General features: G+C 73.1%; 50 protein-coding genes, 1 tRNA gene, 1 pseudogene and 1 riboswitch (2 of these 53 cut by a window edge). Of the genes and pseudogenes, 25 read left to right on the top strand and 27 right to left on the bottom strand.

The features are described from left to right. Nucleotides 1–127, top strand: partial view of a hypothetical protein gene (locus ABZS58_RS05285; RefSeq protein ID WP_354777797.1) — the 3' end only. The gene continues 2,003 nt to the left of window position 1, outside the view; the window shows 127 of its 2,130 coding nt (coding positions 2,004–2,130); the start codon falls outside the window, past its left edge; it ends in the stop codon at nt 125–127. A 128-nt stretch (nt 128–255) separates the two neighbouring features. Continuing rightward, the gene (locus ABZS58_RS05290) at nt 256–882 is read left to right on the top strand and encodes a TetR/AcrR family transcriptional regulator (protein WP_354777799.1); all 627 of its coding nucleotides are present in this window, start codon (nt 256–258) and stop codon (nt 880–882) included. On the opposite strand, the gene ABZS58_RS05295 is transcribed toward ABZS58_RS05290, so the two are convergent. Further along, nucleotides 869–2,371 (bottom strand): M28 family peptidase, encoded by a 1,503-nt coding sequence (locus ABZS58_RS05295; protein ID WP_354778048.1) that lies wholly within the window; start codon nt 2,369–2,371, stop codon nt 869–871. The two genes, ABZS58_RS05290 and ABZS58_RS05295, sit on opposite strands and share 14 nt — an antisense overlap. A 139-nt stretch (nt 2,372–2,510) precedes the next feature. On the opposite strand from ABZS58_RS05295, the gene ABZS58_RS05300 reads away from it, so the two are divergent. The 5 genes from ABZS58_RS05300 to ABZS58_RS05320 are packed head-to-tail and all read left to right on the top strand — an operon-like array spanning nt 2,511 to nt 7,937. Further along, a complete protein-coding gene (locus ABZS58_RS05300; protein ID WP_354777801.1) occupies nt 2,511–4,292 on the top strand; it encodes a 5'-nucleotidase C-terminal domain-containing protein in 1,782 nt (593 codons plus the stop codon). An 18-nt stretch (nt 4,293–4,310) separates the two neighbouring features. Continuing rightward, nucleotides 4,311–5,288, top strand: coding sequence for an aldo/keto reductase (locus tag ABZS58_RS05305; RefSeq protein WP_354777803.1), 978 nt, complete (start codon nt 4,311–4,313; stop codon nt 5,286–5,288). Continuing rightward, entirely contained in the window at nt 5,282–6,403 is a 1,122-nt protein-coding gene (locus ABZS58_RS05310) for a glutamate--cysteine ligase (RefSeq protein WP_354777805.1), read from the top strand. The genes ABZS58_RS05305 and ABZS58_RS05310 overlap by 7 nt, the downstream gene beginning before the upstream one ends. Then, a complete protein-coding gene (locus tag ABZS58_RS05315) occupies nt 6,400–7,005 on the top strand; it encodes an HAD family phosphatase (protein WP_354777807.1) in 606 nt (201 codons plus the stop codon). The genes ABZS58_RS05310 and ABZS58_RS05315 overlap by 4 nt, the downstream gene beginning before the upstream one ends. Beyond that, nucleotides 7,002–7,937: a TAXI family TRAP transporter solute-binding subunit gene (locus ABZS58_RS05320; protein ID WP_354778050.1), complete on the top strand. Its 936-nt coding sequence runs from the start codon at nt 7,002–7,004 to the stop codon at nt 7,935–7,937. Before ABZS58_RS05315 ends, ABZS58_RS05320 begins: the two co-directional genes overlap by 4 nt. Nucleotides 7,938–7,958: 21 nt before the next feature. Here ABZS58_RS05320 and ABZS58_RS05325 read toward each other — a convergent pair whose 3' ends face one another. The 3 genes from ABZS58_RS05325 to ABZS58_RS05335 all read right to left on the bottom strand — a co-directional run bounded on the left by ABZS58_RS05325 (nt 7,959) and on the right by ABZS58_RS05335 (nt 10,357). Further along, nucleotides 7,959–9,335, bottom strand: a complete 1,377-nt coding sequence (locus ABZS58_RS05325; RefSeq protein WP_354777808.1) for a HAMP domain-containing sensor histidine kinase — start codon at nt 9,333–9,335, stop codon at nt 7,959–7,961. Nucleotides 9,336–9,349: 14 nt separating this feature from the next. Then, nucleotides 9,350–10,021 carry a response regulator transcription factor gene (locus ABZS58_RS05330; protein ID WP_354777810.1) on the bottom strand — a complete coding sequence of 224 codons (672 nt, stop codon included), beginning with the start codon at nt 10,019–10,021 and terminating at the stop codon, nt 9,350–9,352. 78 nt (nt 10,022–10,099) lie between these two features. Beyond that, a complete protein-coding gene (locus tag ABZS58_RS05335) occupies nt 10,100–10,357 on the bottom strand; it encodes a hypothetical protein (RefSeq protein ID WP_354777812.1) in 258 nt (85 codons plus the stop codon). A 157-nt stretch (nt 10,358–10,514) separates the two neighbouring features. On the opposite strand from ABZS58_RS05335, the gene ABZS58_RS05340 reads away from it, so the two are divergent. Continuing rightward, nucleotides 10,515–11,120, top strand: coding sequence for a hypothetical protein (locus ABZS58_RS05340; RefSeq protein WP_354777814.1), 606 nt, complete (start codon nt 10,515–10,517; stop codon nt 11,118–11,120). Here ABZS58_RS05340 and ABZS58_RS05345 read toward each other — a convergent pair. After that, nucleotides 11,117–11,746, bottom strand: a complete 630-nt coding sequence (locus tag ABZS58_RS05345; protein ID WP_354777816.1) for a TetR/AcrR family transcriptional regulator — start codon at nt 11,744–11,746, stop codon at nt 11,117–11,119. The genes ABZS58_RS05340 and ABZS58_RS05345 overlap by 4 nt on opposite strands. 68 nt (nt 11,747–11,814) lie before the next feature. On the opposite strand from ABZS58_RS05345, the gene ABZS58_RS05350 reads away from it, so the two are divergent. The 3 genes from ABZS58_RS05350 to ABZS58_RS05360 are packed head-to-tail and all read left to right on the top strand — an operon-like array spanning nt 11,815 to nt 15,415. Continuing rightward, nucleotides 11,815–12,966, top strand: coding sequence for an acyl-CoA dehydrogenase family protein (locus ABZS58_RS05350; protein WP_354777818.1), 1,152 nt, complete (start codon nt 11,815–11,817; stop codon nt 12,964–12,966). Nucleotides 12,967–12,992: 26 nt separating this feature from the next. After that, entirely contained in the window at nt 12,993–14,339 is a 1,347-nt protein-coding gene (locus ABZS58_RS05355) for an aldehyde dehydrogenase family protein (RefSeq protein WP_354777820.1), read from the top strand. Further along, nucleotides 14,336–15,415, top strand: coding sequence for a Zn-dependent alcohol dehydrogenase (locus tag ABZS58_RS05360; RefSeq protein WP_354777822.1), 1,080 nt, complete (start codon nt 14,336–14,338; stop codon nt 15,413–15,415). The genes ABZS58_RS05355 and ABZS58_RS05360 overlap by 4 nt, the downstream gene beginning before the upstream one ends. Here the strand turns inward: ABZS58_RS05360 and ABZS58_RS05365 are convergent. From ABZS58_RS05365 to ABZS58_RS05395, 7 genes are all read right to left on the bottom strand, one after another. After that, nucleotides 15,299–16,222: an alpha/beta fold hydrolase gene (locus tag ABZS58_RS05365; RefSeq protein WP_354777824.1), complete on the bottom strand. Its 924-nt coding sequence runs from the start codon at nt 16,220–16,222 to the stop codon at nt 15,299–15,301. The genes ABZS58_RS05360 and ABZS58_RS05365 overlap by 117 nt on opposite strands. A gap of 67 nt (nt 16,223–16,289) precedes the next feature. After that, a complete protein-coding gene (locus ABZS58_RS05370; RefSeq protein ID WP_354777826.1) occupies nt 16,290–17,732 on the bottom strand; it encodes an NAD(P)/FAD-dependent oxidoreductase in 1,443 nt (480 codons plus the stop codon). Between the two features lie 63 nt (nt 17,733–17,795). Beyond that, nucleotides 17,796–19,157 (bottom strand): hypothetical protein, encoded by a 1,362-nt coding sequence (locus tag ABZS58_RS05375; protein WP_354777828.1) that lies wholly within the window; start codon nt 19,155–19,157, stop codon nt 17,796–17,798. Nucleotides 19,158–19,178: 21 nt separating this feature from the next. After that, nucleotides 19,179–19,985, bottom strand: coding sequence for a hypothetical protein (locus ABZS58_RS05380; RefSeq protein WP_354777830.1), 807 nt, complete (start codon nt 19,983–19,985; stop codon nt 19,179–19,181). Between the two features lie 114 nt (nt 19,986–20,099). Continuing rightward, the gene (locus tag ABZS58_RS05385) at nt 20,100–20,798 is read right to left on the bottom strand and encodes a hypothetical protein (RefSeq protein WP_354777832.1); all 699 of its coding nucleotides are present in this window, start codon (nt 20,796–20,798) and stop codon (nt 20,100–20,102) included. Nucleotides 20,799–20,808: 10 nt separating this feature from the next. Beyond that, the gene (locus tag ABZS58_RS05390; RefSeq protein ID WP_354777834.1) at nt 20,809–21,207 is read right to left on the bottom strand and encodes a hypothetical protein; all 399 of its coding nucleotides are present in this window, start codon (nt 21,205–21,207) and stop codon (nt 20,809–20,811) included. A 350-nt stretch (nt 21,208–21,557) separates the two neighbouring features. Further along, on the bottom strand, nt 21,558–22,679 hold the full coding sequence (locus tag ABZS58_RS05395) for a damage-control phosphatase ARMT1 family protein (RefSeq protein ID WP_354777836.1): 1,122 nt from the start codon (nt 22,677–22,679) through the stop codon (nt 21,558–21,560). A 30-nt stretch (nt 22,680–22,709) separates the two neighbouring features. Here ABZS58_RS05395 and ABZS58_RS05400 point away from each other — a divergent pair, with 30 nt between their 5' ends. The 3 genes from ABZS58_RS05400 to ABZS58_RS05410 all read left to right on the top strand — a co-directional run bounded on the left by ABZS58_RS05400 (nt 22,710) and on the right by ABZS58_RS05410 (nt 25,538). After that, a complete protein-coding gene (locus ABZS58_RS05400) occupies nt 22,710–23,051 on the top strand; it encodes a YkvA family protein (protein WP_354777838.1) in 342 nt (113 codons plus the stop codon). 123 nt (nt 23,052–23,174) lie between these two features. After that, entirely contained in the window at nt 23,175–24,230 is a 1,056-nt protein-coding gene (locus ABZS58_RS05405; RefSeq protein WP_354777840.1) for a hypothetical protein, read from the top strand. Nucleotides 24,231–24,407: 177 nt separating this feature from the next. Continuing rightward, nucleotides 24,408–25,538 carry an alanine--tRNA ligase-related protein gene (locus tag ABZS58_RS05410; protein WP_354777842.1) on the top strand — a complete coding sequence of 377 codons (1,131 nt, stop codon included), beginning with the start codon at nt 24,408–24,410 and terminating at the stop codon, nt 25,536–25,538. Here ABZS58_RS05410 and ABZS58_RS05415 read toward each other — a convergent pair. Beyond that, nucleotides 25,469–25,720, bottom strand: a complete 252-nt coding sequence (locus ABZS58_RS05415) for a hypothetical protein (protein WP_354777844.1) — start codon at nt 25,718–25,720, stop codon at nt 25,469–25,471. The genes ABZS58_RS05410 and ABZS58_RS05415 overlap by 70 nt on opposite strands. Before the next feature lie 99 nt (nt 25,721–25,819). Here ABZS58_RS05415 and ABZS58_RS05420 point away from each other — a divergent pair, with 99 nt between their 5' ends. The 4 genes and pseudogenes from ABZS58_RS05420 to ABZS58_RS05435 all read left to right on the top strand — a co-directional run bounded on the left by ABZS58_RS05420 (nt 25,820) and on the right by ABZS58_RS05435 (nt 29,045). Continuing rightward, a complete protein-coding gene (locus ABZS58_RS05420; protein WP_354777846.1) occupies nt 25,820–26,530 on the top strand; it encodes a DUF5937 family protein in 711 nt (236 codons plus the stop codon). A 76-nt stretch (nt 26,531–26,606) separates the two neighbouring features. Next, nucleotides 26,607–28,676 carry a family 20 glycosylhydrolase gene (locus tag ABZS58_RS05425; protein WP_354777848.1) on the top strand — a complete coding sequence of 690 codons (2,070 nt, stop codon included), beginning with the start codon at nt 26,607–26,609 and terminating at the stop codon, nt 28,674–28,676. 37 nt (nt 28,677–28,713) lie between these two features. Next, nucleotides 28,714–28,908: pseudogene (locus tag ABZS58_RS05430) on the top strand (DUF6158 family protein); the annotation flags it as partial. A 65-nt stretch (nt 28,909–28,973) separates the two neighbouring features. Next, nucleotides 28,974–29,045 (top strand) — tRNA-Val (locus tag ABZS58_RS05435). A gap of 485 nt (nt 29,046–29,530) precedes the next feature. On the opposite strand, the gene metH is transcribed toward ABZS58_RS05435, so the two are convergent. Further along, complete coding sequence (gene metH, locus ABZS58_RS05440) at nt 29,531–33,172, bottom strand: methionine synthase (protein ID WP_354777850.1); 3,642 nt, start codon at nt 33,170–33,172, stop codon at nt 29,531–29,533. A 20-nt stretch (nt 33,173–33,192) separates the two neighbouring features. Beyond that, nucleotides 33,193–33,274, bottom strand: a riboswitch (S-adenosyl-L-homocysteine riboswitch). Between the two features lie 67 nt (nt 33,275–33,341). On the opposite strand from metH, the gene ABZS58_RS05445 reads away from it, so the two are divergent. Next, entirely contained in the window at nt 33,342–34,796 is a 1,455-nt protein-coding gene (locus ABZS58_RS05445; RefSeq protein WP_354777852.1) for a glycine hydroxymethyltransferase, read from the top strand. A gap of 573 nt (nt 34,797–35,369) precedes the next feature. Here the strand turns inward: ABZS58_RS05445 and ABZS58_RS05450 are convergent. Further along, nucleotides 35,370–36,575 carry an FAD-dependent monooxygenase gene (locus tag ABZS58_RS05450; RefSeq protein ID WP_354777853.1) on the bottom strand — a complete coding sequence of 402 codons (1,206 nt, stop codon included), beginning with the start codon at nt 36,573–36,575 and terminating at the stop codon, nt 35,370–35,372. A 212-nt stretch (nt 36,576–36,787) separates the two neighbouring features. On the opposite strand from ABZS58_RS05450, the gene ABZS58_RS05455 reads away from it, so the two are divergent. Both ABZS58_RS05455 and ABZS58_RS05460 read left to right on the top strand, forming a co-directional pair. Beyond that, nucleotides 36,788–37,957 (top strand): DUF2786 domain-containing protein, encoded by a 1,170-nt coding sequence (locus ABZS58_RS05455; RefSeq protein WP_354777855.1) that lies wholly within the window; start codon nt 36,788–36,790, stop codon nt 37,955–37,957. A gap of 101 nt (nt 37,958–38,058) precedes the next feature. Continuing rightward, the gene (locus tag ABZS58_RS05460; RefSeq protein ID WP_354777857.1) at nt 38,059–38,601 is read left to right on the top strand and encodes a hypothetical protein; all 543 of its coding nucleotides are present in this window, start codon (nt 38,059–38,061) and stop codon (nt 38,599–38,601) included. Here the strand turns inward: ABZS58_RS05460 and ABZS58_RS05465 are convergent. Continuing rightward, entirely contained in the window at nt 38,598–39,236 is a 639-nt protein-coding gene (locus tag ABZS58_RS05465) for a DUF998 domain-containing protein (protein ID WP_354777859.1), read from the bottom strand. The genes ABZS58_RS05460 and ABZS58_RS05465 overlap by 4 nt on opposite strands. A 127-nt stretch (nt 39,237–39,363) precedes the next feature. Here ABZS58_RS05465 and ABZS58_RS05470 point away from each other — a divergent pair, with 127 nt between their 5' ends. Beyond that, nucleotides 39,364–40,467 carry a glycosyltransferase gene (locus tag ABZS58_RS05470; RefSeq protein WP_354777861.1) on the top strand — a complete coding sequence of 368 codons (1,104 nt, stop codon included), beginning with the start codon at nt 39,364–39,366 and terminating at the stop codon, nt 40,465–40,467. Nucleotides 40,468–40,943: 476 nt separating this feature from the next. Here the strand turns inward: ABZS58_RS05470 and ABZS58_RS05475 are convergent, their stop codons facing one another. Beyond that, on the bottom strand, nt 40,944–44,018 hold the full coding sequence (locus ABZS58_RS05475; protein ID WP_354777862.1) for a hypothetical protein: 3,075 nt from the start codon (nt 44,016–44,018) through the stop codon (nt 40,944–40,946). Nucleotides 44,019–44,062: 44 nt separating this feature from the next. Continuing rightward, nucleotides 44,063–46,687 (bottom strand): CHAT domain-containing tetratricopeptide repeat protein, encoded by a 2,625-nt coding sequence (locus ABZS58_RS05480; protein ID WP_354777864.1) that lies wholly within the window; start codon nt 46,685–46,687, stop codon nt 44,063–44,065. Nucleotides 46,688–46,777: 90 nt separating this feature from the next. Between ABZS58_RS05480 and ABZS58_RS05485 the strand changes: the two genes are divergently transcribed. The 3 genes from ABZS58_RS05485 to ABZS58_RS05495 all read left to right on the top strand — a co-directional run bounded on the left by ABZS58_RS05485 (nt 46,778) and on the right by ABZS58_RS05495 (nt 49,829). Beyond that, nucleotides 46,778–47,950, top strand: a complete 1,173-nt coding sequence (locus ABZS58_RS05485; protein WP_354777866.1) for a S8/S53 family peptidase — start codon at nt 46,778–46,780, stop codon at nt 47,948–47,950. Between the two features lie 68 nt (nt 47,951–48,018). Then, nucleotides 48,019–48,642 carry a hypothetical protein gene (locus ABZS58_RS05490; RefSeq protein WP_354777868.1) on the top strand — a complete coding sequence of 208 codons (624 nt, stop codon included), beginning with the start codon at nt 48,019–48,021 and terminating at the stop codon, nt 48,640–48,642. Between the two features lie 98 nt (nt 48,643–48,740). Continuing rightward, nucleotides 48,741–49,829 carry a hypothetical protein gene (locus ABZS58_RS05495; RefSeq protein ID WP_354777870.1) on the top strand — a complete coding sequence of 363 codons (1,089 nt, stop codon included), beginning with the start codon at nt 48,741–48,743 and terminating at the stop codon, nt 49,827–49,829. Nucleotides 49,830–49,906: 77 nt separating this feature from the next. Here ABZS58_RS05495 and ABZS58_RS05500 read toward each other — a convergent pair whose 3' ends face one another. From ABZS58_RS05500 to ABZS58_RS05540, 9 genes are all read right to left on the bottom strand, one after another. Further along, nucleotides 49,907–50,512 (bottom strand): response regulator transcription factor, encoded by a 606-nt coding sequence (locus ABZS58_RS05500; RefSeq protein WP_354777872.1) that lies wholly within the window; start codon nt 50,510–50,512, stop codon nt 49,907–49,909. Beyond that, the gene (locus ABZS58_RS05505) at nt 50,509–51,609 is read right to left on the bottom strand and encodes a histidine kinase (protein WP_354777874.1); all 1,101 of its coding nucleotides are present in this window, start codon (nt 51,607–51,609) and stop codon (nt 50,509–50,511) included. Before ABZS58_RS05505 ends, ABZS58_RS05500 begins: the two co-directional genes overlap by 4 nt. Nucleotides 51,610–51,619: 10 nt before the next feature. Continuing rightward, nucleotides 51,620–52,363: an ABC transporter permease gene (locus ABZS58_RS05510; protein WP_354777876.1), complete on the bottom strand. Its 744-nt coding sequence runs from the start codon at nt 52,361–52,363 to the stop codon at nt 51,620–51,622. Further along, nucleotides 52,360–53,274, bottom strand: a complete 915-nt coding sequence (locus tag ABZS58_RS05515; RefSeq protein ID WP_354777878.1) for an ABC transporter ATP-binding protein — start codon at nt 53,272–53,274, stop codon at nt 52,360–52,362. Before ABZS58_RS05515 ends, ABZS58_RS05510 begins: the two co-directional genes overlap by 4 nt. Nucleotides 53,275–53,408: 134 nt before the next feature. Further along, a complete protein-coding gene (locus ABZS58_RS05520; RefSeq protein WP_354777880.1) occupies nt 53,409–54,038 on the bottom strand; it encodes a maleylpyruvate isomerase N-terminal domain-containing protein in 630 nt (209 codons plus the stop codon). Continuing rightward, a complete protein-coding gene (locus ABZS58_RS05525; protein WP_354777882.1) occupies nt 54,035–54,970 on the bottom strand; it encodes an ATP-binding cassette domain-containing protein in 936 nt (311 codons plus the stop codon). The genes ABZS58_RS05520 and ABZS58_RS05525 overlap by 4 nt, the downstream gene beginning before the upstream one ends. Continuing rightward, nucleotides 54,967–55,749 (bottom strand): ABC-2 family transporter protein, encoded by a 783-nt coding sequence (locus ABZS58_RS05530; RefSeq protein WP_354777884.1) that lies wholly within the window; start codon nt 55,747–55,749, stop codon nt 54,967–54,969. Before ABZS58_RS05530 ends, ABZS58_RS05525 begins: the two co-directional genes overlap by 4 nt. Further along, entirely contained in the window at nt 55,742–56,536 is a 795-nt protein-coding gene (locus ABZS58_RS05535; RefSeq protein WP_354777886.1) for an ABC-2 family transporter protein, read from the bottom strand. Before ABZS58_RS05535 ends, ABZS58_RS05530 begins: the two co-directional genes overlap by 8 nt. A gap of 11 nt (nt 56,537–56,547) precedes the next feature. After that, nucleotides 56,548–56,698 carry the 3' portion of a helix-turn-helix domain-containing protein gene (locus ABZS58_RS05540; protein ID WP_354777888.1) on the bottom strand. The gene runs 821 nt beyond the window's last position, so 151 of the gene's 972 nt are visible here — the last part of the coding sequence; its start codon lies off the right edge, out of view — the gene reads right to left on this strand; the stop codon is at nt 56,548–56,550.

Below are 56,698 nucleotides of genomic sequence, written 5' to 3' on the forward strand. Positions count from 1 at the left end.
CCGCAAGGCGGCCGCGGTCGACAAGACCAACCCGGTGACCCGCCTCTCCCCCAGGCTCATGCTGTCCAACGCCGGCGCCGGCGGCGTCGTCATGACCGCCATGATCTTCAGCGCAACCCGCGTCTGAGGCGCAGTCGGTGGCCTGCGGGCACTGCACGATCTCGCCCTCTTCGGTCTGCGGGCGGGGAGAGCGGTCACGGCGGGGATCATGGCAGCCTCGCTTCAGAAAGCGAACATTCGCTCTATAATCGCGGCATGCCCCGCGTTTCCGAAGCCCATCTCGCCGCCCGCCGTGAGCAGATCATCGACGCGGCGACCCGCTGCTTCCTGCGCAACGGCTTCCATCAGACGTCCATGCAGGACGTCATCAAGGAGGCGGGGCTGTCGGTCGGGGCGTTCTACCGCTACTTCGACAGCAAGTCCGCGCTGATCAAGGCCATCGCCGGCGAGAAGATCGGCATCGTGCAGGCGACCGCGGACCACCTGCTGCGGCAGGATCCCGCGCCGCCCGTGCTCGTGGTGATCGACGACCTGCTGCGGCAGATCGACATCAACCTCACCGACGACGGCACGGTCCGCATCGCCGTGCAGGTGTGGGGCGAGGCGGTGCACGACCCGGAGTTCGCCGCGCTGATCTCGGAGATCTACGGCCGGATCCGCGGCAACGCGGTCGCCCTGGCCCGGCGCGCCCAGGAGAACGGCCAGCTGGCGGCGGACGTCGACCCGGTCCCGATCGGCGCGGCGATCTTCGGGCTCATCCAGGGGTACATCCTGCAGCGCGTCCTCATCGGGGAGGTCGACCGCGAGTCGTACGTGAGCGGCATCGGCACCCTGATGGGGGCCGGCCCCGAGGACCGGCCCCCTCGGGTCACGACTGGTTGATCTTCACGTCGTCGACGCCGGCCTCCACCAGGCTGGCGGTGCCGGAGTCGTTGGCCTCGACCAGGATCCGGACCGACTGGCCCGCGTAGGCGTTCAGGCCGACGCTCGCCGACGCCCAGGCACCGGCCCGGTTCGACGCGGCGCCCGCCTGGGTGAACACGGTCGTCGTGGTGCTGCCGACGATCCGCACCCGCAGGTAGTCGGCGCTGGTGGCGTTGTCGAGGTGCGCCAGGTACCAGGAGAAGGTCAGCGTCAGCGTGCCCGTCGACGGCAGGGTGATCGCGGGCGAGCGGATGCTGGTGACCCCGCCGTCCACGTCGTAGGTGCCGGCGCTGCTGCCCGCCGCCGCGCCCGTGACCAGGTCGAAGGAGCCGCTGACGGTGGTGCCGAGCTGCAGCGCGACGCCGGAGCTGGTGGCGGCCGGGTCGGCCCGCTCGAATGCGCCCGCCGTGGCGGTGTCGGTGCCCGACGGGTTGACGGTCCAGCCGGTCGCCGTCTCGAACGTGTCGCTGTAGACGGTGCTGCCGGGCGGTGTCGTCGGCGCGGTCGTCAGCGTCCACACCGCGTACGCGATGGCGTCGCTGTTGCGGTCCAGGGCGGTGTCGTCGATGTTGGCGGTGGTGTCGCAGGCGCGGTGGTAGCAGACGTCGAACGCGGTGCCGGACGTGCCGCCCCACTTCGTCGCCTGCGCCGCGGTCTTGCGGCCCTCCGCGCCGGTGAAGATGCCGCCGGCGGGGATGCCCGCGGCGATGAACGGGCCGTAGTCGGAGCGGCCGTCGAAGTCGGTGCCCTCGGTCGGCACGCCGATCGACGTGAAGTAGTCCTGCAGCGTCTGCTCCAGGGCGGCCGAGCCGGCGGGGCCGGGGCCTGAGCCGACGCCGTCGGAGTTGTCGCCGTCGTAGAGGAAGTAGCCGGGGTTCGGCGAGCCGACCATGTCGAAGTTGAGGTACGCCTTGATCTTCGCCTTCTCCGCGGCGGGCAGGCTGTTGACGTAGGCGGTCGAGCCGCGCAGCCCGAGCTCCTCCGCGCCCCACCAGCCGAAGCGCAGGTGCTTCGTGGTGCTCAGCGACCGCCGGGACACCTCGAGCGCGACCTCGAGGTTGGCCGAGGAGCCGGAGCCGTTGTCGTTGATGCCCGGGCCGGCGGTGACGCTGTCCAGGTGCGCCCCGACCATGACGACGTTGTCCGCGTCGCCGCCCGGCCAGTCCGCGATCAGGTTGTAGCCGGTGGCACCGTTGTACGTGAACGACTGCACCACGGTGGTGTACCCGGCGGCGTCGAGCTGCCCCTTCACGTAGTTGACCGAGGCCAGGTAGCCGGGGCGGCCGTGGGCGCGGTTGCCGCCGTTGGCGGTCGCGATGCTCTGCAGCTGGGTCAGGTGCGCCTTGACGTTGGTGACGGAGATGTCCGGCGCGGCGGCGAGCAGGATCTTCGCCGGCGCGGCATCCGCGGTGGCGGGCAGTGAGGCGGCGGCGAGGACCGCCACCACGGCCGCGGCACAGAGCTTCTTCACGTGAGCTGCTCCCAGGGGGTCGAGGGGGTCCCGACCGCAATGGTCCCGGCGGCCATCGAAATCCGTCAAGGTCTCGATTCGCCCATACCATCGATCCGCGCATATGGTGCCGGGCATGAACGAACCTTCAGGCACCTCACGGCGGGCCGTCCTGGCCGTCGCGGCGGCCGCGGCGGCGGCACCCTTCGTCGCCGGCGCAGAGGCCTCCGCGGCGCCTTCGAAAGAACCCAGGACCTGGGACCTCACGCTGCTGGGCACGTCGGACACCCACGGCAACGTCTACAACTGGGACTACTACAAGGACGCCGAGTACGACGACAGCGCCCACAACGACATCGGCCTGGCGAAGGTCGCCACGCTGGTCAACCAGATCCGGGCCGAGCGGCGCGGGAAGGCGACGCTGGTCCTCGACGCCGGCGACACGATCCAGGGCACCCCCCTGGCGACGTACTACGCGAAGCAGGAGCCGATCACCACGACCGGCGAGAAGCACCCGATGGCACGGGCGATGAACGTCATCGACTACGACGCCGTCACCCTCGGCAACCACGAGTTCAACTACGGGCTGCCGCTGCTCGCGTTGTGGATCAGGCAGCTGGGCTTCCCCGCCCTGGCCGCCAACGCGGTCAACGTGAAGACCGGGCGGCCGGCGTTCGTGCCGTACGTCATCAAGAAGGTCGACCTGGGCCACGGCGCGCCGAACCTGCGGGTCGGCATCCTCGGGCTCACCAACCCGGGCGTCGCCATCTGGGACCGCGCCAACGTCGAGGGCAAGCTGCGCTTCGACGACCTGATCGCGACCGCGAGGAAGTACGTGCCCGAGATGCGCCGCCGCGGCGCCGACATCGTGCTCATCTCCGCGCACGGCGGCGACAGCGGCACGTCCAGCTACGGCCCGGAGCTGCCCAACGAGAACCCGACGGCGCTCATCGCCCAGCAGGTCCCCGGCATCGACGCGATCCTCTTCGGCCACGCGCACGCCGACATCCCGCAGCGCTTCGTCACCAACACCGCGACCGGCGCGCAGGTGCTGACGTCGGAGCCGTCGAAGTGGGGCCAGCGGCTCACCCGGATGGACTTCCAGCTCAGCCGCGACCGCAACCGCTGGACGATCACGTCGAAGGCGGCCACGACGCTCAACACCAACACGGTCGAGGCGGACCCGAAGGTCCTCGCCGTGGTGCGCGCGCAGCACAACAAGACCGTCGCCTACGTCAACCAGGTCGTCGCCCGGTCGACCGAGACGCTGTCGGCGGCCGAGTCCCGCTACAAGGACACGGCGATCCTGGACTACATCAACAAGGTCCAGACCGACACCGTCACCGCCGCGCTCGGCACCGCGCTGCCGGTGCTGTCGATCGCCGCGCCGTTCTCGCGGACCGCGGTGTTCCCGGCCGGCGACGTCAAGATCAAGGACGTGGCGGGGCTGTACATCTACGACAACACCCTCGAGGCGGTCGTGCTGACCGGCGCCGAGGTCCGCGCCTACCTGGAGTACTCGGCGAAGTACTTCGTCACGCTGCCGGTCGGCGCGCCGGTCGACCCGGCGACGATCAGCGACCCGGCCGTGCCGGACTACAACTACGACGTGATCTCCGGCGTCGAGTACGACATCGACATCAGCAAACCCGTCGGGCAGCGCATCACCAGGCTGGTGCACCCCGGGACCACCACGCCGGTCGGCGACGCCGAGCAGTTCGTGGTCGCGGTCAACAACTACCGGCGCTCCGGCGGCGGCAACTTCCCCGGCATCGTCAAGCCGCAGGCGTACAACGCGCAGCAGGAGATCCGGCAGCTGCTGATCGACTGGGCGCAGGCGAAGGGATCCATCAATCCGGCTGACTTCTCCGTCCCGAACTGGCGGCTCGTGCGGGAGAACGTGCCGGTGTTCGCGTGACGCCATAGTCTGGGCGGCATGCAGCAACGGATCTTAGGACGGACCGGTGCCCCGGTCGGCGTGGTCGGGCTCGGCGCATGGCAGCTCGGCGCCGACTGGGGCGAGGTCGACGAGGACCAGGCACTCGCGACCCTGGCCGCCGCGCACGAGGCGGGCGTGACGTTCATCGACACCGCCGACGTGTACGGCGACGGCCGCAGCGAACGCCTCGTCGGGGCCTTCATCAAGGACCGGCCCGGCATCACGGTCGCCACCAAGATGGGCCGTCGCGTGCCGCAGGAGGCCGACCGGTACAACCTGGACAACTTCCGCGCGTGGAACGACCGGTCCCGGGAGAACCTCGGCGTCGACACCCTCGACCTGGTCCAGCTGCACTGCCCGCCGTCGGAGGTCTACTCCACCGACGAGGTGTTCGACGGCCTCGACCTGATGGTGTCCGAAGGCCGGATGAAGGCCTACGGGGTCAGCGTCGAGACGGTCGCGGAGGCGCTGACCGCCATCGCCCGGCCCGGCGTCGCCACCGTGCAGATCATCTTCAACATGCTGCGGCTCAAGCCCCTCGACGACGTCCTGCCCGCCGCGGAGAAGATGGGCGTCGGCATCATCGCCCGCGTCCCGCTCGCCAGCGGCCTGCTGTCCGGGCGCTACGACGAGCACACCACGTTCGGCGCCGACGACCACCGCACCTACAACCGGCACGGCGAGGCGTTCGACCAGGGCGAGACGTTCTCCGGCGTCGACTACGCCACCGGCCTCGCCGCGGTGCGGAAACTCGCCCCGCTCAAACCCGAGGGCCTGACGATGGCGCAGTTCGCGCTGCGCTGGATCGTCGACCACCCGGCCGTCTCGGTGGTCATCCCGGGCGCCCGCAACGGCGGGCAGGCCCTGGCCAACGCGGCCGTCGCCGGCGCCGAGCCGCTGCCCGCCGCCACCCACGACGCGGTCCGCGAGGTCTACGACGAGCTCGTCCGGGCCGGGGTGCACAGCCGATGGTGAGCCCTGACACGGCCCGCGCCGGCGAGGTGCGCCCCGGCGACACGATCGGCGTCGAGGAGGAGTTCCACGTCGTCGACGTCGAGACCGGCGACCTGTCGCCCTCCGCCCGGCGGATCCTGCGCGGTGCGGACGCCGAGCCGGAGCTGCACCGGTCGATGGTCGAGACGGCCACCGCCGTGCACACCGACCTGACCGGGCTGCGCGCCGACCTGATCGAGAAGCGCCGCTCCCTCGTCGAGTCCGCCGCCAGGCACGGCCTGGCCGTCGTCGCCGCCGGCTCGGTCCCCGGATCCGGCGCCGGCCCCAGCCACGTCTACCCGGACGAGCGCTACGAGCGGATGGCCGCCGAATACCGGCAGCTCGTCGACGAGCAGCAGGTCGCCGCCTGCCAGGTGCAGGTCGGCGTGCCCGACAAGGACCTCGCCGTGCGGATCACCCGGCGGATCCGGGAGTGGCTGCCGGCGCTGCTCGCGCTCAGCGTCAGCTCGCCGTACTTCGCCGGGCAGGACACCGGGTACGCCTCCTACCGCACGGTCGTCACGTCCCGCTGGCCGACCGTCGGCCCGCCGCCGGACGTGGCGACCGCCGCGGAGTACCAGCGGGTCGTCGACACGCTCGTGGAGAGCGGCGTGATCAGCGACGCCGGGATGATCTACTTCGACGCCCGGCCGTCGGCGCGGTATCCGACGGTCGAGGTGCGGGTCGCCGACTCGTGCCCGCGGGTCGACGACGCGGTGCTGCTCGCCGCGCTCGCCCGGGGCCTCGTCACCGTCGCCGCCGAGGAGGACGCCGCCGGCCGGCCGCTGCCGGAGGCGCCGCAGGTGCTGCTGCGGGCCGCGACGTGGCGGGCCGCCAGGTCCGGGCTCAGCGGCCACCTCGTCGACCCCGCGACCCGCTCCGCGCTGCCCGCGAACGCCCGCGTCGACGCGCTGCTGGCACACGTCCGGCCCGCGCTGGAGGCCCGCGGCGAGTGGGAGATCGCCGTCGACCTCCTCGAGGACCTGCGCGGCCGCGGCACCTCCGCCACCCGGCAGCGAGCGCTCCGGGCCTCCCCCGAGGACGCGCGGGAGGTCGTACAGTCGCTGGCGAAGGAAACGGCGGAAGGAACCGGATGACCCCGACGGCACTGCGCGGGCTGCTGGTCGACTACGGCGGGGTCCTGACCACCGACGTGTTCGCCTCCTTCGACGCGTTCTGCGCGCGGGAGGGGCTGCCCGCGGGGACGGTCCGGAACCTCTTCCGCGAGGATCCGCAGGCCCGCTCGCTGCTCGGCGGCCTGGAGGACGGCACGCTGCCGGACGCCGGGTTCGAGGCCGGGTTCGCCGCGCTGCTCGGCGTGCAGGCCGCGGGCCTCATCGAGCGGCTGCTCGGCGCCACCACCGCGGACGTGGCGATGCTCGACTTCGTCCGCGCCGCCAGGGGGCGCGGCATCCGCACCGGGCTGATCTCGAACTCGTGGGGTTCGCAGCGGTACGACCGGATCCTGCTCGACGAGTTGTTCGACGGGATCGTGATCTCCGGCGACGTCGGCGTGCGCAAACCGGACCCGGCGATCTACGTGCTGGGCGCGGCCGCGATCGGCCTGCCGCCGCGGGAGTGCGTCTACGTCGACGACCTGCCCGGCAACCTGAAACCGGCGCGGGAGCTCGGCATGACGACGGTCCGGCACCGCACCCCGGACGAGACCCTGCCGATCCTGGAGGCGTGCCTGTCATGAGGCGGCGCACGCTCGTGCTCGGCGGTCTCGGCGCCGCCGCCCTGCTCACCGCGTGCGAGTCCGACGGCGCCGAGGCGACCGGGACGCTGCGGATCGCGACCGGCAGCACGGGCGCGGTCTACTACGCCTACGGCACGGCGATCGCGGCCCTCGCCAAGCGGTACCTGCCGAACGTGCGCGCGAGCGTCCTGACCACGAACGCGTCGAAGGAGAACGTCGGCGCGATCCTGGCCGGCACCGCCGAGGTCGGCTTCACCCAGGCCGACACCGCCGGCGAGGGCAACCGCAACGCCCCGGGGCAGCTCGCCGCCCTCGCCCGCATCTACGACGACTACGTGCACCTCGTCGTCGCCCACGACAGCCCCATCCAGAGCGTCGCCGACCTGCGCGGCAGGACGGTGTCCGTCGGCGCGGCCGGCTCCGGCACCGCCGGCACCGCCGACCACATCCTCGACGTCGCCCGCGGCGGCCTGAAGGCGAGCATCGTCCAGCGCCCGCTCAATCTCGACGACTCGGTCAAGGCGCTGAGGGCCGGCCAGATCCAGGCGTTCTTCTTCTCCGGCGGCCTGGCCGTCGGCCTGATCCAGCAGCTGGCCAAGGAGTTCCCGATCCGGCTCGTCGACCTCGCCACGCTCGTGCAGCCGCTGCGGGACGACTTCGGCGAGTACTACGCGGAGCGGGTCGTGCCGGCCTCGGCGTACAAGGGCATCGACCCCGTCGTCTCGATCGGCATCGCCAACTACCTCGTCGTGCGGGACACGATGCCGGAGCCCCTCGCGTACGGCGTGACCCGGCTGCTCTTCGAGGGCCGCGACGAGCTCGCCAAGGCGCACCAGGCGGCGGCCCGGCTCAACATCCGCTCCGCGATCAGCACCCCGCCGCTGCCGCTGCACCCGGGCGCCATGCGCTACTACCGCACCCAGAAGGCCTGACCGGCGCGTTGACGGTTCCCCTCAGGGGCTGGGGAACCAGAGGCGGGCGTGCAGGCCGCTGGGCTCGTTGGCGAGCAGGTCCAGGCGGCCGGACGACGCCTCGACGAGGACCGCGACGATCGGCAGGCCGAGGCCGCTGCCGTCGACGTTCTGCGTGCCGGGAGCCCGCCAGAAGCGTTCGGTGGCCAGCTCGCGCTGCTGCTCGGTGAGGCCGGGGCCGGTGTCGAGCACGTGGACGGCGACGCCGCCCTCGTCGGCGACCGGGCGGACGGTGACGGTGCTGCCCTCGGCGGAGAACTTGACGGCGTTGTCGATGAGCGCGTCGAGCGCCTGGTCGAGCGCGGTCGTCACGGCGCGGGCCTTCAGCGAGTGCGGCGGCCGGACGTAGCGCAGCGTGATGGTCTTCCGCGCGGCGACCGGCTGCCACGCGACGACCCGCGCCCACGCGACCTCGCCGGCGTCGATGTCGGCGAGCTCGAAGCGGCCCCGCTCGGCGCGGGCGAGGGCGAGGAGGCTGTCGAGGACCTCGCCGAGGCGCTCGACCTCCTCCAGGGCCAGGCGGTGCCCCTCGACGGCCTGCGGGTCGGTGAGGTCGGCGCCGAGGTCCTCGACCCGCAGCCGCACCGCGGTGAGCGGGTTGCGCAGCTGGTGACTGGCGTGCGAGACGAACGCGCGCTGCCGCTCCAGGGAGTCGGCGACGGTCGCGGCCATCTCGTTGAACGCGGAGCCGAGCCGGCGCAGCTCCGGCGGGCCGTCGGCGGCGGGGACCCGGGCGGCGTAGTCGCCGGCGCCGAGCTCGTGGGCGGCCGCGTCGAGCTCGGCGACGGGCCGCAGCGTCCAGCGGGCGAGGGACCAGGCGGCGACGATGCCGGCGAAGAGCACGACGAGCCCGCCGACGGCCAGGACGCTCCAGGTGGTGCGGACCCCGGCGGCGCGGGCGCCGACCGGTGAGACGGTGACGACCGCGCCGATGACCTCGCCGCCGCGGCCGACGGGGACCGCGACCACGAAGGGCTCGAGGCGCCACGGCCAGATCGTGCCGTCGTCGCTGGCCTCGCGCCCTTCGAGGGCCCGGCGGGTCTGCCGCTGCACCGCCTTGTCCGCGAGATCGACGCTGGGCCGGGACGACACGACGTCGAAGGCGTCCTGGTTCACCACGATCACGGCGATGCCGTAGACCTGGTAGTAGCGGGCGAACTCGGCGGCGAGCTCGGTGGTCTTGCCCTTCGTGCGCAGCGCCGGCTCGGCGAGCGTGGCGAAGCGGGTGGCGTCGGCGAGCCGGTCGGCGACGACCTGCTGGGTGTCGCGGCCGGCGATGCTCAGCGCGAAGGGCACCTCCAGGGCGGCCAGCACCAGCAACAGCAGCAACAGGTAGGTGGCGACGATGCGGACCCGCACAGGCCGGTGCCTCTCTACAGACCCGGGACGAGGCGGTATCCGACGCCACGGACGGTCTGCACCAGGCCGGGCACGTCGAGCTTCGCCCGCAGCGAGCCGACGTGCACGTCGAGGGTGTGCCGGCCGACGAAGCTGGTCTGCCACACCGCGAGGATCAGCCGGTCGTAGGACACGACGACGCCGGGGGTGCGCACGAGCACCGCGAGGATCTCGAACTCCTTGCGGGTGAGCGAGACGTCCCGGCCGGCGACGGCGACCTGCCTGGCGGCGACGTCGACCCGGACCGGCCCGGCCGCGAGCACCTCGACGGTGGACTGCGGCGCCCGCGACGCGCGGCGCAGGACCGCCTCGATGCGCGCGTTGAGCTCGGCCATCGAGTAGGGCTTCACGACGTAGTCGTCGGCGCCGGTCTGCAGGCCGATGACCCGGTCGCGCTCCTCGCCGCGGGCGGTGACGGCGATGATCGCCACCGTCTCGTCCTTGCGGCGCAGGGTGCGACACACCTCGATGCCGTCGCCGTCGGGCAGGTTGAGGTCGAGCAGCACCAGGTCGAAGGGCTCACCGGCGAACGTGTCGAGCGCCGACTGGGCCGTCGGGCAGTGCGCGACGTCGTGCCCGCGCCTGCGCAGGGCGGTGGCCAGCGCGGCCGCCACCCTGGCGTCGTCCTCGACCAGCATCACGCGCATGATCGGCCCATAGCAGAACCGCCGTCGTCTTCGACCAACATCACTCGCATCGTGCGCCCATGGTAGAGGAGCGAGGGTTCAGATGAGGGTCCGCAGCGCCTTCCGGTTCAGCTTGCCGACCGACGTCAGTGGTATCCGCTCCAGGACGCGGATCTCCCGCGGCCGTTTCGTCGGTGCGAGGTGCTCGCGGGCGTAGGCGTCGAGCTCCTCGGCCCCTGTGCCCGCGACCGCCGCGGCGCTGGTCAGCGACACGAACGCGATCACCTCCTCGCCCAGCCGCTCGTCCGGGCGGCCGGCGACGGCGGCCATGGCGACCGCGGGGTGCGCGGTGAGCACGTCCTCGACGTCGAGGGCACCACCCTCGCAGCCGGCCGCTGCACGCAGGTGCTGATGCCGGTCTGACCGTTTCCGCCCGGTTTCACAGCGTCAAGTTTCCGTCAAGGAACGACGCCCGCAATTCCGTCGGTACGGTCGGACCCGCCACGGTGAACGGGTGAACATCGTGTCAACCGGCGAGCGCTACCGCGCCTCGACCGTCGCCGCGTTCGAGGCGGCCGTGCTGGTGCGATGTACAGGGGTGTGTGGCGGAGGAGGACGGGCCCGGGCGCTGGGGGGCTCCCGGGTCCGTTCCGCCTTCACGCACGCGCCCGCGGGGGTGCTCGCCGAGTTCAGCCGGTCCGTCGCCGCGGAACGGCTGGTCGAGCTGCTGGGAGCGGCCGGCCACTCGGCGAGCGTGCACCGCTACACCGCCGGCACGCGCCACCGGTACGAGATCTTCCGGGTCGTCACCGGCCCGACGACCGCGGCGTTCCTCGACAGCGCCTGGCAGCAGGGCTACCTCGACCTGTGCGGCGTCCCCGATCAGCCGCGCTCGGCCCGCCAGATCCGCCACGCCCGCCGGCTCGCCGAATCGGCGTGGCGGGGCGTGCTGCTGGTGTCGGGCCCGTCCCGGTCCGGCTCCCCCGGCCTGCGCGTCGCCGATCTGGAGACCGCCACGGTCCTGATCCGCGCCGGCCGGACGATGAGCATGCCGGTCCGCATGAGCACCCGCCCCGGCGGGCAGATCCTCCTCGTCATGCCGCAGCAGGCCGCGGCCTAGCCCTTCACCGCTTCGAACTTCCGCTCCAGGCCCTCCACCAGGGCCTCCAGGCCGAGCTCGAACGCGCTGTCGTCGACGTGCGCGTGCCGGCCCGCGAGCAGGTGGGCGTCGCGCAGGTGCGGGTAGTCCCGCGCGTACAGGTCGGGATCGTCGACGAAGCCGAGCGCGAACGAGCCCAGCGCCGAGCCGGCGACGAAGAACCGCATGGTCGCGCCGATGCGGGTCGCGTGCCCCGGCGGCCAGCCAGCGTCGACCAGCGCGCCGTGCACGGCGTCGGCCAGGCGCAGCGACGCCGGGCGGCGGGCCGGGCCGCGGGCCAGGAACGGCACCACATTGGGATGGGCGCGGAACGCCGCCCGGTAGGCCCGCGCCCACGCCTTCAGCGCCTCCGGCCACGGGTCGCGGCCCAGCATCGACAGGTCGACGCCCGCCACGATGCTGTCGCCGACCGCGTCGACGATCTGCTCCTTCGTGGCGAAGTGGTTGTACAGCGACGGCGCCTGGACGCCCAGCTCGCGGGCCAGCCGCCGGGTGGACAGCGCGTCGAGCCCGTCGGCGTCGACGATCGCGGTGGCGACCTCGACGATCCGGTCACGGCTGAGGAGTGGCGTTCTGGGGCGGACCATGGCTACGATCTTACGAAACTAACGGCGTTAGTTAACGGACCGGGCTCTCAGCGACCTCAGGGGCTGCCATGGACTTCACGCTCAGCGACGAGCAGCGCGCGATCCGACAGGTGACCGCCGAGTTCGTCGACCGGGAGATCACCCCGCACGCCGCCGCCTGGGACCGGGCCGAGCAGGTCGACCTCGCCGTCGTCAAGAAGCTCGCCGGCCTGGGCATCCTCGGCATCACGATCCCCGAGGAGCACGGCGGCGGCGGCGGCGACCACACCACCTACTGCCTGGTCCTCGAAGAGCTCGGCAAGGGCGACTCGTCGGTGCGCGGCATCGTGTCGGTGTCCCTCGGCCTGGTCGCCAAGAGCATCAACGGCTACGGCACGCCCGAGCAGAAGGCGGCCTGGCTGCCGCGGCTGTGCGGCGGCGACGCCCTCGGCTGCTTCGCGCTGACCGAGCCCGGCACCGGCTCCGACGCGGGTGCCCTGACCACGCGGGCCACCCGGGTGGACGGCGGCTGGCGCCTGGACGGTGCGAAGATGTTCATCACCAACGGCACCTGGGCGCGGGTCGCGCTGGTCTTCGCCCGCACCGGCGAACCCGGCCCGAAGGGCGTCTCGGCCTTCCTGGTCCCGACGGACACGGCGGGGCTGCACGTGGAGGAGATCCACGGCAAGCTCGGGCTGCGCGGGCAGGCGACCGCGGCGCTGACCTTCGAGGGCGTCACCGTCGGCGACGACGCGCTGCTCGGCGACCTCGGCCAGGGCTTCAGGATCGCGATGTCGGCCCTGGCGAAGGGGCGGATGTCCCTGGCGGCCGGCTGCGTCGGGATCATCCAGGGCTGCCTCGACGCCGCCGTCGCCTACGCGAAGCAGCGCGAGCAGTTCGGCCGGCCGATCGCCTCGTTCCAGCTCGTGCAGCAGCTCATCGCCGACATCTCCGTCGAGGCCGACGCGGCCCGGCTGCTCACCTGGCGGGTCGCCGACCTGATCGACCGGGGGCTGCCCTTCGCCACCGAGTCGTCCACGGCGAAGCTCTACGCGTCGGAGGCCGCGGTCCGCGCGGCGAACAACGCCCTGCAGGTGTTCGGCGGTTACGGCTACATCGACGAGTACCCGGTGGGCAAATACCTGCGCGACGCGCGGGTCACTACCGTGTACGAGGGGACGAGCCAGATCCAGAAACTCATCATCGGCCGCGCCCTGACCGGCGTGAACGCGTTCGTCTGAGCCGTTTCTACAGGGAGATCTCAACGATGAGCATCGACGTCTACAACCCGGCCACCGAGGAGGTCGTCGGGTCCGTGCCCGAGACCGCTTCCGTGGACCCGGCCGTCGCCGCCGCCCGGGCCGCGCTCGGGCCGTGGTCGGCGCTGTCCCGGGCGGAGCGCGCCGCGCACCTCGCCGCGCTGCGTGACCTCCTGGCGGCGCACGCCGACGAGCTCGCCGGCATCATCACGTCGGAGATGGGCGCCCCCCTCGCGGTGGCCCGCAAGGTGCAGGTGGGGCTGCCGATCGCGGTGCTGTCCTCGATGGTCGACCTGCTCGGCACCGACGCGCCGCAGGAGCGGATCGGCAACTCGCTGATCGTGCGTGACCCGGTCGGGGTCGTCGGCGCCATCACCCCGTGGAACTATCCGCTGCACCAGACGATCGCGAAGCTCGCCCCGGCCCTCGCCGCCGGCAACACCGTCGTGCACAAGCCGAGCGAGGTCGCGCCGCTGTCCGCGCTGCGCCTCGCCGAGCTGGTCCGCGAGGCCGGGCTGCCCGGCGGCGTCTACAACCTCGTCACCGGCTACGGCGACCCGACGGGGGCGGCGCTCGCCGGGCACCCCGGGATCGACCTCGTGTCGTTCACCGGGTCGACGGGCGCCGGTCGCACCGTGGCGGCACTCGCGGCCCGGCACCTGACGCGGGTGTCGCTCGAGCTCGGCGGGAAGTCGGCGAACGTGATCCTGCCCGACGCCGACCTGGCCGCCGCGGTCAAGGTCGGCGTCGGCAACTGCTACCTGAACTCCGGCCAGACCTGCACCGCCTGGACCCGCCTGCTCGTGCACGAGTCCCAGCACGACGAGGTGGTCGACCTGGCGGTCGCGGCGGCGTCGCGGTACACCGTCGGCGACCCCACCGACCCGTCGACCCGCCTCGGACCCCTTGCGTCGGCGGCGCAGCGCGACCGGGTGCGCTCCTACGTGGCACGTGGCCTCGCCGACGGCGCGAAGCTCGCCCTCGGCAACGGCGCCGTGCCGGACGTCGGGTATTACGTGGCGCCGGTCGTGTTCGCCGACGTCGACCCCGGTGCCGTCATCGCCCAGGAGGAGATCTTCGGCCCGGTGCTGTCGATCATCCGGTACCGCGACGAGGACGACGCCGTGCGGATCGCCAACGCGACGCCGTACGGCCTAGCGGGCAGCGTCTGGTCCGGCTCCCAGGATCGTGCGCTGGCCGTCGCGCGGCGGCTGCGGACCGGGCAGGTCGACGTCAACGGCGGGTCGTTCAACCCCCTCGCGCCGTTCGGCGGGATCGGGGACTCCGGATATGGGCGCGAGCTCGGCGTCCACGGCTACGAGGAGTTCACGACGGTGAAGGCGATCCAGCTGTGACCGCCGCTCTGGTGCTCCGCGCCGTGGACGGGCCCGTCCACGTCGAGGACGTCGCGCTGAACCCCGTCGGGCCTTCGCAGGTGCGGGTGCGGCTCGCCGCCGCCGGCGTCTGCCACTCCGACCTGTCCCTGGCCAACGGCACGCTCCGGCAGCCGTTCCCGGTCGTGCTCGGCCACGAGGGCGCCGGGGTGGTCGTCGAGACCGGGCCGGACGTCTCGGACGTCTCGGTCGGCGACCACGTGGTGCTGAACTGGTCGCCGCCGTGCCGGTCCTGCTGGTTCTGCGAGTCCGGCGAGCCGTACCTGTGCTCGCACGCGGACGACGCGCGTGGGGTGCCCTACGCCCGGGCCGCGGACGGCTCGGAGCTGTACGCGGGCCTCGGCACCGGCGCGTTCGCCACCGAGACCGTCGTCGGCGCCCACGCGTGCATTCCCGTGCCCGCCGACGTCCCCCTCGACGAGGCGGCCCTGCTCGGCTGCGCGGTCCTCACCGGCGTCGGGGCGGTGCTCAACGCCGCCCGCGTGGTCCCGGGCCAGTCCGTGGCCGTGATCGGCCTCGGCGGCGTCGGCCTCGCCGCGCTGCAGGGCGCCCGCATCGCCGGCGCGTCGACCGTCATCGCCGTCGACGCGTCACCGGCCAAGGAGGAGCTCGCACTGTCCCTCGGCGCGACCCACTTCCTCTCCCCCGGCCGGTCCCTGGCGAAGGAGGTCCGCGCGCTCACCTCCGGCCGCGGCGCCGACCACGCGATCGAGTGCGTCGGCCGGGCCACCACGATCAGGGCCGCGTGGTCCGTCACCCGCCGCGGCGGCCGGGCCACCGTCCTCGGGCTCGGCTCCACCACGGACGAGGTGACGTTCAACGCCCTGGAGGTGGCGTACTTCGCGCGCACGCTGCAGGGCTGCATGTACGGCAGCACCGACCCGGCCGTCGACGTGCCGGTCCTGCTGTCGCACTACCGCTCAGGCGCGCTGAACCTGTCCGCCCTCGTCACCGACCACATCTCCCTGGCCGAGGTGGGCGACGCCTTCACCCGCATGCGCGACGGCGTCGGCGCCCGCACCCTCGTCCACTTCTGACCGGCCCCCCACCGCCACCGCCGCTGCTGCCGCCGCCGTCGTCGTCGTCGTCCGCAGGATGACCGCGGCGACGAGGGCGGGGTCGTCGCTCATCGGGACGTGGCCGCAGCCGTCGAGCGTCACGTGGCGGGCGTCGGGGAGACGGTCGCGGGCGACGCCGGCCTGGACCGGCAGGAAGATCCGGTCGCGGGAGCCCCACGCGATCGTGACCGGGACGCCGGGGCGGCTCGTGTACGCGTAGTCGCGGCCGTGCCGGGCGACGGCGGCGAAGCCTTTGCCGCCGCGCAGGGCCAGGGTGTCGGCGAGGGCGCGTTCGGCGGTGAGGACGCCGGGGTCGCGGACCAGCCAGCCGAAGGAGAATGCCCTGCCGAAGCCGGTGCGGTAGAAGACCTTCAGCAGCGGGGCCGGGGTGAAGGCGCCGGCGCGGTGGCCGCGCAGGATGCCCAGCGCCCGGCGCACCTGGGCGGGGGTGCAGAAGCCGGCCGGTGACAGGGCGGTCACCGAGCGGGCCTGACCGGCGGCGGCGAGCTCCAGGGCGATCGCGCCGCCGAGGCTGTTGCCGGCGACGTGCGGGCGGTCCAGCCCCGCCTCGGCGAAGAACCCGGCGAGCGCCTCGACGGCGCTGGGCATGCCACGGTTCTCGGCGGGCGCCGGGGAGCGGCCGAAGCCGGGCAGGTCGACGGCGATCACGTCGTGGTGCTCGGCGAGCAGGTCGATGACAGGTTCCCAGGCGCGCCAGTGGTGGCCGATGCCGTGGATGAGCACGAGCGGCTCCCCCGCGCCTTTCCGGACGGTATACAGGCTCATGCCGCCGCCTCGCTCCGCTCACCGGCGCCACGAGACACCAGAACACTCCGCCACAAGATTCGCTCGCTCATGCGGTCACCTCGTACGCGTGGGGGTCGAAGCGCCGCATCCGCCGGCGGAAGCGCCAGGTCGACCCGGGCCACAGGGTCGAGTTGCGGCCGGTCGCGTCGATGTACCAGCTGCTGCAGCCGCCGGTCGCCCAGACGGTCCTGGCCATGCGGCGGTCGACGGCGGCCGCGAACGCCCGCTGCGCCTCGGCCCGCGGCTCGACGCTGCGGGCGCGTTCCAGGGTCCGCAGGGCGCCGAGGACGTATTCGACCTGCGCCTCGATCATCAGCACGACCGAGTTGTGGCCGAGGCCGGTGTTGGGGCCGAGCAGCAGGAACAGGTTGGGGAAGCCGGCGACGGTCGTGCCGCGGTACGCCCGCGGGCTGCCCTGCCACACCTCGGCGAGGCTGCGGCCGTCGCGGCCGCGGACGCGTTCGGAGATCGGCAGGTCGGTGACGTGGAACCCGGTGCCGAAGATGATGGTGTCGGCCTCGTGCTCGACACCGTCGCGGGTGACGATCCCCTGTGGACGGACCTCGGCGATCGCGGCGGTCACCACGTCGACGTTGTCCCTGGTCAGCGCCGGATAGTAGGTGTCGGACCGCAGGACGCGCTTGCAGCCCATCGCGTAGTGCGGGGTCAGTCGCGCGCGCAGCCCCGGGTCGGCGACGGCGGACCGCAGGTTGCGCAGCGCGATCCGTTGCGCCAGCCGCATCACGGACGGGCGCAGGAAGCCGATGACCGTGGACTCGATCGCCCAGTAGACGATCGTGCGCATCGCCCGCTGCGCGCCCGGGATCCGCCGGTACAGACGGTGCTCCCAGTCCCTCAGGGGCCGCTCGTTGCGGGGCATGACCCACGCGGCGGTGCGCTGGAAGAGGGTCAGCCGGGCGACGGACGGCTGGATCGCCGGCACGAACTGGATCGCCGACGCGCCGGTGCCGATGACGGCGACCTTGCGGCCGGTCAGGTCGAGGCCATGGTCCCAGCGCGAGGAGTGGAACGTCTCGCCGCGGAACGTCTCCAGGCCGGCGAGCTTCGGGATGACCGGCTCGTTGAGCGGGCCACCGGCGCTGATCAGGACGTCGGCGGTCCACTCGCCGCAGGACGTCTCGATCCGCCAGTGCCCGGCGCGCTCGTCCCAGCACGCGAGCCGCACGTCGGTGTCGAAGCTGATGCGCGGGCGCAGGTCGAACCGGTCCGCGCAGCGGCGCAGGTACTGCCAGATCTCCGGCTGCGGCGAGTAGGTGCTGCTCCAGCCGGGGTTGAGCGCGAAGGAGAACGAGTAGACGTGCGAGGGGACGTCGCAGGCGCAGCCGGGATAGGAGTTGTCGCGCCAGGTGCCGCCGAGGTCGCCGGCCCGCTCGAAGACGACGAAGTCGTCGTGGCCGTGCTGCTTGAGCCGGATCGCGGCGCCCAGGCCACCGAAGCCCGCGCCGACGATCGCGATCCTGACATGCATGCAGCCTCCCTGGTACCGACTGGTACCAGGGAGGCTACCACCGGGTAGCTTGCCGTGGAAGCGTTACAGACCCAGCAGGCGGTCGAGGAAGTCGCGGTACTGGCGGACCGCCGCCCGCAGCCGCTCGGTGTCCTCGCCGCCCTCGGACTGCCAGGCGCTCAGCTGCGACCGCTGCGACTCGAGGGCGCCGGTGACGGTGGAGACCGCCTCGGCGACGAGCTGGTCGGCCTCGCCCGCGACGGACCGCGGGTCGTCGATGAACCGCAGCTGCAGCTCACGCCACCGCTCCCGCAGACCTTCGGCGGCGCCGTCGGCCCAGAGCGCGCCGACGGGCACCGGCTCGACCGCACCGGGCCGCAGGTCCTGCCCGGCTCCGGCGTCGGTGGTGCCGGTGCCGGCCGGCACGGGGACCGCGACGACGTCGCCGGCGTCGAGCGCTTCGCCGCCTTCCAGGGCCTCGCTAGCGGCGGGCTCGTCGGTCCCGGCGTACGCGCCGGTGGCGACGGGCTCGTCGGCCAGAACCGGCCCGGCGAGGGTGTCGTCCCGCCGCTCGTCCTCGGTGTCCGCGTCGGTGTCGTCGGCGACATCGACATCCGCATCCGCGTCGGAGCCGCTGGTGGTGTCGGCGTACGTGGACGCGTCGCTGTCGGCGGGCGCGTCGTCGTCGGTGCGCGGGTCCGCGTCGTCGACGTGGGTGCCGGCCGCGTCGTCCGCAAGGACGGCGGTGCGGTCGTCCGCGTAGGCGTCGACGTGGTCGCCGGTGCGCGCGTCGGCCTCGACCGCGTCCGTGCCGGTGCGGTCGTCCGCATCGTCCACGAGGACGGCGGTGCGGTCGTCCGCATCGTCGTCGCGGTCGACGGCCGTGCCGGTGCCCGCCTGGTCCTCCGGCAGGGAGCCGGCCCGCAGCTGGGTCGCGTGGTCCGCGGCCCACGCACGGTCCTCGGCGTCCTCCTCGGCGGCGGCCTCGGCCTCGTCGCGTTCGTCGGTCCGCACCGTGTCGCGGTCGTCGTCGGAGTGCGCCGTCACGTCCCCGGGGACGAAGTCGGCGTCGCCGCGGGCCTCGTCCTCCTCGCGGGCGTCGAGCTCGCCGGCGTCATCCCCGGCGCGTTCGCCGGCGATGGCCCGGTCGTGGTCGACGACCTCGACGTCGTCGCGGTCGGCGATGCCGTCGTGGTCGGCGTCGGTCAGGGCGGACCCGGACGCGTACGTCCCGGCCGGGTACGTCTCGCCCTCCCGCACGTCGTCGGCGCGGTCGTCGCTGTCGTGCTCGTGGTCGGTGTGGGCGGTGCCCACGGCCGTGTCGTCAGTCCCGTCACCGTCCCGGTCGTCGGGCCGGTCGGCGATGTCCGCCCAGGCGCCGTCCTCGGCCGGGTGGCGGGGGGCGGGCACGTGGCTCTCGTCGAGGTTGCCGCGTTGATCCTGCATCGGAGGATTCCTTTCCCGGTCCTACGACCGGCGGCTGGTGTCGTGGGGGACGTCCTCGGGGTCGCGCTGCGCCGGGACGTCGGCGTCGTCCGCGTCGGTACGGGCGGCGGAGCGGCGAACCGCGTCGGCGTCATGACGGCCGCCGGCGTCGACCTCGGCCACGGTGTCGGTGCCGGTGTCGGTGCCGGTGTCGGTGTCGGTGTCGGTCGAGGCCAGGGTGCCGGTGTCGGTGGTGGCCACGGTGTCGGTGGAGGAGGACACGGAGTCGGTGGAGGACGCGGTCGCGGCGCCGGGGGTGGCGTCGACGCCGAGCAGGTCGGAGAAGAGCGTGCGGTAGTGCACGACCGCCTGGCGCAGCTGCTCGGTCGTGGCCTCGCCGCTGTCGCTGAGCCGGCTGATCTCGTGCGCGTCGCGGTAGTGGCCGAGGGTCCGGGCGTGCTCCACGGACAGGTGCGCGACCTGCTCCTCGTATTCGCCGGTCGGGTAGCCGCGCTCGGCGATCAGCTCGGTGACCAGGGCGTCGGCGTCACGGACGGCGCCGGCCGGGTCGTCGAGGAACCGGGCCTGGATCTCGCTCCACGCGGCGGTGTACCGGGTGCGCGCCTCGGGGGTGAGGTCGCGCAGCTCCAGCTCGGCGTGGCGGCGTTCCCGCTCGCGGAGCTCACGTTCGACGGCGACGCGGCTGTCACCCTCGGCGACGGCCCGGTCGTACTCGGGGCCGAACCGGTGCTGCAGCGCCCGCCGCCGGGTGACGAACCAGATGCCGTAACCGATCGCCGCGATCACCAGGAGCACAACGATCGTGATGAGAACTTGGGTGGTTGTCATGGCGGTCCTCCTTCACAGGAGGTATGCCCGCCAGACCGGCAGTATCAAACGAGAACGGTCATTCCGGACCGGTGCCGAGGTCGGCGACGGGTCCGGTGCCGACGGGGCCGCCCGTCACGAACCCACGAGGTGGTTCAGGAAGTCGCGGTACCCGTGGACCGCCGCCCGCAGCTGCTCGGTGTCGTCGCGGCCGCTGGCCCGCCACGTGCTGAGCTGGTCCTTGCGCGCGTTCAGCGACGCGGTCACCCCCGCGAGGGCGTCGTCGACGAGCCGCTCGGCCTCGCCGGCCGCGGTCTGCGGGTCGTCGACGAAGCGCAGCTGCAGCTCCTGCCAGCGGGCGCGCACCTCGTACGCGTGACCCTCCGACGTCAGCGAGGACGTCGCCGACGCGAAGTAGGTCCCGCCCGCCGGCACGGACGACATCGGTGACGGCATCTGGGGCACGCCGGTCGCCGCGCCGTAGGCGGCGCCGTATGCCGCCTGCGCGGGCATCCCGTTGGGTGCCATCGCGTTGGGTGCCATGCCACCGGGTGCCATGCCATTGGGTGTCATCGCGTTGGGTGCCATCGCGTTGGGTGCCATGCCACCGGGTGCCATGCCGTTCGGCGACATCCCGTTGGCCGGCATCGTGCTGGCAGGCATCGCCGCGGGCATGGTTCCCGCGGCGGCCGGCGCCGGCGGGCGGGGCGCGGGCGGGGTCGACGAGGTGGCCGTCTCCTCCTCTTCCTCCTCCTTGCCGCCGCGCAGCAGGATCCAGCCGCCGACGGCCAGTGCCAGGACCACCAGACCGATCGTGATCGTCGTCGAGTTCATGGGGAACCCCCTACAGGCCGAGGATGCGGTCGAGGAACTCGCGGTAGTCGCGCAGCGAGGCGCGCAGGTTCTCGGTGTCGACGCCGCGGCTGGCCCGCTGCTGGTGCAGCTGGCTGCGCCGGGCGTCGAGGGAGGCGGTCAGGGACGCGACCGCCTCCTGGACGAGCCGTTCGGCCTCCCCCGCGACGAGGTGCGGGTCGTCGAGGAACTTCGCCTGGAGTTCCTGCCAGCGGCCGCGGATGCGCTGCCGGTCGCTGTCGTTCCACATGGACGCGAGGGTCGCGGCGGGAGTGCCGCCGGTGTTCGCCCGGAAGTTGATCTGCGGTGACAGGGGTGGCGCGGGCGCCGGCGGCTCGTCGTCAGGCTGAGCCGCCAGCTCCGGCACCGACTCGTCGGCTTCAGGTTGCATTGCGCGGTCCTACCCAGGACCACGGAACAAAACCCCCTGGCTCCCCGGGCGAGGAACACGTCCGGCGCCGGGGCCGGACCGGGCGATGCCGGCGTTCAGGGCGACGATGTCACCCGGTGAGCGGCGGAAGTCCACCCCGTACACCCTCCGGAGCGTCTCCGGTGCGGCCCCGTTCCGTCGTACATGTCGGACATTTTTGCCGTCGACGCGTGACCCCCACCACCCTTGAGGGGTTTCGCAAGCCGACCGCAAGTGGCCGCCAAGTGGGGCCCGGCAGAGTGCTCAGCATGACGACGAAGCGCAGCATCTGGGCCGGACCGACCTTCACCTCCACCATCGACGCCGCTGTCTCAACCCCGCACTTGGACCATGACAAAACCGCCGCTGGTGCGCCATGACGCGGGCAGCTTCGCCTCGACGCCCGCGGCCAACCCGGCGACCACGTCCGACTTCACCGTCCGCAGGGCCGCGACCGGCCCCGGAAAGTACGCGGTGAGCTCCGCGAACGACGTCTCCGGCGCCCAGTCGCGATCCCCCACCAGGCGCCGGTAGTTGAGATCACCCTTGAGGATGGTCAGCGTCGCCGCCCCGAAGCGGGCGGCGAGGCCGGCCGGCAGGTCAGGGAACTCCAGCGGCGCGCAGTAGAACGGGTCGGTGACGAGCTCCAGGCTCCCGGCCCGCAGTGCCGTCCACAGCCGCCGCCCGACGGCGCTGCCGGCCCCGAAACGCCGCAGTTCCGCCAGGACGTCGGCGGTCAGCGCGTCGGAGACGAAGTACGGCGCGGGCTTGACGTGCAGCTCGACCCTCGCGGCCCGGCCGGTGCGCAGCAGGAAGTCGATGAGCACCAGGTCCGGCAGCAGCTCCCGGCCGGCGTTGTCGGCGACCACGCAGACGGTGCCGCCACCGGCCAGCTGCCAGAGCCGCCCGGTGTCGTCCGCGACGAGCTCGGCGCTCGCCTCGGAAAGGCCGTGCGCCAGCTGGAACCCCAGATCCGCCCGGTTGCCCCACAGCGCCGCCGCGACCAGCGCCGCGGCCTGCTCGTCCTCGGGCAGGTCCTGCAGCGCGTCGAGCGCCGCCAGCTCCTCCCACCCCGGCAGGCCGGCGGCCTTCTGCGGCCCGAACGGGTCGATCCCCCGCCACGGACCCGGCTCGTGGTAGCCCGTCGCGTACAGCAGCCGCCGGTAGAAGTAGTTCTCCGCCCACAGGAACGGCACGTCGAACATCGACCGGCCGAAGTGCGGCGCGCCCCAGCGGTCCCAGTCCTCGCAGTCGTGGGCGTCGCGCGGCAGCGGGGTGACCGTGGGGTCCTGCAAGAGCCCTGCAAGCCCGTCCCGCACCGCCGGCGCGAAGGGGAAGTCCGCCAGGACGCGGGCCACGATCGCCGGGTGGCGGTCGCGCAGGACGGACGCGGCGAACGACGCGGGATCGGCGCCGCTGATGCGGGCGGGTGAGTCGGCGGGCTCGGCGGGCATGGTGTGAGTATCGCCCTTAGACTCATGGCCATGGACGACACCCTGTTCTACGGTCTCATCGCGATCGGCGGGTTGCTGCTGGTCGGGGTGCTGATCGTCGCGATCGTCCTCGCCACCCGCGTGTGGAAGACCGGCAAATACCTGCAGGCGATGGGCGCCGGTGGCAAGTTCGCCTTCTGGGGCGCGATCATCTACACCGTCTCCCCGGTGGACCTGCTGCCCGACCCGATCTACCTCGACGACGTCGGCGTCCTGGGCGCGGCGCTGATCTATCTGACCCGCCTGGCGACGAAGGCCCGGGAGCGCCAGCAGCAGGGCGGCTCGCTGCTGCCCCCGCAGCTGCAGCGCCGCCCCTCGCAAAAAGCCCGCTGAGGGCGGTCTTCACCCCAAACGACTCTTTGTGCGCCCCGGGCGCCGCGAGTCGTGAACCCGACCGTTGAGCATCAACATCGGTCGATACGCTGCCTCCCCCTTTCCCAGGATGGAGGCACCTGTATGAGGTACAGACGACTGGCGGCAACCGTCGCCGTCACCCTCGCCGCGGCGCTCGCCGGCTCCCTCGGCGCCGCCCGCCCGGCCGCCGCGCTGCTGCCCGACACGTTCGGCTTCGCGCTGTACTCCGGCGGGGTCGTGTCGCAGCAGTGGCCGGTCGCGACCACCGTCACCCCCGGCGTGCCCGGCCGGTGGACCGTCAAGTTCCCCGGCATCGGCATCGCCGGCGGCGTCGTGCACGTGACCGCCGTGCACGACGCGATCACCAACCCGCCCGGCCGCTGGTGCCAGGCCGACACATGGGGTGTCGCCGGCCCCGACGAGATCGTCAGGGTCAGCTGCTACCGCCCCGGCGGGATCCTCGACCCGCAGCCCGGCTTCTCCGTGCAGTTCGCCCGCAGCTCCGGCGTCTTCGCCGCGACCCGCTTCGGCTACGTGGACGCCGCTCCCGCCGGCGGCACGATCACCCAGTACAACTCCGTCGGTGCCGCCAACACCGTCACCAACGTCGCCGCCGGCCTCTACTCCGTCGCGCTGCCCGGCCTCGGCACCGCCGGCCCGCAGGCCGGCGACGTCCAGGTCACCGCCGTCAACCCCGCCACCGGCGCCCGGTGCAAGGTCGCCAGCTGGCAGTCGTCCGCCAACGGCCAGTTCTTCCGCATCTACTGCTTCGACTCCGCCGGGGCGACCGCCAACACCCGGTTCACGCTCACCTGGCACTACCAGCGTGCGCTGTACGGGGGCGCCTCCCCGCCCTACAAGTTCGCCTATCTGTGGAACATGCCGCCGCTCGGCCCGGCGCTGACCAACTTCAACTCCGCCGGCCCACCCGGTGCGCTCGCCTTCGGCCCGCCCGTCTGGACCGCCTCGTTCGGCGGCGTCGCGTCCCCGCCCGGCAACGTCCAGGTCACCGCGTACGGCACCACGCCGGACTTCTGCGGCCTGCACTCGCCGTGGACCCCCGGCGCCGGCGCGCTCGGCATCCGGATCAACTGCTTCACCAACGCCGGCGTCCCCGTCAACAGCGGCTTCACCGTCGAATACTCGTCCCGCTTCTGAGGTAGACTCCCCGTCATGCACATCAGGCTTTCCGCTGCTGCCGCGCGAGCTCGCCGCTCGCCGGACGCTGCTGCCTGACCTTCTTCCAGTTCAGCCGGCGACCGGAAACGGTCCGCCGGCTGTTCTGTGTGCGCCGCGGGGATCCGTGTTCCGGTCCATCCCCGAAGGGCCGCCCCCATGGACACCAGCCAGATCCTCCGCACGTTCCTCGACTTCTACCGCGACCGCGGCCACGCGCTCGTCCCCGACTCGACGCTCATCACCCCGCAGGGCGACCCCGTCCTGTTCACCAGCGCGGGGATGCATCCGCTCACGCCGTACATCGAAGGCCGCCACCATCCGCTCGGCCGGCGCCTCACCGGGGTGCAGCGCTGCCTGCGCACCACGGACCTCGACGAGGTCGGCGACGACACGCACCTGACGGTCTTCCAGATGCTCGGCTCCTGGTCCCTCGGCGACTACTCCGGCGACCAGAGCCTGCGCTGGGGTTTCGAGCTGCTCCGCGACGGGTTCGGGGTCCCGCTCCCGAAGCTGCACGTCACCGTGTACGACCAGGACCCCGGCTCCCTGGACACCTGGCAACGCCTGGGCGTGCCCGTCGAGCCGCTCGGTGGGGACAACTGGTGGTCGAACGGCCCGACCGGCCCATGCGGCCCCGACTCGGAGATCTTCATCTGGACCGGGGACGGCCCGCCGACCGGCACACCGTCCACCGACGACCGATGGGTCGAGGTCTGGAACCACGTCATGATGCGCCACCACCGCCGTCCCGACCTTGCGCTGGAGCCGCTGGATCAGCCCTGTGTCGACACCGGCATGGGCCTGGAGCGGATGTCGATGGTCCTGCAGGGCAAGACATCGGTCTTCGACACCGACGTTTTCTCCTCATGGATGCGATGGGATCCGTCCCGGCTCGTCTGCGACCACCTGCGCTCCTCCGTCGTCGTGATCGGCGACGGCGTCCACCCGTCGAACACCGGCCGCGGCTACGTCCTGCGCCGCCTCATCCGCCGCACCCTCACCCACCTGTGGCGCTCCGACCCGTCCCGCACCCTCGGCGACCTGCCCGTCGAGCCGATCGGTGCGACCCTCGACTGGTTCTCCCTGCCGATGGACCCGCTCTATGTCCTGGACGTCCTGGTGTACGAGGAGCGCCGCTTCCACGCGCTCCTGCGTCGCGGCCGCCCGCTGATCGAGCGGCTCATGCTGCGCGGCCCCCTCACCGACGACGACTTCCACTACCTCCACGACACCCACGGCATCCCCCGCGACCTGGTCGAGGAGGTCCTCGTCACCTCATCCTCCTGATCCGGAAGAGTGAGCGGCACGGCGAGCAGACCGGCGAGGAGACCGGCCGACAGGGCGAGACCGGTGGCGGCCGTCGGCAGGTTGAGGACGCTCAGGCCGTACACCACGAGAAATGGACGCAGGAGACCCGCGCCGATCGCGTCGACGGCGAGGGCGGCCGCATAGCGGGGACCGAATCGCATGCCGGTCACGGTGCGACGCCCGGCGCGGCGCGGTCACGTCGATTGACGCGACCCGTCAAGCGGCACCATGCGCGCGGCCGGCGCTGGCACGATGGGGGCGTGGCACTGACGATCGACATCACCGGCATGCCGGCGCAGCGGTGCGTGTTCGCGCCGTCACCGCTGGCCGAGCTGATCGGCGATCCGGCCGCGGTGCGCGCCGCCGTCCGCGAGCTGCTCGAGGCGTGCGCGACGGCGTTCTTCGACGAGGCGTGGCGGCAGGTGGAGCACCAGCTCGCCGCCGACGCCCGGCACAAGGCCGACCTGTGCACCCGCCTCGGCCTGGAAGCGGCGCTCGCGGCGGTCTCACCCGCGATCACCCTGACCGGCGGCCGGATCCGGCTCGACAAGCTGCAGGACAGCTCGACGAGCGCCGCCGGCGACGGCGTCACGTTCATCCCGTCGGTGTACGGGCGGCCCCACCTCCTCACCGTCCACGCGCCCGGATGGCGGCCGGTGGTGCAGTACCCGGCGGCGGACCGGCACGACGGGCGGCCGGTGCCGATGGAGCTCGTGCGGCACCGGCTCGACGCGTTCGCGCATCCGGTGCGGCAGCGGCTGTGCCGGACGCTGGCCCGCGGGCCGCACACCACCGGGGAGCTGGCCGAGGCGTGGCATCTGACGCCGCCCGAGGTGTCGCGGCATCTCGCGGTGCTGAAGAAGGCAGGCCTGCTGCGCACGACGCGGCGCGGCCGGTACGTGCGGCACAGTCTCGACATGACGGCCACCGCGGCGCTCGGGGTCGACCTGCTCGCGGGACTCCTGCGGTGACCCGCCCCTTGACAGGCCGGCAGTGGAGGCCATCAATTAACAGGAAACTTTACAATGAGTTTCGCTGGAGGACGCCGTGCACCGTCCCGCTCTGCTCGCAACAGCGCTGGCCCTGGCCACCGTCACCGCCGGGGTCGTCTGGACCGTCGCGGCCCCATCGGCCGACGCCGCTGTGGTGAACCTCCAGGACGTGGTGCCCGCACCCGTGTCCGTCCAGGCGGCGAGCGGCGTCACGTTCACGATCACCGCGAGCACCGGCATCCAGAGCCAGTCCCTGGACGTCGGCAACGCCCTCGCCGCCGTGCTGCGCCCCTCGACCGGCTACCCGCTGCCGGTGACCACGGGCAGCGGGACCCCCGCCGCCGGCATCGCGCTGCTGCTGTCCGGCGCGGACGCCGCCGTCGGCGCCGAGGGCTACCAGCTCGACGTGACCGCGTCGCTGCTGACGATCCGCGCGCAGACCGCGGCCGGCCTCTTCCACGGCGTCCAGACGCTGCGGCAGCTGCTGCCAGCCACCATCGAGGCGAAGACCGTGCAGAGCGGGCCGTGGACCGTGGCCGGCGGCCGGATCGTGGACCACCCGCGCTACGCGTACCGCGGCGCCATGCTCGACGTGTCCCGCCACTTCTTCGGCGTCGACACCGTGAAGCGCTACATCGACGAGATCGCCCAGTACAAGCTGAACACCCTGCACCTGCACCTCAGCGACGACCAGGGCTGGCGCATCGTCGTCGACGCGTGGCCGCGGCTGACGAGCGTCGGCGGCAGCACGCAGGTCGGCGGCGGCGCCGGCGGCTACTACACGAAGGCGCAGTACACGGACATCGTCGCCTACGCGGCCGCCCGGCACATCACCGTCGTGCCCGAGATCGACATGCCCGGCCACACGAACGCCGCGCTCGCCTCCTACGCCGAGCTCAACTGCAACGGGGTCGCGCCCGCGCTGTACACCGGCACCGAGGTCGGCTTCAGCTCCTTCTGCGTGAGCAAGGAGATCACGTACACCTTCGTGCAGCAGGTCCTGAACGAGCTCGCGGCGCTGACCCCCGGCCCGTACCTGCACCTCGGCGGCGACGAGGCGCACAGCACCAGCGACGCCGACTACCGCACCTTCATGAACCGCGTCCAGCCCTTCGCCGGCACGCTCGGCAAGACGGTCATCGGCTGGCACCAGGTCGGCCAGGCCGACCACACCCCGGGCCGCGTCGCGCAGTTCTGGGGCACCGGCACCTCCGACGCCGACCTCAGCTCCGCCGTCGCCAAGGGCGACAAGATCCTGCTGTCCCCGGCGAACAAGACCTACCTCGACATGAAGTACAACAACGCCACCCCGCTCGGTCTTTCGTGGGCCGGTCTCATCGAGGTGCAGACCGCCTACAACTGGGACCCGGCCACCTACCTCCCCGGCGTCCCGGCCGCCTCGATCCTCGGCGTCGAAGCTCCACTGTGGAGCGAGACGCTGCGCACCCTGGCCGACATCGAGTTCATGGCCTTCCCGCGCATGCCCGCCATCGCCGAGCTCGCGTGGTCGCCGCAGTCCGCGCGCAACTGGGACACGTTCAAGGTGCGCCTCGGCGCCCAGGGCCCGCGCTGGACCGTCCAGAACATCAACTACTACCGTTCGTCGCAGGTCCCGTGGGGCACGCTGCCGTCGTCGTCGCCCTCTGCTTCTCCTTCCGTGTCCCGGTCCCCGTCCGCTTCCGCTTCGCCGTCCACTTCCGCTTCGCCGTCCGTTTCCTCGCCGCCCGCCGGTGTACTGACGAACGGCGGCTTCGAGACGGGGACGCTCGCGCCCTGGACCGGCAGCCGCTGCTCCGTGGTGACCACCCCGGTCCGCTCAGGCACCCGCGCCCTCAACGGCGACGTCACCGCCGGCGACACCGCACAGTGCCAGCAGACCGTCGCCGTCCAGCCGAACCGCACGTACCGCCTCACCGGCCACGTCCGCGGCAGTTACGTGTACATCGGCGCCACCGGCACCGGCGTCAACGCGAGCACCTGGACCCCGGGCACCGGCAACGCCTACGCCCCGCTCACCGTCACCTTCACCACCTCGGCCACCACCACCTCGGTGACGGTCTTCGTCCACGGCTGGTACGGCCAGCCCGCCTACTACGCGGACGACTTCAGCCTCACCCTGGTGTGACGCCGCGTCCCGGGGGTACACCCCGCACATGGAGCAAGGTGTACCCCCGTCGTCACTGACCGACGACGATCTCGTGCGCGAGCTGTCCAGCCTGCACTCCACCCGCCACGACACGTTCCGCCACGGCTCGGACGACGCCCTGGCCACCCACTCCCGCCGCACCACCGAACTCGAACAGGAATACCTGGACCGCTTCCCCTCCCGCGAGATCGACCCCGCCCGCCTGCGCTGACCCCGACACACCGGGTACCGAGGTGCGGACGGCGGTGCGGATCGGGTAGAGTGCACAAACGTCGCGGGCGATTGGCGCAGCGGGAGCGCGCTTCGTTCACACCGAAGAGGTCACTGGTTCGATCCCAGTATCGCCCACGCGAAGGACGGCCCCTGCTCAACGGCGGGGGCCGTTTTCGTGGGCTTCGCGTGGTGTCATCCGCGCAGGCTTCGCCTGCTCCCCGGTGGGGGAGCTTCGCTCCACCCACACCCCCTCAAACCCGTCGCCGCGCTCTATGGGTTCGTCAAGCGGCAGCTGATCGGGGGGGGGCGCTGGGGCGCCTTGTTGCGGAGCACGGCAAAGAGGACGTCGCAGCGGCGGCGGGCAAGACAGATGCGTGCGCGTTGTGGAGTTTCCGGCGGCTCTCTTCGTCGCCGATATCGACCCGGTGAAGCGTGTGGCAGGGTCCGGGCGGCGTCCGCGATCATGTAGGTGCCCCGGGCGTCGGTCTTCGCCGGGCCGGGGTGCAGGGTGGTCGCGTTGCGGCGCTGGTTCGGCGCTGGTTCGGCGCTGGTTCGTGGCGCGGGAGACACCGCGCCGGCCCGGGGTTGAGGCGGGCCGGCTGCGGATGCCGAAAATCGGGTCAGGCCGGGTCGTAGGCGAGGTTCGGGCGGAGCCAGCGTTCGATCTCGTCCACGGGCAGGCCGCGGCGGGTGGCGTAGTCCTCGATCTGGTCGCGGTTGATGCGGCCGACGGTGAAGTAGCGGGAGTCCTGGTGGGCGAAGATCAGGCCGCTGACCGCCGCGGCCGGGGTCATCGCGAAGGACTCCGTCAGGGCGAGGCCGAGCTTCCCGGCTTCCAGGAGGTCGAACAGGGCCTGCTTCAGGGAGTGGTCGGGGCTGGCGGGGTAGCCCAGCGCCGGGCGGATGCCGCGGAAGCGTTCCGCGTGCAGGTCCTCCAGGGCGGGCTCGGCGCCGGGCTCGAACCAGGCGCGGCGGGCCTCCAGGTGGATGTACTCGGCGAAGGCCTCGGCCAGGCGGTCCGCGAGGGCCTTGACCATGATGGCGCGGTAGTCGTCGTTGTCGGCCTCGTACCGGGCGGCGAGCTCCTCGGCGCCGTGGATGGCGACGGCGAAACCGCCCAGGTGGTCCCCGGCGCCGGCGGGGGCGATGTAGTCGGCGAGGCAGCGGTTGGGGCGGCCGTCGGGCTTCTGCGTCTGCTGGCGCAGCATGGGGAAGGTGACGCCGCCGGGCAGGACGATGTCGTCGCCGGAGGAGGCGGCGGGCCAGAAGCCGTACGCGCCGCGGGCCGTCAGGGACCCCTTCTCGACGATGTCGTCGAGCAGGGCGTTGCCCTCGGCGAAGAGTTCGGCGGCGACGGGCTGGTCGAGGATGGCCGGGTATTTGCCTTTCAGCTCCCAGGCGAGGAAGAAGAACTGCCAGTCGATCATCTCGCGGAGGGTCTTCAGGCCGGGTTCGACGACTCGTACACCCGTGAAGTCCGGTGTGGGGAGATCGGCGAACGACACGTCGGACGCATTCGAACGGGCCTGGTCCAGGGTGAGCAGCGCGGTGTGGCGGCGCTCGGCGTGCTGGCGGCGCAGGCGCTCCTGCTCCTCGCGGTTGTCGACGGTGAGCTGCTCGACCCGGTCGGCGTCCAGCAGGCCCGCGACGACCCCGACCACGCGCGAGGCGTCCTGGACGTGGACGGTGTTGCCGTCGTACGCCGGAGCCACCCGCACCGCCGTGTGCTGGCGTGACGTCGTGGCGCCGCCGATGAGCAGGGGCAGCTTCAGGCCGCGGCGCTGCATCTCGGCCGCGACGGCCACCATCTCGTCCAGCGACGGGGTGATGAGCCCGGACAGGCCGATCGCGTCGGCGCCCTCGGCGACGGCGGTGTCGAGGATCTTCGCGGCGGGGACCATGACGCCCAGGTCGATGACCTCGTAGTTGTTGCAGCCGAGGACGACGCCGACGATGTTCTTGCCGATGTCGTGGACGTCGCCCTTCACGGTGGCCATGACGACCTTGCCCTGGCCGGTGCGGCCGCCCGGGACGACGGCACCGCTCAGACGGGCGGCCTCCTTCTCTGCCTCCATGAACGGCTCCAGGTACGCCACCGACCGCTTCATGACGCGGGCGCTCTTCACGACCTGGGGCAGGAACATCTTGCCGCTGCCGAAGAGGTCGCCGACGACCTTCATGCCGTCCATCAGCGGGCCCTCGATCACCTCGAGGGGGCGCTTGGCGGTCTGGCGCGCCTCCTCGGTGTCGTCCTCGATGAAGTCGACGATGCCGTGCACGAGCGCGTGCGACAGCCGCTGGTTGACCGGTGCCTCGCGCCACGACAGGTCGACGACCCGCTGCGTGCCCGAGCCGCTGACGGTGCCGGCGAACGTGACGAGCCGGTCGGTCGCGTCCTCGCGCCGGTCGAACAGCACGTCCTCGACGAGTTCGAGCAGGTCGGCGGGGATGTCGGCGTAGACGGCGAGCTGGCCGGCGTTGACGATGCCCATGTCGAGCCCGGCGCGGACCGCGTGCAGCAGGAACGCCGAGTGCATCGCCTCGCGGACGACGTCGTTGCCGCGGAAGGAGAACGACAGGTTGGAGATGCCGCCGCTGGTGCGCACGCCGGGGCAGCGCCGCTTGATCAGCGGCAGGGCGTCGATGAAGGCCTTGGCGTAGCCGTTGTGCTCGGCGATGCCGGTGGCGACGGCGAGCACGTTCGGGTCGAAGATGATGTCCTCTGGCGTGAATCCCGCCTGGTGTACGAGCAGGTCGTACGCCCGCCCGCAGATCTCGACCTTGCGCTCGGTGGTGTCGGCCTGGCCGAGCTCGTCGAACGCCATGACGACGACGCCCGCGCCGTAGGAGCGGATGATCCGCGCCTGCTCCAGGAACGGCGCCTCGCCCTCCTTGAGGCTGATCGAGTTGACGACGCCCTTGCCCTGCACGCACTTGAGGCCGGCTTCGAGGACGCTCCAGCGCGAGCTGTCGACCATGATCGGGATGCGGGCGACCTCGGGCTCGGTGGCGATGAGGTTGAGGAACGTGGTCATCGCCTGCTCGCTGTCGAGCAGGTCGGCGTCCATGTTGACGTCGAGGAGGTTGGCGCCGCCGCGGACCTGCTCGAGCGCGACGTCGACCGCGCCCTGGTGGTCGTCGGACTCGATGAGCCGGCGGAAGCGCTTCGAGCCGGTGACGTTGGTCCGCTCGCCGATCATGACGAAGCCGGTGTCGGGACCGATCTCGAACGGCTCCAGGCCGCTGAACCGGGTCGCCGGAGCGGGCGCCGGGACCTGCCTCGGCGCCATCCCCCGGACCGCCTCGGCGATCTTGCTGATGTGCGCGGGTGACGTACCGCAGCAGCCACCGACGACGTTGACGAGGTGGTCCGACACGAAACCGTGGATCAGGCCGGCCGTTTCGGCCGGGGTCTCGTCGTAGCCGCCGAACGCGTTGGGCAGGCCGGCGTTGGGGTGCGCCGCGACATACGTGCCGGCAAAGCGGGCCAGGTCGGCGACGTGCGGGCGCATCTCGGCCGCGCCGAGCGAGCAGTTGACCCCGACGATGAGCGGCTCGGCGTGCTCGACCGACCGCCAGAACGCCTCGACCGTCTGCCCGGACAGCGTGCGGCCGCTCAGGTCGACGATCGTGACCGAGATCCACAGCGGCAGGTGCGGCGCGACGTCGCGGGCCGCGGCGACGGCGGCCTTCACGTTGAGCGTGTCGAAGATCGTCTCGATGAGCAGCAGGTCGACGCCGCCCTCGGCGAGCGCGCTGATCTGCTCGGCGTACGTGGCGCGGACCGTGTCGAACGTCACGGCCCGGTAGGACGGGTCGTCGACCTTCGGCGACAGGGACAGGGTGACGTTGAGCGGGCCGACCGACCCGGCGACGAACCGCGGCCGGTCCGGCGTGGAGAACTCGTCCGCCGCCTGCCGCGCCAGCCGGGCACCCTGCACGTTCATGTCGCGGACCAGCGACTCCAGGCCGTAGTCGGCCTGGGCGATGCTGGTGGCGGTGAACGTGTTGGTGGTGGTGATGTCGGCGCCCGCGGCCAGATACTGCCGGTGGACGTCGAGGATCACGTCGGGGCGGGTCAGGATCAGCAGATCCGGGTCGCCGGTGACGTCCTTCGGGTGATCCGGGGCGATCAGGTCCGCGCGATAATCGTCAGGGGTGAGCCCGGCAGCCTGCAGCATGGTGCCCCACGCTCCGTCGAGCACGACCACCCGCTCGTCGAGGAGCCTGCGCAGATCCGTGATCGCCCTTGTCGTCGACATGCGTCCACCTTCCGTGGGTCAGACGGAAGGCGCCCTTGCAGAGAGTGACACAGGTCGAGCGTGGCGGATCGTCGATGATCCGTTGCAGCGCCTCTCGCCCCGGCATCGGATTCTAGCCTGTTACGGTGATTTGCCGTTACGCAGTCGAGGCGAACCAGGGAGTTCCCTAATGAGCGCGCAAAGTTCGGAATCGATCGCGGTCAACGCCGCCCTCGACGTGGTGCGGGCCGTCGAGCCGCGGATCGCGGACGCCATCGCCGGCGAGCTGACCGCCCAGCGCGAGTCCCTCAAGCTCATCGCCAGTGAGAACTACGCCTCACCCGCGACGCTGCTCGCCATGGGCAACTGGCTGTCGGACAAGTACGCGGAAGGCACCGTCGGCCGCCGCTTCTACGCCGGGTGCCAGCAGGTCGACACCGTCGAGTCGATCGCGGCCGAGCACGCCCGTGAACTGTTCGGCGCGTCACACGCCTATGTCCAACCACATTCTGGGATCGACGCGAACCTTGTCGCCTTCTGGGCGGTTCTGGCGCAGCGGGTGGAGGCGCCGTTCCTCCGGGAGAAGTCGGTCCGCCAGGTCAACGACCTCACCGAGAGTGACTGGGCGCAGCTCCGCCACGACTTCGGCGACCAGCGGATGCTCGGCATGTCCCTGGACGCCGGCGGGCACCTCACCCACGGCTTCCGGCCCAACATCTCCGGCAAGATGTTCCACCAGCGCAGCTACGGCACCAACCCGGAGACGGGCCTGCTGGACTACGACGCGCTGCGCGAGACCGCCCGCGACTTCCGCCCGATGATCATCGTCGGTGGCTATTCGGCGTACCCCCGCAAGGTGAACTTCGCGAAGCTGCGCGAGATCGCGGACGAGGTCGGCGCCACCCTCATGGTCGACATGGCGCACTTCGCCGGGCTTGTCGCCGGCAAGGTCTTCACCGGCGACTTCGACCCGGTGCCGCACGCCCACATCGTGACCACCACCACCCACAAGACCCTGCGCGGCCCGCGCGGCGGCATGGTCCTGTGCCAGCCGGAGCTCGCCGACCAGGTCGACCGCGGCTGCCCGATGGTGCTCGGCGGCCCCCTGCCGCACGTCATGGCCGCGAAGGCCGTCGCGCTCGCCGAGGCCCGCACCGGGTCGTTCCGCGACTACGCCCAGCAGGTCGTCGACAACGCCGCCGCGCTCGCCGAGGGCCTGCTGCGCCGCGGCGTCCGTCTCGTCACCGGCGGCACCGAGAACCACCTGGTCCTCATCGACGTGGCCCAGCGCAGTGATGCTGAGGGGAGTGGCGCGCCGACCGGGCTCACCGGCCGGCAGGCGGAGGCGGCGCTGCTGGACGCCGGCATCGTCACCAACCGCAACGCGATCCCGCAGGACCCGAACGGCGCCTGGTACACCTCCGGCGTGCGCGTCGGCACCCCGGCGCTGACCACCCGCGGCCTGGGCGTCGCCGAGATGGACACGATCGCCGAGCTCATCACCACCGTGCTGACCAACACGAAGCCCGCCGCCGACTCGAAGGCGAAGTACACCCTCGACGCGTCGGTCGCCGCCAAGGTGTCCGGTCAGGCGTCCGAGCTGCTGTCGGGCTTCCCGCTGTACCCCTCGATCACGCTTCGCTGAGGTTTCCCGCCGCTCGTGGCGGCCGCTGCTGCTCCGGCACCGGACATCGACCGGCCGGTGGGGTGGCCGCCACGGGGGTGGGCGTCATCCGGAGCCGGGCCGCCACCGGACGCCTTGGCTCCCGGCCACCGCGACGCCGGCCCACGCACGTCCCCGGCCCGCGCGACGAGCCGCCCCACCACAGCCTGACGGCGCACCCACCGACCGGCGGCGGGCGACACCCCACCGCAGCAACCGCCCCACCGCCGGGCCTGTCGGGCAGCAACGCATTTCGGCCACTTCAGCGCCTCCCACCCGACGCCGACCGCCACCAGCGACAAATACCGGCGCGCCTCCCGCCGTCCAACTGACGCCGACCGCCATCAGCGACGCACGCGGCAAGAACCGGCGCACCTCCCGCGGCCCAGCTGACGTCGACCGTGCCAGCCGGCGGCACGCTCGCGCACCGCGGCGACCGGTTGCCCGGCGTCGATGGTCAACCGGGACACGCTCGACCACGGTGATCACCCGCCCGACGTCACCCGCCCGGCGCGACCCGTCCGGCGTCAGCCGGTGACGCGCTCGGCCACGGGGTCAGCCGGCGACGGTTTCGGGCTGGGCGGTGGTGCGGTCGCGGAGGTCGGCGTGGGCGTCATACTCGTGGATCCAGCTGACCATGTCGGGCAGGTTGGTGAGGCGTTCGTTGCGGGCCTGGGCCTCGGGGCCGTCGGGGACCTGGAAGCACTTCGCGTTGCCGCGCGAGCCGAGCTGCAGCTGGCGGGCGCGGGGCTTGCGGACCGTCTCATAGGCGGCGAGGGCCTCGCTCACCGGAAGGTCCCGCCGGCCGAGGAAGTGGGCGAGGACCGCGGCGTCCTCGACGGCCTGGTTGCTGCCCTGGCCGGCGTGGGGCAGCATCGGGTGGGCGGCGTCGCCGAGGAGGGTGACGCGGCCGGTGCTCCACTGGCGCAGCGGCTCGCGGTCGAAGAGGGCCCAGCGGCCGGTGTCCTCGACGGCGGCGAGCATCGTGAGGACCGTGTCGTTGAAGCCGTCGAACGCGGCGACCGCCTGGCTCGCGTCGCCCGTCGCCGACCAGGACTCGTCGGTCCAGGCGGCGTCGCGGGTGTACGCCACGAAGTTGATGAGCTCGCCGCGGCGGACCGGGTAGACGACGAGGTGGCTGATCGGGCCGAGGAAGAACGTCAGGCCCATCATGTCGCCGCCGGGGACCTTGTCGATCGGGACGAGGCCGCGGAAGCAGCTCATGCCGGCGAAGACGGCCTCGTCGGGACCTGCCACGTGCTGCCGGACGGTGGAGCGGACGCCGTCGGCGCCGATGACCACGTCGGCGTGGACACTGGTGCCGTCGGCGAACGTCAGCCCGACCTCGTCGGGCGTCTCGTCGATCGTGACGCAGCGCTTGCCGAGGTGGACCTGGCCGCCGCCGGCGCGGAACGCGTCGAGGAGCACCTGGTGCAGGTCGGCGCGGTGCAGGCCGAGGAACGGGGCGCCGAAGCGGCCCGTATACCAGTCGCCCATCGGGTGCTCGTAGAACATGTCGCCGGTGCGCCAGTCGTGGAACTGGATGCGTTGCAGGTCACACCCGACCTCACGCAGCGCCGGGCCGAGCCCGAGCCGGTCGATCAGGCGGGAGCCGTTGGCCCCGAGGGCCACGCCGGCGCCGATCGCGCTGAACGTCGCGGCCTGGTCATACACCTCGACCTCGTGGCCCTCGGCGTGCAGCGCGATCGCCGCGGTGAGACCACCGATCCCCGATCCGATGACTACGACCCGTGACGTCATGGCACCCCCAGACTCGTATGCCGCGCAGCGACAACCACCGCACGGCCACAACCGCCGCAGCGCGACAACCACTGCGAAGCGACAACTGCTCGCAAAGCGACAACCAGGACAGCGACGGGAGCCTATCACCGCAAAATCCACAGTGGATGATGTGATTCCGGCCGCTGTGGACAGCACCCGGCCTGTGGACGGCCGCCGGGTAGCCTTGCCCGGTGCGTACGGCGGAAGAACAGATCAGAGCGGTCCTCGACGGCAGCGTCGGGTATGAACGCGGCCTCGACACCCTCACCGTCGCTCCCGCCGCCGACGTCGACGCGGCCCTGTTCACCGCCCTGCGGACGGCCAGCGCGCGGCTGTTCGGCCGCGGCTGGCAGCCCGGCGAACTGCACCGGGTCGTCGGGCGGCGCGGCACCGTGCCGCACACCCAGGTCGTCGCCGACGCGGTCGTGGCGCATCTGCGCGGCTTCCGGCCGGCGCTGGTCGACCCGCGCTGGCGCGCCCAGGCCGACGCGCTCGGCGCCACCGTGTGGTGGAAGACCGACGGCGCATACCTCGACGGGCTCGCCGCCCGGTGGCGCGTCGACCGGGTCGAGGTCCTCGACACGATCCTCGTGCTGCTCGGTATCCTGCGCACCCTCCCACCGATCGAGACCCTGATCCCGCCGCCCGGGACCGCCCCCGAAACGGCCGCGCCGGCCGCGGGCAGCGTCGACGTGCGGCTGCTCGACCGGGTCCGGGCGCTGCTGGCGAAGGCGGAGTCCACGACGTACCCGCCCGAGGCCGAGACCTACACGGCGAAGGCGCAGGAGCTCGTCGCCCGGCACAGCATCGACGAGGCCCTGCTCGCCGCCCGCGGGGCCACGAAGGCGGTCGTGCCGTTCGCCCGCCGGATCGGCGTCGACCACCCGTACGAGACCGAGAAGGCCGCCCTCCTCGACGCCGTCGCCGACGCGAACCGCTGCCACACCGTGTGGTCGCCCGAGCTGGGATTCGCGACCGTGTTCGGCTTCGACACCGACATCGACGCGGTCGACCTGCTCCACACGTCGCTGCTGGTGCAGGCGAACCGGGCGATGTCGGCGGTCGAGCCGCCCGGCGGGAAGGCGGGCCGCGCGCGGCTGAAGACGTTCCGGCAGTCGTTCCTCGTCGGGTTCGCCGTCCGGATCGGCGAGCGCCTGGCCCAGGCCCGCGAGGAGGTGACGGTCGCCGTCGACGCCGGCGACCTGCTGCCGGTGCTCGCCGCCCGCGACGCGCAGGTCCGCGAGACGATGGACCGGATCTTCCCGCGCACCGTCAGAGGCCGCAGCACCCGCGTCGACAGCGACGAGGGCTGGGACTCCGGCCGCGCCGCCGCCGACCGCGCCGCGCTGCATCACGGCTGAGCGTCTTCTCAGGGTCCGGCCGGGGTCGCGCCCTGATGCCGCTGCGGATCGATCGTTGCGAGTCTGCACACATGACCCCTGCGAGCACGACTCCAACGAGCATGAGCCCGACGCTGGTCCGCCTCGGCGCCCCTGTCCTGCTGTTCGTCTACGGCACGCTCCGCCTGATCGACGGCCGCGACGGCCACCACGACAAGGACGGCGCCCTGTGGAACATCGGCCACGTCTGCTTCTTCATCGCGTTCACGCTGCTCGCGGCGCTGATCGTCCACGTGTACCGGACGCTGCGCCCGACAGTCGTGACGCCCGTCCGCCGGGGTCTCGCGACCGGTGCGGCAGCCGCCGGGCTCTTCGGCGCGGCCTGTTTCCTGTGGGTGATCGTCGGGGACCTGTCCGCGTCGTTCCCGGAGCTGCCGGACGCGCTGCGGATCGCCGGGCCCGCCCTGTTCCAGATCGGCATGCTGCTCCTGCTGGTGCTGCTGGTACTGACGCGGATGATCCCCGTCTGGAGCCCGGTGCTGGTGGTGGTGGCCTTCGCGGCGATCGGCATCGACCTCGATCTGATCCCGATCGCCGCGGTCCTGTTGTTCATCGGCCTGCTGCCGCTGGGCCGCTCACCGCGCACCCTCGCCCCGGCAGGCTAGGCGGACAGCCGTCGCGCCGTGGCGGCCGCGATCCAGTTCCAGGCGACGGCAACGCCGAGGAACAGGGTGAGCGCGCCGCCGCGGCCACCGGTCATCGCCCAGGCCAGGCCGAGCGCGAACAGTACACCGGCGACCCTCCCCGCGACGGCCCACGCCTGCTGCCCGTCGGCGCGGAACCGGGCCGCGAGCACGAAGCACAACGCGATCATCGAGAAGAACGACACGCTGGCACCGGCGTTGTGCAGGATCATGTGACCGCTCATCGTGGTCAGGCGCCCGGCCGGGGTGCCGAGGGGGAACCCGTCGCTCGCGTCCATCCGGAAGACGGCCGCGACGATCAGTCCGACGCCGATCATCGCGGACAGCCTCGCCGCCCACGCGCTGCCCAGGACGCGCCGGGCCCCGGCGGCCGCGACGACGGCGAGCAGGCCGGTGACCACGAAGCTCGTCGTCTGCACCCAGCCGAGATCGCCGAGGGCGAGCATGCTCACAGGGTGGCGGACGATGTCGTACCCGTCGCGGGTCGCCGCCTGCACGACCGCGGCGACGGTGAACACGGGCGGCGCGACGACCCCGGCGGCGGTCAGGAGCTTCGCGCGGTCGCGGGTGGCGGCGGGGATGGCGATGTCGGTCATGTCCTGGTCCTTCGTCCGTCGTTCGTCCGGTGCGCAGGATGTCCTGCGCTCACCGACGCGTCGAACGGCCGACCCCGGTTTCGACACGGCTCCTGAACCGTTTTCCTTCCGGGCGCGTGGACGAGGTATGCGGATCCTTTTCAGTGCGTGCCCGATGTACGGTCACGTCAACCCGATCCTGCCGCTCGTCCTCGCCGCCCGCGACGCCGGACACGACGTCGTCGTGGCGACCGGCGCCGACATGGCCGCCCACCTCTCCGGCCGCGGGATCGCCACCTGGGCCGCCGGTCCGACCCACCGCGAGGCCGGCGGCGGCCCGGACACGAACTGGCTCGAGTACTTCGCCACCACCGCCCGGGCCCGCGCCGCCGACCTCGTGCCGCGCGCGCTGGACTGGAAGCCCGACCTCGTCGTCTCCGAGGACACCGAGCTCGCCGGCCCGGTCGCCGCCGCCGTCACCGGCGCCCGTCAGGTCGTCCACGGCATCGGCATCATGCCGCCGATCCACCTGTGGGCCGCGCTCGGCCCCGTCCTCGACGCCATGTTCGCCCGGTTCGACACCGGCGCCGACCACCGCGCCGCCACCTACCTGGAGCTCTGCCCCGCCGGCGTGGGGAGCCCGGCCGGCGCTCCCGCCGCCGAGCGGATCTGGCGGGACACGCTGCCGCTGCGCCCCGTGGCCGGCACCCCGTCACCCGGTGAGCGGCTACCGGCCGCGGTGCGGGCGCTGCCGTTCGACCGGACGATCCACATCACCCTCGGCACCGTCTTCCACGGCAACCGCAACGTGCTGCACACCGCGATCGCCGCCCTGTCGACGCTGCCCGTCAACGTGGTCGCGACCGTCGGCCCCGGCGTCGACCCCGCGGGTTTCGGCCGCCAGCCGTCGCACGTGCTGCTGGCCCCATACGTGCCGCACACGCTGCTGCTGCCCCGCTGCGCCGCCGTCGTCTCCCAGGGCGGCGCCGGGATCATGTTCGGCGCGTTCGCCCACGCCCTGCCGCACCTGGTCCTCCCACAGGGCGGCGACCAGTTCACGAACGCCGAAGCCGTCGAACTCGCCGGCGCCGGCCTGGCCCTGCACCCCGCCGAGGTCACCGGCGCCGCCGTCACCGCCCACGTCACCCGCCTGCTCGACGACCCCGCGTTCACGACAGCGGCGGCCTCGATACGCGCCCGGCTCGCGGCCATGCCCGACGCCGCGACAGTCCTCCGCACCATCACCGCCTGACAGAGACCGCCGCAGCGCCGGAAAGCCGGGTCATCGCGGGACACCGCTCCGAGCAGCAGACGGCACGGCGTGGATCGGCCACTTGATCTCAGCGCCGGCGTCGCGGAAGCCGTATCGCTGCCGGAGGCAGGCGGGCGACCGCGTCCGGCGTGCCCGGCGAACCCGAACAGGAACCCGCGGGCAACGGCCGGGGGAGGCGACGGCCACGCGAGAGCGGCGACCGCTGCGGGATGTCCCCCGCACAAGGCCCTTGCCGTTCGCGCCCGGCCGCGCCCTCGCCTCACGGTGACCACCCACCCACGGAGCCCGCCGAGCAGCGCGAGCGCGGGACATCGCGACCGCTGCTCGTGCAGGCGGGCCACGTCGCGGGCATCTCCGCAAGGAGCGGCGAGCCGCGGCTGCGGCCCGCGCGGGCCGAGCTTGCGGGATGCCTTCGCGGCGACGGCGGGTCCGGGCAGGGAGCCCGTGGGCGGTGGTCACGGGGCGGTGAGGCCGAGGGGTCCCTTCGTGGGCGGGCCCGACGTGGCGCGCCGGCGGAGGGTGAGGGCGCTGCCCGTGAGGCTGAGCAGGAGGCCGGTGGCGGTGGCGGCGGCCGGGAGGGTGGTGGGGATGCCGAGATAGACGGTGATGCCCAGGATCCGGGAGAGGCCCCAGGGCAGGAGGGCGAGCTGATCGTTCCAGACGGTGAGGGCGCGCTCCAGGCCGACGGCGGTCACGAGGGCGCCGAGCAGGGCGAGCGGGGCGCCGGTGGCGAGCAGCAGGATGCCGGCGACCCGGCGGCGGGGCAGGGCGTAGCTGTCGCGGAGGGTGAGGGCCGTGGCCACGAAGAGCCAGGCGAACGCGGCGAACGCTACGCAGATGTAGATCGACCTGGCCGTCGGTGCGGTCCAGAACCGCAGCCAGTAGTGGCCGGGGCCGCGCACGGACAGGACGGCGAGGAGCAGGACGGTGCGCAGGAGGGCCACGCCGCCGATCGCCGCATACAAGGGGAACGGGTCGCGGCGGGCGATCAGGAGGCGGGCGGCGAGCGTGAACAGGAGCCAGGCGCCGAGGGTCATCAGCAGGTGGGCCGGGGCGGCGAACCAGGTGGCGACCAGGCGGCTCGCCACCAGGGCCACGGCCGGCACGGCGACCACGAGCACCCGGTCGGCGCGCGCCGGTGACCGGCCGGCACGGTCGAGCGTCCGGCCGGACAGGCGCCAGGGTCGGGTGGCGCCGAGCCACAGCGCGTGCAGGGCGAGGGAGCGGCGGGCGCGCAGCGCGCCGAACGCCAGAGCCGCCAGCAGGAGGGCGAGCAGGGCCCTGGCGAGCCACGCCATCGTCAGGTCGCGGTCGGCCCGGGCGGCGCCAAGGTCGGCGGCGGTGAAGTTGTACGCGGGCAGGTCCACGTCGCCGGAGTAGCGGATGACGTGGGCGGCGCGGGCGGTCAGGTAGCGGCGCTCGGCCTCGCGCCACGCGTCGTGGGCGGCGGCGTCGCCGGTGTCGAGCCACTGGACGTGGCGCAGGACCATGGTGCGATACGCGCCGAGCGTGCCGAACAGGTCCGCCGCATAGGTGAGGGTGTCGATCAGATTCGCGCGCAGCACCGGGTCGCGCCACGTGGCGGGGTCGGTCGCGGTGATCACGGCGCGCATCCGCCCGGCGACCTCGACCGCCTGCTCCCCCTCGGCGACGGCCGCGTCCACGGCACCGGCACCGTCACCGGAAGAGGCGGTGACGGCGTAGATGCTGTCGAGGGCGGCCGAGTCGCCGGTGACGATGTCCCACTCGAAGATCCACATCATGGGTGGGGGCTCGAGGCCGAGGGCGCGCACCGAGCGGTCCGCATAGGCGCCGATGTAGAGGCCCTTCGTCACCGCCTCGCGGGACATGGCGAGCATCTCGCAGACGGCGGCGACGGTCGCCGGGTCGGTGGAGAACGTCTGCCGGACCCAGTCGGCGGTCAGCTGCTCCGCCGGGGCGTCGGGGTCCCGCGCGAGCCGGCCGAGGGTGTAGGCGTTCAGGTCATACAGCTGCCAGAAGCCGGTCCGCAGATACAGGGTCATCGGGCCGGCGCGCAGTGGGCCGCCGTCCTGCGTCCACGTCCAGATGCCCTCGACGTGCGGGTTGGCGGCGAGGAAGCGGCGCAGCGCCTGCTGGTGCAGGACGGTCAGGTCGTTGGGCAGGGCGCCGAAGCCCTCGAACTCGCGCCGCGCCTGGAACTCGACGATCCGCCGCTGGGCGCCGGTCTCCAACGTGGTGTTGAAGGGCAGGTGGCTGTAGAAGTCGCCGAGCGTGTACTTCGTGGAGACGATGAGGTGCGGGTCGTCGATGCCGCCGAGGACCTCGGCGTAGGACGCGGGGTTGGTGTGCAGGTCGCCGACGGCGCCGACGCCGACGGTCCAGGTGCGGAAGATCAGGTCCTTGCCGGCGGTGCCGGCGGCATCCAGCAGGGCGTGCAGCATGGCACGGACGGCGGCGGCGTCGGTGACCGCGATCTTCGACGAATAGTCCCAGCCGGGCTGCCGGTAGACGTCGCCGCCCTCGCCGATGCGGACCATGAGGCCGGCGGTGAACGGCATCGCCGCGAACAGCTCGGCGAGGCCCAGCTGATAGACCTGCCAGAAGCGGGGGTCGCCGACCTCGAGCCCGCCGAACTCGTGCCGCAGATACCGCTCCAGCGGCGGGGACACGGCCAGCATGTCGGTGAGCAGGTAGACCTTCATACCGAGGTCGGCGGCGTGGCGGAAGACCGGGCCGAACGCGGTGACGAGCGCGCGGGCGCGGGCGATGTGGTCGTCGCCCTCGGCATAGACCGCGTGGCCGTCGCCGACGAGCGAGAACGTCACATACTCCAGGAAGCCGGGGACGACGACGCCGTTGTAGCCCTGGGCGAGGGAGTGCTCGACGAACTGCCGGAACTGCCCGTCGATCCGGTCGACGGCGGCCTGGTCGACCCACGGCGCGGCGGGCAGCAGGGCACCGCCGACGACGTCGGTGTTGAGCGAATAGTCGGTGCCGGCCGCGAACGCGGCCGGGTCGGCCTCCCGCCCCACGGACCCGGCGTCGGTGAGCCGCAGGCCGAGCCTCGGCGCGAACACGGCCGGGCCCTCGGTGGGCAGCACCGCGGTGCCGGAACGGACCCGGTCGGCCACGGCATACAGCCCGGCGGCCGCGCCGGCGACGCCGGCGGCCTCCACGGTGATCCCGGCGTCGTCACCGCTGAGCCGATACGCCTCCGGCGACGAGGAGAACGGCGTCCCGCCGACCGCCACCGTGAGCTGCGCGCCGGCCGGCTCCTGGCCGATCACGGGCCGGGGCAGGCCGCGCTGGACGAGCGCGTCGGCCACAGCGTCCGCGGCGAGCGTCAGACGCGGCTCGGCCGGCACGTCGATCACGGAGATCGGCGGCGGCGCGGCCACGGGCGTCACCGGCGCGGCGGACGCCCGCTCGACGGGCACGGCCACCGGCCGGAACGACAGCCCCAGCGCGCCGCCGACACCCCATGCGACGAGGGCACCGAGCACCAGCAGCACCGACGCCGCCGTCACAGCAGCCCACACCCGTCGCATGCGGCACATCGTAGAGCCGCCCACCGACAAAACCTGAAGGACGATCAGCCGGCGCCGAAGCAGACGAAACTGCCCGCACTGAAGCGCACCGCCGGCTCCGCGGTGGACTGCGCCAGCGCCAGCGCGGCGGCGGGCGCGTGCCCGGCGCCGAGATGGAAGTACAGGTCCCGCATCAGCAACCGGGTCGCGTCGTCGTCGACGGGCCCGGTGCTCGCCACCACCGTCGCGGTGCCCATGTTGAGCAGCGCCGAGACGAGGCCCATCAGCTCGTCGCCCGGGTGCACGTCGGTGAGCCCCGTGTCGCACCCCGACAGCACGAGCAGCGCCGGCGGCCGTCGCAGCGCCGAGAGGTCGTAGACGGTGAGCGGCCCGTCGGCCAGCATCAGGAACGAGAACAGCGGGTTGTCCACCCGGAACTCGCCGTGCGAGGCGATGTGCCCGATCGCGGCGCCGTCGAGCGCGGCGAGCGCCGGCGCCACCCTGGCCCGCTCCCCCACCAGCACCGTCGGCGCGACCCGCTGGTCGGCGGCGATCTGCTCGACCTCGGCCGCCGCCTGCGCCGCGGACGGCGCCCCGACCAGGACCGTGGGACCTTCGGCCGCCGGCTGGGTCGCGACCCGCCACCAGATCGCCGCGGACGGGGCGACGGACAGCGACCGGCCCCCCAGCCGGGGCAGCATCGTCCACGGCATGGCATGCAGCGCGCCGGTCGGCACCAGCACCAGCGGACCGTCGCCGATCAGGTCGGCGACCGGGTCGAGCAGCAACCGGTCGAGGGTCCCGGCGCCGCGGCCGACCCGGTCGCCGCTGGTGCCGCCGTGCCCGAGGATCTGCCCGCTGAGCGCGATCCGCAGGTGTTCGAGCTCCGTCGCCACGGGGGCGATGGGCCCCACGACCCGGTGCGCGACCCGGTAGCGACCGCCGGTGGGGAACACCACGAGCGCGTGCAGCACACCGTCGATCGCGAGGAGCTCCAGCAGCACCCGCCCGTCCAGCGCCGCGACCAGCGACGGGAACGGCACGTCGGTCCGTGCGGTCGGCCCAGCCCCCGGGACCCGCCACGACCGGCGCCGGATCTCCGCCTCCAGGGACCGCTGCCGGCGCAGGAGCCGCCCGGCACGCTGCGGCCCGGCGGGCGCGGCGGCCAGCTCCCCGGTGATGCGGCGCAGCTCGCTGAGGTGCCGGGCGACGACCGGGTCGCTGGACGGGTGGGTCGGCGGCAGCGACAGCGCCGCGGACCGGCACCGCTGCGCCCAGGTGAGCGCCTCCCGTGGGCCGCCGTGGTCGAGGGCGAGCCGCAGCCGGAGCCCGGCGAGCGCGGCCGCCTCGACGCTGCCGCGGACCCGCAGCTCGGTCGCGCCGAGGCTGGCCCGGAACTCGTCGGCGATCCGCAGCCCGGCGGTCGCGACCCGGGCCGCCTCGGCGGTCGCGCCGCGGGCGAGCTCGAGCCGGGCGCGGACGTGTGACCAGCGCACCCGCAGCGGCGCCGGGCCGAGCTTCGCCGCGGCGGCGGCCTCGTCGAGCAGGTCGGCGGCGGTGCCGTGCTCGCCGAGGTCGACGGCGAGCTGCGCGGCGTCCAGCAGCGCCTCCCAGCCGGGCTGCGGCCAGCCCGCCTCGACGAGGGTCCGCCCGGCGGTCCGCAGGTCGCGCAGGGTGCCGCGGTGCGCCCGCCCGGACGCCACCACCGCCGCCAGCTCCGCGACCCTGGCCCGGGCGGTCCACACCGCGCGTCGCTGCCGGGCGAAGACCTTCCGCGCGGCCGCCGCGGCGCCCCGCGCCTCCGAAGAGGAGGAGGAGCCCGTCACCAGCGCCAGCCGGGCCATCATGAGGTGCGCCTGGCCGAGCACCGAGTCGAGGTGTCCGTCGGTACAGGCGGCGATCGCCGCACGGATCGCGGTCCCGGCCTCCGGCAGCAGCCGCACCGACAACAACAGGTCGGCCCGGTCGAGCAGGCTGACGGCGTCGACCCCGGTCTTCCACAGCCGGTCGTGCGCCCGGTCATAGCGGGCGAGCGCGGTCGGCACGTCACCGGCCTGCGCGGCCACGAAGCCGAGGTTGTGCTCGACCTGCGCCGCGGCCGTCGGCATGCCGAGCCGGTTGTACAGCGTCTGCGCCGCCCGCAGGTCGCCCTCGGCGAGGCGCAGGTTGCCGCGGAAGCCGTGCAGCACCCCGCGGTTCGTCAGCGTCCGGGCCTCCCACACCGCGTCACCGGAGCGCCGGAAGGCCTTCAGCGCGTCCCGGTACAGCTCCATGGCCTCCTGGTCGAAGCCGAGCCGGCGCAGGATCAGCGCGCGCTGCATCGTGGCCCGCGCGCGCCGCTGCCCCCGCAGGTCGGCCAGGGCACGGTCGATCTCGCGCAGGGCCGCCGTCGGCCGGCCGAGGTCGTCGAGGATGAGCGCGTGACTCATCCGGGCCTCCGCCTCGTACTGCGTCAGGCCGTGCCGGCGGGCGACGGCGATCGACGCGCGCAGGTGCCGGGCGGCGTCCGCCGCGTCGTGCCTGGCCCGGGCGGCCAGGCCGAGTGCCCGCAGCGCCACCGCCTCGGCGGCGCGGTCACCGGCGCGCCGGGCGTCGCGCAACGCCGCGTCGGCGCGTTTCTTGGCCTTGACCGGATCGGCCATCACAATCGGCAACAGCCGCTGCGCCAGCTCGTCGGCGGTGGTGGACACCTCCGATGTGTATCACGGCACCCGGCCGGCGTCTCTTGTCAGCGGTCAGCCTGAAGATGAGCGCACGCAATTCCCGACTGAGGAGCAAGCATGTCCGTTGCACGAGATCGTCTCGAACGGTGGCTGCACACCCGCGACGCACGCCTGTCCGGACTGCCGTGGTTGCGCACCGAGTCACACGGCGGCCGGACCGTGCGGTTCGTCGCCGACGAGATCCTGGTCCAGGACGCGGGCACCGCGGTCGCCCACCGCACCCTGGTCGGCCTCGGCCACCGCACCAGCGAGATCACCGAGGACGAGCCGTCAACCGGTCTGCGCCGGCTGAAGACGTCGGGCCTCGACGTGTCCGACGCCGTGCGCCGGCTGCGCGGCCAGCTGCCGAAGGGGTCGGTGGTCGGCCCCAACCACGTCTTCATGTCGACCCCGCACGAGCACGGTGGCCCGTTCGGCCCGCCGGTGGCGGCCGACGCCCTCCCGGCGAAGCTGGCACCGTCCGCCGACAACGCGTCGCCGGTGCGGGTCGTCGTCATGGACACCGGAATCTGGCTCGACAGCCCGCTGCCCGCGGGGTGCTACACGGCGACGCCGGAGAACCATGAGACCGTCACCGACGCCGACGCCGACGGCATGCTCGACTCCGACGTCGGCCACGCCAACTTCATCGCCGGTGTCGTCGCGCAGGGCACGACCGGCGCGCAGGTCCGCATCGTGAAGGTCCTGGACAGCTTCGGCGTGTGCACGGAGGCGGACCTCGCCGCCGCGATCACCGCCCTCACCGACACCGACGTGCTCAACCTGTCCCTCGGCGGCTACTCGATCGGTGACCTGCCGCCCGCGGCGCTGTCCTCGGCGCTGGAGACGTTCCTGTCCGGCGGGGACCGGGTCGTGGTCGCCGCCGCCGGCAACAACGGCATCGCCGACCGGCCGTTCTGGCCGGCCGCGTTCACCGCCGGCGGCGCGGACTGGGCCGGCAGGCTCCTCGCCGTCGCCGCGCACGACGGCACCGGGATCTGCGAGTGGAGCAACACCGGCCCGTGGGTGAGCGTCGCGGCACCCGGCGCGGACATCGTCAGCACGTACATCAACCACGAGCTGTTCACCAGCGGCTGGGCGGCGTGGAGCGGCACGTCCTTCGCCACGCCGAAGGTCGTCGCCGCGATCGTCGACCGGGTCGCGACCGCCGGGTCGGTGGCCGCCGCGGCCGCCGCCGTCCGCGCCGAGGCGCAGGGCAGCCCCCTCGGCGCCTACCCCGCCCTGCACTGACACCGCCGGCTCCTCGGGTTCGGCCGTGTCAGCGCAGGGCGTTGACACGCCGTGGTGCACTGTTGCGCGTGATCGAACCCGAGGAGCCCAGCCGTCCCGTATGGCTGACCCCTGAGAAGGACCCGGAGCCGGCCGCCGAGGGGTCCCGCCAGACGCTGCTGCTCGTCGGTGGCGGCGCGGTGGTCCTGGTGCTCGTCGCCGGCCTGGCCGCGTTCGCCCTGTTCAGCGGCGGCTCCGAGCCCGACCGCCCACACGCGAGGTCGGCGGCGGCGGAGCCGGTCGTGGCCGTCTCGCCGGCGGAGCCGGCCCCCGGGGAGAGCGCGACGCCGGGCACCGCGGCCCCGAGCACCGCGAAGGCGGCGCCGACGCCCACGCCGACGCAGAACAAGCCACGGGTCACCACGGCGTCGATCAGCGTCGAGCCGGCCGGCATGACCGGCCCCTGCCCCCGCGTCCCGCGGTCCGTCCGGGTGAAGGTCACGGTCACGATCACGGTCTCCACGCCCGAGGTGCAGGTGCGGTACACCGTCGACGGCGGCAAGGAGCACAGCGCGACCCCGCAGTCGAAGACGTACACGGACTCGTGGGAGGCCGAGGTACGGCGCGCCGCCGGCACCTCCACGTCCACGCTGAAGGTCACCGCGCCCAGCGCCGCCTCCGACACCGCGACGTTCACGTACACGTGCGACTGAACCCCGCGGCTGGAACACCAGTTCGAACATGAATGTTCGTGAATACCGCACTATTGGTTACCATCGATGTACCAATAGTGACGGGACCGACGAATGCCATGATCACCGAAGGCACGTTGCTGGTGCACTGCTCGGCCAACCAGGCGCTGCGCTGCGCGCCGATCGCCGATCGCCCCGGTGCGGGTCTCGTCGTCTCGCCACACCAGCGCGACGAGGCGGGCCTGCTCGCCACCGCCGCCTACCTGCTGCGCCGGCGCCGGTTCGAGGCGCCGCTGCTGCTCGACGCGGCCCGCTACGCGGGGCAGGCACGGCTGCCGGCGAGCGCGCCGTTCAACCCCCGATGGCTGCGCCGCCAGCGTGAGCTGGGCATCCCGGTGCTCACCGACTCCGGGTACGTCGACCGCGACGACGAACCGGGTCTCGCCGGCATCCTGCACCGCGCCGCCGTGCTGCCCGACACGATCGCCGTCCTGCCCCTGCACCCCGTCTGGCTCCAGGACCGGCTGCGCCGCACCGTCCTGACCGGCCACATCCGCTCGGCGAACGCTCCGGTCGCGCTGGTCCTGGAGGCGCAACGCGACCCCTTCGCCCTGCCCGGCGTCGTGGAGGGGCTCCTGGCCGTCCTCGGCTGCGGCGTGCCGACGCTGCTGCTGCGCTGCGACGTGTCGGCGCTCGGCGCGCTGTGCCACGGCGCGTCGGCCGCCGCGGTCGGCACCGTCGCGGGCCTGCGCCACCTGACCCCGAGACCGGCCCTGAGCGCCGCTCCGGCGAAAGGGTTCCGGCCCGCCGCGCCCTCTGCGGTGTTCGGCCCGGCGCTGTCGTACCGGCGGATCGGCGCCATCGCCAGGGCGCACCGCCGCCACCCGGACCCCGGCCTCTTCGGGTGCGCGTGCAGCGTCTGCGACGGCCGCGACGTCGACTGGATGGCCGAGCTGGACGACCGCGAGCGCGAGGTGCCCGCGTTCGAGCACTCGATCCGCGTCCTGCAGGACCTCCGCGACGACCTGCTGCGGCAGGCGGACACGGCCGGGCAGAGCTGGACGGCGCGCTGCGCGGACGCCGCCTACCGCTCCCGCGAACTCGGCTGGGACCCCGCCCCGATGCTGCGCCACTGGCAACACCACCGGCCGTCGCCGACCCGAGCGGCCGACGCAGACCCGAGGTGGTGTCGCCGCACTGCTTCCTGAACACTAGCACAACCGAAAAAATAATCTGTCGGAGTTGCACCCATCGTAGCAGAGCGCGCACCCGGCGGCGTGGGCGCTCAGAGCCAGCCGTTCGCCTGCGCGACGCCGACCGCCTCGATGCGGTTGCGGGTGCCGGTCTTCGTGATCGCGGCCGACAGGTAGTTGCGGACCGTGCTCTCCGACAGGTGCAGCCGCGCGGCCACGTCGGCGACGGTCGCGCCGCCCGCGGACTCGCGCAGCACGTCGCGCTCCCGGTCGGTGAGCGGGTCGGGCCCGGCCGCGAGCGCCGCCGCCGCGAGGGCCGGATCGACGACACGGCCGCCGGTGCGGACCAGGCGGACCGCCGCGGCGAGCTCCTCGACCGGCCCGTCCTTCACCAGGAAGCCGCTCGCCCCCGCCTCCATCGCGCGGCGCAGGTATCCGGGCCGCCCGAACGTCGTGAGGATCAGCACCCGGCATGCGGGCAGCCGGCGGCGCAGCTCCGCGGCCGCGGTGATCCCGTCGCCGCCGGGCATCTCGATGTCCAGCAGCGCCACGTCGGGCCGGACCTCGACCGCGACGGGCACGATCCGGTCGCCGGTCGCGACCTGCGCGACGACCTCGATGTCCGGCTCCAGGTCCAGCAGCAGCGCCAGGGCGCCGCGCATCATGCCCTGGTCCTCGGCGAGCAGCACCCTGATCACAGCGGCAGTCTCGCGACCAGCGTGAAGCCGCCGCCGACGCGGGCGCCCGCCTCCAGGGTGCCGCCGGCGGCCGCGAACCGTTCGGTGAGCCCGCGCAGCCCGTTGCCGAACGCGCCGCCGCCGGGCTTCACGGCGGTCGCGCCGTCGTCGGCCACGCGCAGCGCCGCGGCGCCGTCCACGGTGGAGATCTCGATGTCGCAGCGCTCCGCGCCGCTGTGCCGGACCACGTTCGTCGTCGCCTCCCGCAGCGCCCAGGCGAGGAGCCGGTCGGCGTCGTCGGGGAGCGGGTCCGCGGTGCGCTGCACCGTCGCGGCGATCCCCGCGCTGGACAGTACGCCCTTCGCCCGGGTCAGCTCGACGGTGAGGCCGCTCTCCCGGTAGCCGGTGACCGCCTCCCGGATCTCGACGAGCGCGCGGCGGCCGATGTCCTCGATGTCGGCGGCCTGCGCGGCGGCCGTGGCCGGGTCCCGCTCCGCGATGCGGCGCACCACCTCCGCCTTGACGACGATCACCGACAGCGTGTGCCCGAGCAGGTCGTGCAGGTCGCGGGAGAAGCGCAGCCGCTCCTCGGCGACGGCGGCGGTGGCGAGCGCCTCCTGCGCCCATTGCAGCTCACGGATCAGCCGGCTCATCCGGCGTACCGCGCCGACCAGCGCCGACGCGAGCACCGCGCTGACGAGGGTGCTGATCAGCCGGACCGGCTCCGCGTGGTGCAGCAGCCCGAGCAGCACCAGCGTCACCAGCACCGAGCCGAGGACGACCAGCGCGACGGTGAGCCGCTCCCGGCCGGCGTAGACGGCGGTCCCGCACGCCGCGACGAACAGCATCAGCACCAGCCAGCGTTCGCCGTACGCCGCGGCGAGCCCGGCGCCGAGCGCCGCGACGACCGCGAAGCCGGTGCTCGTGACCCGGTCCAGGTCCTGCCGGTGGTCGAACGCCATCGTGGTGGTGACGACGTAGACGAGCGTGAACAGCGCCAGGCCCGCGCCGGCGACGACGCCGCCGCTCGTGGCGGTGACCGAGCCGGCCGGCTCCAGGAGCGGAAACGTCCACACCCCGATCCAGAGCAGCCCGCCGATCGAGGGCTTCCAGCGCATGCGATCCACTTTAGAGCCCGGCGGTGCTGCGGACCGACCGGCGGAACCCGGCGACGGCCAGGGCCGTGAACACGACCAGCCACGCGGCAAGCGTCAGCACGTCCGTGAGGGTCGGCGACCCGCCGAACGCCACCTGCCACGACATGTCGGCGTAGGCGTGGGTCGGCAGCCACCGGCCGACCGCCGACACCCAGCCGGGCAGCGCGTCCAGCGGCAGCCACAGCCCGCCGACGATCGACATCCCCAGGTACACGAGCAGATTCAGCGGCTGGACGGTCTGCGCCGTCGCGAGATACCCCATGCCGAGCCCGAGCAGCGCGAACGGCAGCGACCCGAACCACAGCAGCGGCACGATCGCCAGCCACTGCCCGAGGTCGAGCCGGACCCCGTTGACGGCCACCGCGGCGGCGCACAGGGCGACGACCGGGACGATCGCCGTGGCCATCGCGGTGAGCCCCTTGCCGACGACGACCCGCACCGGTGACAGCGGGGTCAGCCGCAGCTGCCGCATCCAGCCGATCGACCGGTCGATCACGACCCCGGACGCGTAGTTGAGCAGGGCGCCGATCGCGCCGTAACCGGCCATGGCGACCATCGTGTAGGTCGCGGCGATGTCCTTGTTCTGGCCGGTCAGCCCGTCGAGGTTGGTGAAGAGCAGGTAGCTCATCAGCGGCATCAGCACGGTGAAGATGAGCATCCCGGGCATCCTGCCCAGCCGCCGCAGCTCCAGCCTGATGTAGGCGACCATCGTCATGCTCCCGTCTGCGTCAGGGTCGGGTCCCGGTCCGGGTCGCCCGCGTTCGCGGTCAGCGTCAGGAACGCCTCTTCCAGGCCCGCGCCGGCGACCTCGAGGTCGAGCAGCAGGCCCGCCCCGGCGAGGGCGAGCACGGTGGCGTCGGAGTCGGTGGTGGTGAGCACGACCCGCCCGTCCCGCCGCGCGACGGCGACGACCCCCGGCAGCCGCTCGAACCCGCCCTCCTGTTCGGTCACGCTCACGGTGCGCACGGTGACCATCCGTTTCACGCTCGCGGCGGTGCCGTCGGCGATCACCCGGCCGCGGTCGAGCACGACGATCCGGTCCGCGTTGCCGTCGGCCTCCTCCAGGTAGTGGGTGGAGAACAGCACGGTGCGCCGCTGGGCGGCGTAGCCGCGGATCGAGGCCCAGAAAGCGCGCCGGGACTGCACGTCGAGCGCCGCCGTCGGCTCGTCGAGGATCAACAGGTCCGGCCGCCCGATGACGGCCATCGCGAAGCGCAGCCGCTGCTGCTGCCCGCCGGAGAGCCGCTCCACGGTGCGCCCCGCGACACCGCCGAGGTCCGCGAGCTCCAGGGCTTCCTTGACGGGCATCGGGCGCGGGTACACCGCGTGCAGGAACTCCAGCAGGTCGCGCACGGTCGAGCGCGGCGGCACGCCACCGGCCTGCGGCATCGCGCCGACCCGGCCGTCGGCGACCGCACGGGCGACCGGCCCGCCGAACAGCCGTGCCGTGCCGGTCCGCGGCGGCAGCATCCCGAGCAGCAGGAGCAGCGTCGTGGACTTGCCCGCCCCGTTCGGCCCGAGCATCGCGACGATCTCACCCGGCTCGATCCGCAGCGACACGTCGCTCACCGCGAGGCCGCCGCCGCTGTACGCGTACGACACCTGATCCAGCTCAACCGTGCTCATGCCACGAAGCTACGGCCGCTGGTCTCCCGGTGGCAGGTTCGCCGGTACCGGACCGGCGGTGACAAATGTACCGCCGGTCGGGGCGGCGGGCTCAGCGTCGCTGATCGGCTCAGCCGGTGGGGGTCAGGCCGGCTTCAGGTGCGGTCCGGGAGAGGGCGGCCGTCCCAGCGCCATTCGGAGCGGGTGGGGTGGGCGGGCAGGGCGAGGCGGCCGGTGGCCCACAGGAGGGTTTCCCACGGGTCGGGGTGCTCCGGCATGCCGGGGAAGAGCCGGTCGAGGGAGCGCCGGCACAGATCGGCCGGCGGCGTCCACGGCACGCAGAGGCCCGCGGCGGCGTCGAAGGTGTGGACGAGGACCTCGACGACGCCCATGGCGGCGAAGCCGGTGGCGTCGCTGATGCCGTAGGGGTGGTAGGCACGGCGCTCCGGCGGGGCGAGCGCGACGGCGCCCGCGAGCATCGCGGCGCAGCCGGACAGGGTGCGCAGCAGGCCGAGCGTGCCGCCCGGGCGCCCGACGAACACGGTGCTCTCGGGGCCGCCCTCGTACAGGGCGTGATAGGCGATCGGCAGGTAGGCGTCCAGAGGCGGGTCGGGGACGCCGATCTGGCCGGCGTAGGCGAAGAGGTCGTCGGCGGCGTGCTCGACGACCTCCCAGCACGACCAGGTGAGCGTGCCGGCGGGACGGTCCCAGCCGTCGTCGGGCACGCCGGAGAGGGTCTCGCGGGCCAGGGCCACCGAGAGCAGGACGTCCTGAGGCGTCGTCACGACGCGTACAACTTGCGGACCACGGCCTCGATGTCGGGCTCCTCGATGGTGAGATCGTGCACCTGCGCCCCGGTGTCGTGCAGCAGGGACGCCACGGCGGACAGGATAGCGGCGACGGTCGTCTCGCCGGGGGCGAAGGACAGCCGCTGGCGCAGCCCGTCCGCTTCGAGGCCGACGAGCCGGGTGCCGGGGATGCCGGCCAGCGGCGGCGCCGGGTCGGTGAGGTCCAGCACGACGATACGTTCGGCGCCGACCTGCGCGACGAGCTGCGTGAGGGTGCCGTCGAACGCGAGCCGCCCGTGGTCGACGACCAGGATGCGTTCGGTGAGGCGGCGCACGTCGCCCATGTCGTGGGTGGCGAGCAGCAGGCTGGTGCCGTGCAGGGCGCGCTGCTCGGTGAGGAACACCCGCAGCCGCTCCTTGCTGAGCACGTCGAGGCCGATCGTGGGCTCGTCGAGGATGAGCAGCTCCGGCCCGTGCAGGAGGGCGGCGGCGACCTCGCCGCGGATGCGCTGGCCGAGGGACAGCTGCCGGACCGGGGTGTCCACGAACTCGGCGAGGTCGAGCCGGTCGATGAGTTCACCGGTCCGGGCGGACAGCGCGGCGGACGGGAGCCGGTGGATCGCGCCGAGGGCCCGGAACGAGTCGCGCAACGGCAGGTCCCACCACAGCTGGCTGCGCTGGCCGAAGACGACCCCGATGCGGCGGGCGAGCTGCCGGCGGTGCCGCAGCGGCTCCAGCCCGCACGTGAGGACCTTGCCGGACGTGGGTTTGAGGATGCCGGTGAGCATCTTGATGGTGGTCGACTTGCCTGCGCCGTTCGCGCCGATGTAGCCGACGGCGTCGCCCCGCGGCACGCTGAGGGTCAACCCGTCGACGGCCGTCTTCGCCCCGAAGTCCCGGCGCAGGTCGGACGCCTCGATGATGTTCATGATCCGGCTCCCGTGTAGTGCCGCAGGCCCGCCCGCCAGCCGAGCAGCGCCACCGTCCAGACCGCCGCGGCGGCGACCGGCGAGCACCAGCCGAGGACCCCGGCGCCCGGCAGATCCAGCAATGTCAGCACCGGCAGGTACGCCACGAACGCCGCCGGCACGACGAACGTGAACAGCACCCGGGCGGGCGTGCTGAACACGCTCGCCGGGAACTGGGCGGCGTAGTTGCCGCCGTAGACGAACGAGGCGGTGAACTCCGTGCCCTCCACCAGCCAGAACTGGACGGCCGCGGCGGCGACGAACAGCCCGGCGAACAGGGCCGCGCCGGACACCACGGTGACCGCGAGCAGCGCCGCCTTCGCCGGCGACCACGCCACGGCGGCATGGGTGAGGGCGACGGCCGCGATGGCGGCGCCGGCGGCGGTGCGACCGAAGCGCCGCAAGGAGATCTCGGCCGTGACGAGCTGCGCGAGGACCGGCAGGGGGCGCAGCAGGAAGGCGTCGAGGGTGCCGGCCCGCAGGTAGGTCGGCAGCGCGTCGAGGTGCCCGACGACGAGGTCGGCGAGGCTGAAGGACACGTGCCCGATCGCGAAGACGAGCACCGCGGCGGCGAAGTCGAGGCCGCCGAGCGCCGGGATGCTGGCGAAGATGACGTAGATCTCGCCGAAGCCGCTGACGGTCGCGCCGAGGCTGGCCACGACCTCGATCGCGAACGATGCGCGGTACACCGTCTGCGCCCGCATCCGCAGCTGGACGAGGACCACGTAGGGGTTAGCCACCCTGGATCACCAGTCTGCGGGTGCCGAAGGCGAAGACGACGCGGCCGGCGACGAGCAGCCCGGCGGCCCACAGCGCCTGCACGGCGAGGAGCCGGACCGCGTCCCAGCCGGCGGTCCGGCCGGTGAGCACGTCGATCGGGGTCTGCAGCATCGACGGGAACGGGGTCGCGGCGGCCACCGCGGCCAGCCACCCTGGGAACCACTGCACCGGCACGGCCAGGCCGCACAGGATGTTGGTGACCAGGAGGTACAGCGTCATCGGGCCGCGCAGGTCGAGCAGCCAGAACGCGCTCAGGTTGACCATCCACCGGCACGCGAACGACACCACGACCGCCAGGACGACGCTCACCAGCCCCAGCACGTAGGCGGACGGGTCGCCGGGCAGGGCGATCCCTGTCACGAGCGCGCCGACGGCCAGGGGCGGCAGCCCGCGGGGCAGGAACACGAACGCGGCGCGGCCCAGGTCGGCGGCGAGGTGCGCGAGCATCGGGTCGACCGGGCGGGCCAGGTCGACGGCGACGTCGCCGGTGCGGATCCGCTGCGCCAGCTCGGTCCAGGCGAAGAAGAAGACGGGCCCGATGAGCGCCTGCCCGAGCCACACGTAGGTGACTCCGTCGAGCGCGTCATAGCCGCCGAGGGTGCCACCGGCGGCGGCGACGGTCGCGGTGATGACCCCGGCGCGGATCAGCCCGAACACGGAGTTGGTGAACGCGCCGGCGAACGCCGCGAGGCGGTAGGTCGACCATCGCCGGAAACCGATACCGACGAGCGTCGACCAGAGGCGCACAGCGCGTCACACTACCGCACACTCCCGGTGCGGAACGCCTGCCGATACGCCGACGGCGAGGTGCGCATCGTGCCGGCGAAGTGGTGCCGGTAGGTGACCGGCGTGTCGAACCCGACGGCCGCCGCGATCCGCTCGATCGGGGTGTCGGTCGATTCCAGCAGG

The sequence above is a fragment of the Dactylosporangium sp. NPDC005555 genome (genome assembly GCF_040605635.1).
Lineage (GTDB): Bacteria > Actinomycetota > Actinomycetes > Mycobacteriales > Micromonosporaceae > Dactylosporangium.

Coding starts and splice junctions, on each gene's coding strand:
- ABZS58_RS05465 (WP_354777859.1), bottom strand. CDS start 39,236: ATGACCGACATCGCCATCCCCGCCGCCACCCGCGACCGCGCGAAGCTC.
- ABZS58_RS05415 (WP_354777844.1), bottom strand. CDS start 25,720: ATGCGATTCGGTCCCCGCTATGCGGCCGCCCTCGCCGTCGACGCGATC.
- ABZS58_RS05355 (WP_354777820.1), top strand. CDS start 12,993: ATGAGCATCGACGTCTACAACCCGGCCACCGAGGAGGTCGTCGGGTCC.
- ABZS58_RS05365 (WP_354777824.1), bottom strand. CDS start 16,222: ATGAGCCTGTATACCGTCCGGAAAGGCGCGGGGGAGCCGCTCGTGCTC.
- ABZS58_RS05385 (WP_354777832.1), bottom strand. CDS start 20,798: ATGAACTCGACGACGATCACGATCGGTCTGGTGGTCCTGGCACTGGCC.
- ABZS58_RS05525 (WP_354777882.1), bottom strand. CDS start 54,970: ATGAACATCATCGAGGCGTCCGACCTGCGCCGGGACTTCGGGGCGAAG.
- ABZS58_RS05505 (WP_354777874.1), bottom strand. CDS start 51,609: ATGCGCTGGAAGCCCTCGATCGGCGGGCTGCTCTGGATCGGGGTGTGG.
- ABZS58_RS05345 (WP_354777816.1), bottom strand. CDS start 11,746: ATGGTCCGCCCCAGAACGCCACTCCTCAGCCGTGACCGGATCGTCGAG.
- ABZS58_RS05315 (WP_354777807.1), top strand. CDS start 6,400: ATGACCCCGACGGCACTGCGCGGGCTGCTGGTCGACTACGGCGGGGTC.
- ABZS58_RS05400 (WP_354777838.1), top strand. CDS start 22,710: ATGGACGACACCCTGTTCTACGGTCTCATCGCGATCGGCGGGTTGCTG.
- ABZS58_RS05300 (WP_354777801.1), top strand. CDS start 2,511: ATGAACGAACCTTCAGGCACCTCACGGCGGGCCGTCCTGGCCGTCGCG.
- ABZS58_RS05330 (WP_354777810.1), bottom strand. CDS start 10,021: ATGCGCGTGATGCTGGTCGAGGACGACGCCAGGGTGGCGGCCGCGCTG.
- ABZS58_RS05515 (WP_354777878.1), bottom strand. CDS start 53,274: ATGAGCACGGTTGAGCTGGATCAGGTGTCGTACGCGTACAGCGGCGGC.
- metH (WP_354777850.1), bottom strand. CDS start 33,172: ATGTCGACGACAAGGGCGATCACGGATCTGCGCAGGCTCCTCGACGAG.
- ABZS58_RS05290 (WP_354777799.1), top strand. CDS start 256: ATGCCCCGCGTTTCCGAAGCCCATCTCGCCGCCCGCCGTGAGCAGATC.
- ABZS58_RS05475 (WP_354777862.1), bottom strand. CDS start 44,018: ATGCGACGGGTGTGGGCTGCTGTGACGGCGGCGTCGGTGCTGCTGGTG.
- ABZS58_RS05495 (WP_354777870.1), top strand. CDS start 48,741: ATGATCACCGAAGGCACGTTGCTGGTGCACTGCTCGGCCAACCAGGCG.
- ABZS58_RS05445 (WP_354777852.1), top strand. CDS start 33,342: ATGAGCGCGCAAAGTTCGGAATCGATCGCGGTCAACGCCGCCCTCGAC.
- ABZS58_RS05410 (WP_354777842.1), top strand. CDS start 24,408: ATGGACACCAGCCAGATCCTCCGCACGTTCCTCGACTTCTACCGCGAC.
- ABZS58_RS05370 (WP_354777826.1), bottom strand. CDS start 17,732: ATGCATGTCAGGATCGCGATCGTCGGCGCGGGCTTCGGTGGCCTGGGC.
- ABZS58_RS05380 (WP_354777830.1), bottom strand. CDS start 19,985: ATGACAACCACCCAAGTTCTCATCACGATCGTTGTGCTCCTGGTGATC.
- ABZS58_RS05350 (WP_354777818.1), top strand. CDS start 11,815: ATGGACTTCACGCTCAGCGACGAGCAGCGCGCGATCCGACAGGTGACC.
- ABZS58_RS05485 (WP_354777866.1), top strand. CDS start 46,778: ATGTCCGTTGCACGAGATCGTCTCGAACGGTGGCTGCACACCCGCGAC.
- ABZS58_RS05395 (WP_354777836.1), bottom strand. CDS start 22,679: ATGCCCGCCGAGCCCGCCGACTCACCCGCCCGCATCAGCGGCGCCGAT.
- ABZS58_RS05460 (WP_354777857.1), top strand. CDS start 38,059: ATGAGCCCGACGCTGGTCCGCCTCGGCGCCCCTGTCCTGCTGTTCGTC.
- ABZS58_RS05510 (WP_354777876.1), bottom strand. CDS start 52,363: ATGACGATGGTCGCCTACATCAGGCTGGAGCTGCGGCGGCTGGGCAGG.
- ABZS58_RS05375 (WP_354777828.1), bottom strand. CDS start 19,157: ATGCAGGATCAACGCGGCAACCTCGACGAGAGCCACGTGCCCGCCCCC.
- ABZS58_RS05470 (WP_354777861.1), top strand. CDS start 39,364: ATGCGGATCCTTTTCAGTGCGTGCCCGATGTACGGTCACGTCAACCCG.
- ABZS58_RS05450 (WP_354777853.1), bottom strand. CDS start 36,575: ATGACGTCACGGGTCGTAGTCATCGGATCGGGGATCGGTGGTCTCACC.
- ABZS58_RS05310 (WP_354777805.1), top strand. CDS start 5,282: ATGGTGAGCCCTGACACGGCCCGCGCCGGCGAGGTGCGCCCCGGCGAC.
- ABZS58_RS05305 (WP_354777803.1), top strand. CDS start 4,311: ATGCAGCAACGGATCTTAGGACGGACCGGTGCCCCGGTCGGCGTGGTC.
- ABZS58_RS05320 (WP_354778050.1), top strand. CDS start 7,002: ATGAGGCGGCGCACGCTCGTGCTCGGCGGTCTCGGCGCCGCCGCCCTG.
- ABZS58_RS05390 (WP_354777834.1), bottom strand. CDS start 21,207: ATGCAACCTGAAGCCGACGAGTCGGTGCCGGAGCTGGCGGCTCAGCCT.
- ABZS58_RS05405 (WP_354777840.1), top strand. CDS start 23,175: ATGAGGTACAGACGACTGGCGGCAACCGTCGCCGTCACCCTCGCCGCG.